This is a genomic window from Nocardia sp. NPDC052001, from assembly GCF_040680615.1.
Taxonomy (GTDB): domain Bacteria; phylum Actinomycetota; class Actinomycetes; order Mycobacteriales; family Mycobacteriaceae; genus Nocardia.
The window spans coordinates 57,053-111,100 of sequence record NZ_JBFAXC010000017.1; the positions used below are offsets into that span (position 1 = coordinate 57,053).

Genomic DNA, 54,048 nt, shown 5'->3' on the forward strand with positions numbered 1-54,048 from the left:
CCCGGACAAGCGTCCAGCAATGATGCAGTTCACGTATTTCCGCTGATCAGCCGCGATGTCGCCCACTCGAAAACAATATTGTGACCCGCACCACTCCCCTACCCTGAAATCGGCACCCGGCAATCCGATCCAGGGACTGTCATATGAACGATCCACTCCCCCTCAGCGATGAACGCCGCGAAGCCTTCTGGCGGCGAGCCGGCTGGACACCCGAGCTCCCCGACCCCGAACGCGAGCGCATCGAACACCGCTGGGATGACGAATCGATCGATATCGCAGAGGTTTTCGGCTGGTAGCTCAGCGCGGCGCGTGCAGCGCGATATGCAGCGTGGCGGCCCACTGCTGCACGATCTCCTTGCGGCGCAACGAGTCGTCGGTGAGGATATCGGCCAGTCCGAGGCCGCGCGCCAGATCCAGCGTGGCCTGAACCAGATGGTGCGCAACGGGATCGGAGTCGTCCACGCCCAGCGCCTCCACCGCCATGCGATGCGAGACCCGGCCGAAGCGCGCCTCCATCGGCACGATGAGCTCGCGCAGCGCCGGATCGGCGGCGGCATGCGTCCACACCTGGAGCGCGGCCTTGAAGAACGTGGTGGTGTAGCCCTCCACCAGCGCGGTCACCACGGCCTCGGTGCGGCCCTGACCCTCGGCCACCTCACCGATGGCCTGGGCGTCGGCGAGCGATTGCGCCATGCGGGTGTCGAACATGTAGTCCAGCGCGGCGGTGATCAGATCCTCGCGGGTGGGGAAGTGATGCTGTGCCGCGCCGCGGGACACCCCGGCGCGTTCCGCCACCACGGCGACCGTCGCCGCCGCCCAGCCGGTCTCGGCCAGGCAGTCGATGGTCGCCTCCAGCAGCCGCTGCCGGGTGGCCCGGCTGCGGTCCTGCTTGGGTTCGTGGGGTGTAGCCATGAGTAGTTATTCTGCCCAGCTCGGCGGGCGACGCTGAAAGAAGGCCGTCATGCCCTCGATCACATCGGGGGTGCCGAAGAAGCTGCCGGACCGCTCGGCCAGGGCCTGCGCGGAGCGGTCGACCTCGGCCAGGATGGCGGCGGTGGCGAGTTTCTTACTCTCCGCCAGACCCTGCGGGGAACCCTTGCGCAGCTCGCCGACCAGGCGTTTCACCTCGGCATCCGGATCATCGGCGGCAATGCTGATCAGGCCGGTGCGCTCGGCTTCGGCGGCGTCGAAGGTCTCCCCGGTCTGGAAGTAGCGGGCCGCCGCGCGCGAGGTCAGGCGCGGCAGCAGGGTCAGCGAAATCACGAACGGCGCGAGCCCGAGCCGGGCCTCGGTGAGGGCGAAACTGCTGCCGCGACCCGCGACCGCGATATCGCACGCACCCACGATGCCCATACCGCCCGCGCGCACATTGCCGTCGATCTGCGCGATGACGGGCTTGGGCAATTCCAGGATGTCGCGCAGCACCCGCACCATCCAGCCGGTGCGAATACCGGCGGCGGCCGCCGGATCGGCGTCCAGCGCTTCCTTGAGATCCGCTCCGGCACAGAAGGTATTGCCGGTGTGGGTGAGCACCACCCCGCGCACCGCGGTGTCCGCGGCGGCCTGTTCCAGGCCCGCGAGCAGCTCCGTCACCAGTTTCGAGGACAGGGCGTTGCGATTGTGCGGGGAGTCCAGGGTCAGGACGGCGAATCCGTCCCGCACCTCGTAGCGCACGTACGGCGCGTCGGGGGTGGCGTCACTCATCGAATTTCCTTACGGGTCAAGAGAAGACGGCTCAGTCGGATACGGCTCAGTAGGACCGGGGCAGGCCGAGCGAGTGCTGTGCGACGAAGTTCAGGATCATCTCGCGGCTGACCGGGGCGACGCGCGCGATGCGCGAGGCCGCCAGCATGCCCGCCAGCCCCACATCGGAGGTGAGGCCGGAACCGCCGTGCGTCTGGATCGCCTGATCCAGCGCCTTGATACTGGCTTCCGCCGCAGCGTATTTCGCCATATTGGCGGCCTCGGCGGCACCGAAGTCATCGCCCGAGTCGTACAGGAACGCGGCCTTCTGCATCATGACCTTGGCCAGTTCCAGTTCGATCTTCACCTGTGCCAGCGGATGCGAAATGCCCTGGTGCGCACCGATCGGCACACCCTTCCACACCGCGCGCTCCTTGGCGTAGGTCACCGCGCGATCGATGGCGTAGCGGCCCATGCCGATCGCCATGGCCGCACCCATGATGCGTTCCGGGTTCAGGCCCGCGAACAGCTGCGCGATGGCGGCGTCCTCTTGGCCGACCAGGGCGGTGGCGGGCAGGCGCACATCATCGAGGAACAGCGTGAACTGGTTGTCCGGTTCGATGATGTCCATCTCCTGCTTCGTCTTCACGAAGCCGGGGGCATCGGTCGGGACGATGAACAGGGCGGGCTGGAGGTTGCCGGTCTTGGCGTTCTCGGTGCGCGCCACGATGAGCACGGCCTCGGCCTGATCGACACCGGAGATATAGACCTTGCGACCGCTCAGGATCCAGTCCTCGCCGTCCTTGCGGGCGGTGGTGGTGATCTTGTGCGAATTCGAGCCCGCATCGGGTTCGGTGATACCGAAGACCATCTTGCCGGTGCCGTCGGCCAGCTTGGTCAGCCAGTACTGCTTCTGCGCGTCGGTGCCGTACTTGGTGATGATGGTGCCGCAGATGGCCGGGGAGACCACCATGAGCAGCAGTCCGCAGCCCTGTGCGGCGAGCTCCTCCTGCACCAGCGCCAGCTCGTAGATGCCCGCGCCGCCACCGCCGTACTCCTCCGGCAGGTTCACGCCGAGGAAGCCGAGTTTGCCCGCCTCATCCCACAATTCGTCGAACGGCTCACCCTTGCGGGCCTTGGGTCCGGCGTAATCGCGGAAGTTGTATTTGGCGGCCAGCTTGGCCACGGCCTCGCGCAGGGCCTTCTGCTCATCGGTTTCGATGAAGCTCATCGTCTACTCCTGGTTTTCGCTGTCATCGGACTGGACCACGGCGAGCAGGGCGCCCACTTCGACCTGCTGACCGACCGTCACATTGAGTTCGGTGAGCACACCCGCGGCGGGCGCGGCGATGGTGTGCTCCATCTTCATCGCCTCCAGCCACAGAATGGGCTGGCCCTTCTCGACCCGGCTGCCCAGCTCCGCGCCGAGGCGGATGACCGCGCCCGGCATGGGAGCGAGCAGTGAACCCTCGGCCACCTGATCGGCCGGATCCTCGAAACGCGGCAGGCGGCGCACCGACACCGGGCCGAGCGGGGAATCCACCGCCACCAGATCGCCGTAGCGGGCGATCTCGAAGCGGCGGCGCACGGCACCGCGCTCACCGGGCACCAGCAGAATCACCAGATCCGGTGTGGCCTCCACCAATTCGAGGCCCGAATGGCCCTCGACATCGAGACCGGCGCGTGTGATGCGGTAGCGCACCTCATGCTTACCGCTCACGCGACTCTCGTAGGACTTGGACTGCGGTTGCGACGGCAGATTGCGCCAGCCGCTCGGCACACCGAAACCGACCTTGGCGTTCCTGCGGTTCGCGGCCGAATCCGCCAGTGCCGCAGCGACAATGGAGAGCTGCTCGGATTCCTCGGACACCAGCGGCGCGGACAACTTGTCCAGGCCGTGCGTGGCGAAGAAGGCGGTATCGGTGTCACCGGCCAGGAAGGCCGGATGCCGCAGCACCCGCACCAGCAGATCGCGATTGGTCACCAGACCGTGAATCTTGGCGCGCTGCAAGGCCGAAGCCAGGATGTGCGCGGCCTCGTCACGGGTCTCGGCGAACGAGATGACCTTGGACAGCATGGGGTCGTAATGCACGCCCACCACGGAACCGTCCACCACACCGGTGTCCAGGCGCACGCCCGGTTCGGTCAGCACGGTGAATTCGCCCGTGGTACCCGGGATGTCGAGCTTGTGCACCGGACCGCTCTGCGGCTGCCAATCGTGCGCCGGATCCTCGGCGTACAGGCGCACCTCGATGGAGTGCCCGCGCATGCCCGGCTGCGTCGCGGGCAGCGGGCGACCGGCGGCGACCTGCAATTGCAGGCGCACCAGATCCAGGCCGGTGACCTGCTCGGTGACCGGATGTTCCACCTGGAGACGGGTATTCATCTCCAGGAAGAAGAAATCGCCCTTCTCGTCGGCCAGGAATTCGACGGTGCCCGCACCCTCGTAGCCGATGGCCTCGGTGGCGAGCTTGGCGGCCTCGAACAGGCGCGCGCGCATCCCGTCGATCTTCTCGACCAGCGGGGACGGGGCTTCTTCGACGACCTTCTGATGGCGGCGCTGGATCGAGCACTCGCGCTCGCCCACCGCCCACACCGTGCCCTGGGTGTCGGCCATGACCTGCACCTCGATATGGCGGCCGGTTTCCAGGTAGCGCTCACAGAACACGGTCGGATCGCCGAACGCCGATTCCGCCTCGCGCCGTGCGCCTGCCAGCTGTTCGGTGAGGTCGGCGAGATCGCGCACCACGCGCATACCGCGACCGCCGCCACCCGAGGACGCCTTGATGAGCACCGGCAGCATATCCGCGGTGACCTCGGCCGGATCGAGCTCGGCCAGGACCGGGACACCGGCGGCGTCCATCATCTTCTTGGACTCGACCTTGGAGCCCATCTGCTCGATGGCGGCGACCGGCGGGCCGATCCAGGTCAGACCGGCTTCCAGTACGGCACGCGCGAATTCGGCGTTCTCGGAGAGGAATCCGTACCCGGGGTGGATGGCGTCCGCACCGGCGGCCAGCGCGGCCTCGATGATCAGTTCGCCGCGCAGGTAGGTCTCACCCGGGGTGTTGCCGGGCAGTCGAATGGCCGAATCCGCTTCCGCCACATGCGGTGCGGCGGCGTCGGCGTCGGAATACACGGCGGTGGTGGCGATTCCCATGCGACGGCACGTGGCGAATACGCGCCGTGCGATCTCACCGCGGTTCGCGACCAAGACGTTCGTAATGTCCATACCGGCACTCACATTCGGAAGACGCCGAAGCCCTCGGCGCCCTTGATCGGGGCATTGTGGATGGCGGACAACGCCATTCCCAATACCGTGCGGGTGTCGCGCGGGTCGATGACGCCGTCGTCGTACAGGCGGCCCGACATGAACATGGGCAGCGATTCGGCCTCGATCTGCGCCTCGATCATGGCGCGGATACCGGCGTCGGCCTCCTCGTTGAACGGAATGCCCTTGGCCTCATTGGCGGCCCGGCCCACGATGGAGATGACGCCCGCCAGCTGCGCACCGCCCATGACGGCGGATTTGGCGCTGGGCCAGGCGAATACGAAGCGCGGATCGTACGCGCGACCGCACATGCCGTAGTGTCCCGCGCCGTAGGACGCGCCCATGAGCAACGAGATATGCGGGACCTTGGAGTTCGACACCGCGTTGATCATCATCGCGCCGTGCTTGATGATGCCCTTCTGCTCGTACTCCTTGCCGACCATGTAGCCGGTGGTGTTGTGCAGGAACAGCAGTGGCGTGTTCTTCTGATTGGCCAGCTGGATGAACTGCGCGGCCTTCTGCGCTTCCTCGGAGAACAGCACGCCGCGCGCATTGGCGAGAATGCCGACCGGGTAGCCGTGCAGTTCGGCCCAGCCTGTAACGAGGCTGGAGCCGTACAGCGGTTTGAACTCGTCGAAATCGGAGCCGTCGACCACGCGGGCGATGACCTCGCGCGGATCGAACGGGATCTTCAGATCGGTCGGCACGATGCCGACCAGCTCTTCCTGGTCGTACAGCGGTTCGATCACCTCGGTGGCCGGACGCGGGGCCGGACCCTGCTTCTGCCAGTTCAGGCGGCGAACAATGGAGCGGCCCAGGCGAATCGCGTCCTGTTCGTCGGCGGCAAGGTAGTCCGCCAGCCCCGAGACGCGGGCGTGCATCTCCGCGCCGCCCAGCGATTCGTCATCGGATTCCTCACCGGTCGCCATCTTCACCAGCGGCGGACCGCCCAGGAACACCTTGGAGCGCTCCTTGATCATGACCGTGTAATCGGACATGCCCGGGATATACGCGCCACCGGCGGTCGAATTGCCGAAAACCAGTGCGATGGTGGGGATTCCGGCCGCCGACAGACGGGTGAGATCGCGGAACATGCGACCGCCCGGAACGAAGACCTCCTTCTGCGTCGGCAGATCCGCGCCGCCGGACTCCACCAGGCCGATGACCGGGAGCCGGTTCTCCAGCGCGATATCGTTCATGCGCAGGTTCTTGCGCAGCGTCCACGGGTTCGAGGTGCCGCCGCGCACGGTCGGATCCGGTGCGACGATCATGCATTCGACGCCCTCGACAATGCCGATACCGGCGATGACGCTCGCGCCCACGTGGAAGTCACTGCCCCAGGCGGCCAGCGGGGCCAGCTCCAGGAACGGTGAATCCTCGTCGATGAGCAGTTCGATGCGCTCGCGCGCGGTCAGCTTGCCGCGCTTGCGATGCCGCGCCATCTTGTCCGGGCCGCCGCCCGCGATGTTCTTGGCGTATTCGGCCTCGACCTCGCCGAGCTTGGTCGCCATCGCCTCGGCGGCGGCCTGATAGTCCGCCGACTTCGGGTCTACGGTGCTGCGCAGAATGCTCAAGACTGGAACCCCAATCGCTTTGCCGCCAGGGCGGTCAGGATCTCATTGGTGCCGCCGCCGATACCGAGAATGCGCACATCGCGGTACTGGCGCTCGACCTCGGACTCGCGCATGTAGCCGAGCCCGCCGAACAGCTGAACCGCCTGGTGCGCAACCCATTCCGCGGTCTCGACGGCGGTGTTCTTGGCGAAGCACACCTCGGCGATGAGATCGGTCTCGCCCTGTGCGGCGCGCTCGGCGATATGCCGGGTGTAGACGCGGGCCACATCGATGCGGCGCGCCATCTCCGACAGCGTGTTCTGCACGGACTGGCGGCTGATCAGCGGGCGGCCGAAGGTCTCGCGGTCGCGGGTCCACTGGAGGGTCAGGTCCAGGCAGCGCTGCGCCTGCGCGTACGCCTGCACCGCCAGGCCGACGCGCTCGCTCACGAAAGCGCTTGCGATCTGGGCGAATCCGGAGTTCTCCGCACCGACCAGATTCGACACCGGAACGCGCACATCGACATAGGAGAGTTCGGCGGTATCCGAGGCCAGCCAGCCCATCTTCTCCAGCTTGCGGCTGACCGTGAAACCGGGCGTGCCCTTCTCCACGATGAGCAGCGAAACACCGGCCGCGCCACTGCCTCCCGTGCGCACCGCCGTCACGACGTAATCGGCGCGCACACCCGAGGTGATGTAGGTCTTGGAGCCGTTGACGATGAACTCGTCACCATCGCGCACCGCGGTGGTGCGCAGATGTCCGACATCCGAACCGCCGCCCGGTTCGGTGATGGCGAGTGAACCGATCTTCTCGCCCGCCAGGGTCGGCTTGGCGAAACGCTCGATATGGTCGGCGTTCCCCGAGGCGATAATGTGCGGCACCGCGATACCGCAGGTGAACAGCGAAGCGAACAGGCCGCCCGAACCGCCCGCGTAATGCATTTCCTCGCACACGATGGCGGCGTCGATGGGATCGCCGTCCGAACCGCCGCCCGATTCCGGGAACTGGATGCCCAGCAGGCCCAGCGCGCCCGCCTTCTTGTGCAGTTCGCGCGGGATCTCACCGTCCCGCTCCCAGCCGTCCAGATACGGGAGCACCTCGCGCTCGGCGAATCCGCGCACGGTGGCACGCAATTCGCGCCGCTCCGGCGTCTCCCAGGGGTTCACAAAGGCAGTGCTCATGGCAGCAGCTCCACAGGAATTTCGATGTGCCGAGCCCGAAGCCATTCCCCGAGCCCCTTGGCCTGTGGATCGAAACGCGCCTGATAGGCCACGCCCTCCCCGAGCAGACCCTCGACAATGAAGTTGATCGCGCGCAGATTCGGCAGCACATGCCGGGTGATCGGCAGTTTCGCGGTTTCCGGCAGCAGCAGGCGCAGCTCGTCCACGGTGAGCGCGTGCACCAGCCAGCGCCACTGCTCATCGGTGCGCACCCAGACGCCGATATTGGCATTGCCGCCCTTATCGCCACTGCGCGCCAGGGCGATGGTGCCGAGCGGGACGCGCTTGGTCTCACCCTGCGGAAGCGGCTGCGGCAGTGCGGGTTCGGGCACCTCGGCCAATTCCAGGGTCTCCCCCGCCGGTGCGATGTCCACCGCGCTGCCATCGGGCAGCACCGCGATATGCGGAACTTCCTTCGCGTCCACATAGCCCGGCGTGAACACGCCGTACGGGCCGCCGTTTCCGGGCGGGGCGGTCAGCGAGAAGCCCGCGTAGCTGGCCAGAGCCAATTCCACTGCCACGCTGGAGAATCCGCGCCCCACCTTGTTCGGGTCCGGATCGCGCACCACACAGCGCAGCAGTGCGCTGGCCTGCTCCTCGGTCTCGGCGTCCGGCCGGTCCAGGCGGGCCAGGGTCCAGTCCAGTTCGGCGGGCCGCACCGGCAGCCAGGCTTCCAGCTGTCGTTGCGCCAGTTCGGCTTTGGCCTCGATATCCAGGCCGGTGACGATGAACTCCATCTCATTGCGGAAACCGCCGATGGTGTTCATCGAGACCTTGGTGCGCGGCGGCGGCGCTTCACCCTTCACACCGCTGATGAGCACCCGATCCGGGCCGTCCTGGGAGAGTTCGATGCTGTCCAGGCGCGTGGTCACATCCGGTCCGGCGTAGCGCGCGCTCTGGATCTCGTACATGAGCTGGGCTTCGACGGTGTCCACGGTGACCGCGCCGCCGGTGCCCTCATGCTTGGTGATGACACTGCTGCCGTCCCGGCGCACCTCGGCGAGCGGGAAGCCCGGCCGGTTCAGATCCGCGATCTCGGTGAAGAAGGCGAAATTGCCGCCGGTGGCCTGGGTGCTGCATTCGATGACGTGCCCCGCCACCACCGCGCCCGCCAGCGCGTCGTAATCGGTTCGGCCCCAGCCGAAATGCGCGGCGGCCGGGCCGACCACCAGGGCGGCGTCGGTGACGCGACCGGTCACCACGATGTCCGCGCCCGCGTTCAGGCTTTCGGCGATACCCCACGCGCCCAGATAGGCATTGGCGGTCAGCGGCGCACCGAGGCCGAGTTCGCCCGCGCGCGGCAGCAGATCGTCACCGGTCACATACGCGACCTTCGGTGCGAGACCGAGCTTTTCGGCGACCTCGCCGACCCGCTGGGCCAGTCCGGCCGGATTCAATCCGCCCGCGTTGACGACGATCTTCACACCCTTGTCCAGGGCCAGGCCGAGATTGCTCTCCAGCTGTCGCACAAAGGTTTTGGCGTAGCCGAGGTTGGCGTCCTTCATGCGATCCCGGCCCAGGATCAGCATGGTGAGTTCGGCCAGATAATCGCCGGTGAGCACATCGAGCTGCCCGCCCTCGAGCATCTCGCGCATGGCGCTCATCCGGTCCCCGTAGAAGCCGGAGCAGTTGCCGATCCGAATGAGGTCCGGATCGTCGCCGAGCTGACTCATTACTGGGCCTCCCTGTGCACCCGCATGGCGCAGCGCCATCGCTGCGGTCGGTTACAGGGTCACATCGCCCCAGAAAAAAATCAAGCCTGCGTGCTTGTTAATTGGCTGAGAGCTTCGGCCGGAGCCCCCGAGACCGGCCCGAACCCCGCCAGGCAAACTATTGCGGTGTCCAAAGACGTCGCCATGATCGTGCTGCTAGCCCTGGCCGGATTCCTCTACGGCGGGGCCTACTCGACCTGGAAGACCGCACGCCCGCTCGCGATCGCACTCGGCGTGGCCGGAGTGCTGGCGACAGCGGGCGCAGTGCTCTATCTCCTCTAGCTACCGCCTACTACTCCGCCTCCAGGCGGAAGATGCGCAGATCCTCCGGCACACCGCTGAGCGGGGCCGCGAAAAAGCTGCGCCGATACGGCCGGACACCGAAACCGAGCTCCTCGAGGGTCTCGGGCTTCAGGGACTCCAGCGTCACCGCCGACATCATGGTGTTGCCGTTACCGCCCGCCGCCATCACCCGCGCGGCGATCGTGACATCCACACCCAGCCAATCGCCGCCGATCTCACGCGGAGTGCCCGTATGCAGGCCCATGCGCATCTGCGGGCGATAGCCGTTGACATTCACATTGGTGAGATTCTCCTTGGCCGCCACCGCGGCTCGCACCGCGCGATCCGCGGACGGGAACACCGCCATCAGACCGTCACCCATGCGCTTGATGACCTGACCGCCGCGATCGGCGATCGGCGGCTCGATGGCCTTGGCCACCCGGCGCAACAGTTCCAGGGTCTGTTCGTCACCGGCGGCCAGCGACCAACTGGAGAAGGCCACCAGATCGGTGAACATGATGGTGATCTCCTGGGTGCCGCGACCCTTACCGACGCGTTCCAGCATGGCCTGCCAGACCTGCAACGCGCCCAGGCCCAATTCGCGTGCGGCACTGGGTGAATCGCCGACCAGTTTGTCCGCGGCACGGGCAACGGCACGGGCCCCGCCCGGACCGGAAACCGAGAGCGGATCACCGAAAGCCGGGTCACCGGGCAGGTTTTCGCGGGCCTTGCGGACCAGGCCGATCAGATCACCGCGCTGATTCGCGGCATTGACCAGTGCCGAAAGCTGCCCGCTCGGGAAGCGGCGGCGGCCGTTCGCGGCATCGGTGTCGTCGAGGGAATCATCGACCGATTCGGTCGGGACCAGCGGAATCACCACGTCGGGGTCGATGCGGGGTGCGCGCGACTCACGAGCACGGGATCCATTCGCCTCCCGCGACCGCTTGCGATCGGTTCCCAGTCCTTCCGAGCGGGGGGCGTCGGATGCGCGCTCGCCGCCGTCGGAGGGTCGTTCGCTCACGCCCAGAGCGTATCTCAGCGCTTGATCTCCGGATGGATTAATGACTGCCACCTGACACCTTCCGATCGGTCCGAGCGGCCACATCATTGGGCCCGCCGATGTACGAGTGTTTTGGTTGCTGGGCCGATGCTACCCAGCTCCGGAGGGGTCCGCCAGACACTTGCGACCCGATTCGACGGTATTCATACAGTGTTTCCCGGCACACCCGGAGCGAGAGTCCCCCGACCACCGGAAACGACATCGGCCCGATACGGATTTCTCCGTATCGGGCCGATATTCGCCGCCGAGCCGGGCAGTGGCCGGCGGCATCCCCGGGCAGGGTCTATGCGTCGCGCTTATTGACTACGAACAGCGCGGCTCCGAAAACGATTCCGACGAACACGGCGAAGTACAGCAGACTGCCCCACGGGCCCCAATGCCAGTTGGATCCGGCCGCGTCCGCACCCGCCGAATAGAAGTGACCGGCGTTCGCGAAAGGCATGAACGCGCCCACATTCCGGCCGAAGCTGCCGAACGCGCTGAGCAGCGTTTCCAGCACGGTCGGCCACAGGATGATCAGCGAGATCGCCGCGGCGCTCTGCCGCACCAGCACGCCGACGCCGACGGCCAGCACCACGGACAGGAAGGCGTAGATCGGGACGCCGTAAATGGCACGGGCGTTATCGGCATTGGACAGCACCAGGGCCGCGCCGCCCTCCGAACCGCTGATCGCCTTTGCCAGCAGGAAGGAAAGCAGGGTCAGCACGCCGATCAGGACCGCGCCGAAGGCGCCGATCAACAGTGCTTTGGTGATCAGCACCTTATCCCGAGCAGGGGTTGCTAGAAATGTGCTGCGAATGGTGCCGAACCGATACTCGCTGGTTATCGCGAGCGCCGCCAAGATCATCAACACCAGTACGCCGAAGCCGCTCACACCGCCGACGACGGTGGTCACGTGCAGGGGCGGGGTATCGGCCTTGGGCGAGCGATTCACCGCCGCCACCAGGGCCGCGAAGCCCAGACCCAGCGCCACGATGATCGCCGAGCACCACCACGGAGACCGGGTCGAGGTGAGTTTGATTCGTTCCGCCGCGAGTACGCCCATCAGAGCGCACCTCCCATCACCTGGTCGAAGCCTTCGCCGTGGTACTCCACCACACTGCCGGTCATCCGCATGAACGCCTCCTCCAGCGACGCGCGCTGCGGTGACAGCTCGAAGAGCGTTATGTCATTGGCGCCGGCCAGTTTTCCGACCGCGTCCGACGTGACGCCCGCGACCACCAGGGCCGGGCCGTCATTGTCCGCGCCCGCCTCACGCACCGTCATACCATTGGAGGTGAGCAGGCCGCGCAACTGATCCAGCTGCGGACTGCGCACGCGCACAGACTGTTCCGACGCCTTCTCGATGAAATCCTTTGTGGTGGTGTCGGCCATCAGCTGGCCGCGGCCGATCACGATGAGATGCTCTGCGGTCTGCGCCATTTCGGACAGCAGATGGCTGGAGACCAGCACCGTGCGGCCCTCCGACGCCAGCCGCTGCATGAAACGGCGAATCCACAGAATGCCCTCGGGATCCAGGCCGTTCACCGGTTCGTCGAACAGCAGCACCTTCGGATCACCCAGCAGCGCACCCGCCAGGCCGAGCCGCTGCGACATGCCGAGCGAGAAACCGCCGGCGTTCTTATTGGCCACCTCCGCGAGGCCGACCAGGCGCAGCACCTCCTCCACGCGTGCCGCCGGAATGTCATTGGACGCCGCCAGCCAGCGCAGATGTGCGCGCGCCGAACGATTCGGATGCACCCACTTGGCATCGAGCAGCGCGCCGACCTCGGTCAGCGGACGCTTCAAATCGCGATACGGCTTACCGTCGATGAGCGCGGTACCGGACGTCGGTTCGTCCAACCCCAGAATCATCCGCATGGTGGTCGACTTACCCGCCCCATTCGGGCCGAGAAAGCCGGTCACCAACCCCGGACGAACCGTGAACGACAGATCCGACACCGCGACGGTCTGCCCGTAGTGTTTGGTCAGGCCCCTCAGTTCGATCATGGGGACCAGTCTTCCCGAAGATCCGGTCCCGCACTATCGACCAGAGGTCGCGCGTCCCCTCAACCTCGAGGATGACCTGCTCTACCCCCTTCCAGGGGACTTCCCCCCGGACAATCCGGACTCGGCGGCGCGCCGAAACCCTCGGACGCCGGGTCAGAGCGCGGGCGAAGAGGCTTGTGCCCAGAAACGTTTCGGGATGCGGCCCGCCTCGCGCGCCAGCCAACCCGCCTGGACGGCATTCGCCATGGCCGTCGCCATCAGGGCGGGCTTGCGGGCGCGGGTGACAGCGGTGGCGAGCAGGACCGCGGCGCAACCCAATTCCATCGCCAGGGCGGCATCGCTGGCGGTGCCGATACCCGCGTCCAGGATGACCGGGACGCCCGCGGCGGCCACGATCATCTCGATATTGTGCGGATTGCCGATGCCCAGGCCGGTACCGATCGGCGAGCCCAGGGGCATGACCGCGGCGCAACCCGCATCCTCGAGACGGCGCGCGAGCACCGGATCGTCGGTGGTGTACGGCAGCACGGTGAAACCGTCGTCCACCAATTGCTCTGCGGCATCGACCAATTCGATGGCATCCGGGAGCAGGGTGCGCTCATCGGCGATGACTTCCAGCTTCACCCAATCGGTTTCGAGCGCCTCACGGCCCAGGCGCGCGGTGAGCACGGCCTCGGCGGCGGTGCGGCAACCCGCGGTATTGGGCAGCGGGGCGATCTCCAGGCGCTTGAGCAGATCCAGCACGCCGGTGCCGCCCGCGGCGTCCACGCGGCGCATGGCGACCGTGGTCAGCTCGGTACCCGAGGCGATCAGGGCCTCCTCCAGCACCGCGAGATTCTCCGCGCCGCCGGTGCCCATGATGAGCCGCGAACCGAAACTGCGGCCCGCGATCACCAGCGGATCGATGCCGCTAGCCACCCTGCACCGCCGTCAGCACCTCGAGCTCCCAGCCGCGCCCAACCTGCTCATCCCAGCGCGACTTCGGGAACAGCGCGCCGTCCACCGCCACCGCCACGCCCTGACACGGCAGATTCAACTGCTCCAGCACCTGGCGCACCGTCGGGGCCTCGGCGAACTCGTGGTCCTCACCGTTGACGGTGATACCGACCGGAACTGCGGTCATCGGACTCCTCCTGAAGAGATGGGGGCGGACGTGCGGAAGCGTCCCGGATCGGCGGATCGCGCCTCGGGGAGCTGAGCATCGGCGAGCAGGGACAACACTGCGTCAACCGTGACGGGGGTATCGAGAATTCCATTGCGGCCGTGCCCCGTCGCCGCGATCACGCGCTCATCGAGATAACCGATGAGCGGCAGATTGTCCGGCGATCCCGGCCGCGAACCCGCGATGGCCTCGGCGAATTCGTACTCCCCGATACCCGGCAGGATCGCCTCGGCATCGGTGATGAGATCCCGCACGCCCGCCACCGTCACAGCCGTATCGAACCCCTGCTCGTATTGCGTTGCGCCCAGCACGATTCCGTCACTGCGCGGCACCAGATAGATGGGCCGCCCGTGCACTCGAGCGCGAATCACACTCTCCGGCGGCGTCGGCGCACTGGGCCGCCGCCGCAACCGCAGAATCTCACCCTTCACCGGGCGAACCGGCAGCCCCGGCCACAACTGGGCGGCAGCCGCCCCGGCCGCGAGCACGACCCGATCATGCGACAGTTCCGCGAGCGAATTCACCCTCTCCGCGCGAAACTCAACGCCTCCCGCCACGCAGGCGGACCGCAGCGCGTTCACCAGCGCGCGATTGTCAACGGCGGGTTCGGAATTCGCGAGCAATCCGGCACGCACGGTACGAGCCAGACCGGGTTCGAGCGCGCGAACGCCACTGCGATCCAACAACCGCAGATGCTCGTCACCGGCCCCGTCTCCCCGCGCGGACATCTCCGGGATATCACCAGGTCGTGCGGTCTCGGACGTGGGCAGCGCACGCGCGCTATCCAGCGTCGGCAAGGGCTGGGCATTCACCCAATCAGCGATGGTGCGCAAGTCCGCCGCGTCGGCGGTGTCGAGAGCGACCGTGAGCGTGCGCGTCGCGGTGAATAGTTCGGTAGTCGCATGAGCTTGCAAGCGAGCCGCGAATTCGGGCCACCGCGCCAGCGAAGCGGCCCCGAACGCGAGCGCGGCCTCCTCCCCCGGCCACCCCTCCGACAGCGGCGCGAGCATCCCGCCCGCCACCCACGAGGCCCCCGACCCATTCGCCGGATCGAACAGCGTGACCGCCCACCCCGCCCCGGCGGCACGCCATGCCACCGAAAGCCCGATCACACCGCCGCCCACGACGGCCAGAGTCCGCACTACATCCACCTAACTGTGTTCGATTGCGCCGCCTCCGGCAGCGCGGTTCGCGGCCCCCGAAGCCCCGGCTCTTCCCTCCTCCGCTCCTCCGCTTCGCTCCCCCGCTCCGTCAGTCCAGACCCGGGGCGGGCCGCGAATCAGAAGTTCGGCATGGCGGGGCCGGTGTCTTCGAAGGCAACGAGCGGTGGCCCCGCACGCAGGTCACACCGTTCGTTTCGCCTCACCACGGTAGCGCGACTAGCGTCGGAGGCGTGCAGCCCTCCCACTCGAACCGGCCCGCCACACCGCGTGAACGCCTCGCCGACGCACGTCTGTACCTGTGCACCGATGCCCGCCGGGAGACCGGTGACCTTGCCGACTTCGCCGATGCCGCCCTGGCGGGTGGCGTGGACATCATTCAGTTGCGAGATAAGGGTTCGCCCGGCGAGAAGGAGTTCGGGCCGCTCGAGGCCAAGGCCGAACTGGGTGCGCTTGCCGAATTGAAGGCCGCCGCGCGCAGGCACGGGGCGCTCGTGGCCTGCAATGACCGCGCCGATATCGGACTGGCGGCGGGCATCGACGTGCTGCATCTGGGCCAGGGCGACCTGCCGCCCTGGTACGCCCGCAAGATCCTCGGCCCGGATGTGGTGATCGGACGGTCCACCAATAACCGGGCGCAGGCGGGGCTCGCCGCCATCGATGAGCACATCGACTACTTCTGCACCGGGCCCGTGTACGCCACCCCGACCAAGCCGGGTCGTCAGGCGTCCGGGTTGGAGCTGGTGCGCTCCACCGCCGAATCACACACCGCACGACCCTGGTTCGCCATCGGCGGCATCGACGATCAGCGCCTGCCGGAGGTGCTGGCGGCGGGCGCCACCCGAATCGTGGTGGTGCGGGCCATTACCGCCGCCCGCGATCCGGAATCGGCCGCCCGTGCGCTCAAGCAGCAGGTGCTGGACAACCTCGCCAACTGAGCCTCAGCTCAGCGGCACCGGGTCCAGGCGGATCTGGACGCCGTTGAGGTGGGACATGCCTGCCAGGCGTTCCACATCTCCGGGGTCGGTGGACATGAGTTCGTTCGGGTTGGCTCCGCCGGCGGCGTTGGCTCGGCGCCAGCCGCCGTTATGGCCCCAGCCGTGCGGGATGGCCACCGCGCCTTCGGTCATGTCTTCGGTGAGGTGGGCTGTCACCTCTATGGAGCCGTGGGCGGAGGTTACGCGGCAGCGGGAGCCGTCCGAGATGCCCACCACTGCCGCGTCTTTGGGGTTGATGCGGGCGGCTTGGGTGCGGTCGCCGCGCATGAGGAGTTCGGAGTTGTGCATCCAGGAGTTGTGGGATTTGAGTTCGCGCATGCCGATCACGCGGAGGGGGTAGGACGGGTCGGCGGGGGCGGCGGTCAGGTCGCGGAGTTCGGCGAGGATTTCGGCGGGGGCCAGGTGGACACGGTTGTCCTTGTGCTGCACCACTTCTCGCAGGACACCGGTCGTGATGGAATCCGCGAGGACCAGGCCGTGCGGATGGCGGCGGAGCATTTTCAGGCTGAGACCGCCGCGGCGCAGCCCGAACAGGTCGCCGTAGGGGCCGGTGCGGACGGCCAGATCGACCAGCAGACGCGGGGTGGGGCGGGCCGCGCGGCCGCCGGGGAGACCGCGCAGGCGGCTGAGCAGGCCACCGGCGGCCTTGGGGCCGATGACGAAGGGCTGCACGCCGATTCGGGTCGCGATGGCGTCGATGATCTGCCATTCCTCGCGCGCCTCGCCGTACGGTTCCAGGACCCGTTCGGTGTACTGCGTGTACGGGGTGGGTGCGAGCGCGGTGAACGGCAGCGGGATGTCATCGCGTTCCAGGAAGGTGGTGGCGGGGAGGATGTAGTCGGCGGTCCGATTGGTCTCGTTGACGTACAGGTCGATGGAGACGTGCAGATCGAGTTGGGTCATGGCGGTGGCCAATTCGCGGCCGTTGGGGACCGAGGAGACCGGATTGCCCGCCGAGGTGAACAGGGCGCGGAGCCGGCCCGGGCCGGGGGTGGTGATCTCCTTGGCCATGATGGCGGCGGGGAAGGTGCCGAGCACATCCGGGAAATCGCCTATGCGGGAACGGTTCTTGCCGTATTTGATCAGGCCCAGCCGGGCGTTCAGTTTCGAGACGGCGACCAGCTCCCTGCCGAACACCGAACCGCCGGGCTTATCCAGATTGCCGGTGACCAGCGCCAGCACATCGATCAGGAACGCGACCAGGGTGGCGTGGCGGCCCAGGCAGGTGCCGGTGCGGCCGTACACGGCGGCGGATTCGGCGCGAGCCAGATCACGGGCGAGGGCGCGCACGGCATCGGGCTCCAGCCCGGTCACCGTCGCGGTCGCTTCCGGCGTGAATCGTGCTACGGCAGCGCGCAATTCGTGCGCACCGGCGGATTGGCGGCGGATCGCGTCCGCGTCTTCCAGACCTTCGGCGAAGATGACCTGGAGCAGGCTCGCGAGCAGCCAGGCGTCGCCGTCGGGACGTACCCCTACATGTTCGAACAGCTGCGCGGTCTCGGTGCGCCGCGGATCGACCACCAGCACCCTCCCGCCGCGTTTGGTGATCGCCGCGAGTTTCTCGCGAATTCGCGGCACGCTCATCGCACTACCGTGTGACACAACGGGATTCGCGCCCAGCATGAGCAGGAAATCGGTGCGGTCCAGATCCGGGACCGGTACCGAGGTCAGCGATCCGTACAGCAGTTCGCTGGCGACGAAACGATTGTTGATGTCCTGCGAGCCCGCCGAATATACGTGGCGAAGTCCGGCCGCGAGCTGAAAACCCACCAGCCACAACATATGTGAATAGGAGAACGAGGAGGGGTTGCCGAAGTACCAGCCCAGGCTCTCGCGCCCGTGCGCGCCGATTATGCCGCGCAACCGCGCGCCGATATCGTCCAGCGCCTCGTCCCAGGTGACCCGCTCGAACCCATTCCCGGTGCGCCGCAAGGGATACAGCACCCGATCCGGATCATTCTGTATCTCGCTGAACGCGATTCCCTTCGGGCACGCGTTCCCCTTCGAGAGCGGATGCGACTTATCGGCGCGCAGTCGCACCAGCCGCCCGTCCTCGACGGTGGCGATCAGTCCGCAGAGTGGTTCGCAGATCCGGCAGTATGTGGGAATCTCACGCTCGCTCACGCCTCAAGACAACACCTGAGCCAGCGTGAGGTACAACACATTTCCGGCCAGATCAGCGGCGGCCGCGCCCGCGCCGATCCGGGCATCTCGGGCATTGCCATTGCCATCCGTGCGCAACCAGAGGAACTCCGCATCGGGCAGTTCCAGGGTGCGTGGCAATGCGGCCGCCACCGCCGCCGGATCGTCCAATCCGGCCAGGCTCACCCGCGCCGGGGTGGCGCGCAACAGCGGCCATGCGGCCTCGAAACCCGGATGCAGCGGGCGGGCGTCCACTTCGGCCTCGGGCACCCACGCCAATTCGGCGCTTTCCAGATTCGCCTCGGTGCGCAGCCGGGTGGCCGCGTCCGCGATAACCGTGGTGTACGTCCAGCCACTGGCGGCGGTGGCGGTCACCCGCGAGGCCCGCACCCGGATGGATCCGGCGGTGATGCCCGCCTCCTCCTCGGCCTCGCGGACGGCGGCGTGCACGCTCGTCTCATGGCTGTCGCGGGCGCCGCCGGGCAGTGCCCAGGTACCGCCCTGATGACTCCAGGCCGCGCGATGCTGCAGCAGCACCGCCGACCCGCCATCGGCCAGCGGGGCGCGCAGCAACAGTCCGGCAGCTCCGAATCGACCCCACTGTCGGGTGCCATCCGGGCTTTCCGCCCAGCCGTCGCCGTCACCACGCATGCTCGCATCCCATCCTCGGACCCGTGCCGTACAGAGATCCGGGTGTTCCCGCGTCACGGCACAGGTACGTCCACAATAAGCTCATCCGAGTGCTACAAGTCGATCGTCCGGTTTCGGTCAGTGGGAGGTGAACATGGTTCGCACCGAGCAGTTGCGGCTGGACGAGCTGTCCCCCCGCGCGGCCGCGGCGGCCGTGCGCGAACGGCTCTCGACCACCGAGATGCGGCTGTTCGCACAGTCCTCACCGGCCAAATTGATCGCCGTCGGACTGGTACTGCTCGGCATGTGCCTGGCGGCGGGCGTGGTCACCGCGAGCGCGGTGAACAATCGGCAGCACGCGCTCGATGTGCTTTTGGATCAGAGTGAGCCGGACGCGTATTCGGCCCAGCGGCTGTACACCGCCCTGTCGGTGGCGGACGCCTCGGCGGGCACCGCGTTCATCTCCGGCGGGCTCGAACCCAAAACCGTGCGCGACCGCTACAACCAGGCGGTCGGCGAGGCCGCGGCCGAACTGGTGACGCAGTCCAATCGCAGTGGCGGAGACGCGGATACGCATCTGCGCACCGGTATCTCCACCGGGCTGCCGGTGTACTGCGGCATCGTGGAGACCGCGCGCGCCAACAATCGCAGCGGACTGCCGGTCGGGGCGGCCTACCTCAGCGAGGCGTCGAACCTCATGCAGGGCACCGTGCTGCCGATGGCGCAGGAATTGCAGGAGCATCGCGCCGCCGCCATCACCAGCACCCAGCGCAGTCATGTGCGACCGCCGTGGCCCGCCATCGTGACGCCGCTGCTGGCGGTGGCGGTGCTGGTCGCGGCGCAGTGGTTCCTGTTCCGGCGCTGGCACCGGGTGCTCAATGCCGGACTGCTGCTGGCCACCGGGACCATGGTGGTGCTGCTGGGCTGGACGGTCATCGCCGGATTCATCTCCGCCGTCGACACCACCGACTCCCGCGATTCGGGCAGCATTCCCACCGCGGCGCTCACCGAGAGCCGCATTCTCGCCCAGCAGGCGCGCACCGCCGAAACGCTGAAGCTGGTGCGGCGCGATACCAGCGCCGAATACGACAAGACCTTTGACCAGGCCGTAGGCAAACTGCAGGCCATTCTGGCGGGATATTCCAGCCACGCGCCCGGCGCGACCGAGGTGAAGACCGCGAGCTCGGCGCTGGATCGCTGGAAGGCCGCGCATCAGCGCATGAACGACGCGCTCTCCAAGGGCGACTTCATCGGCGCGGGCGCGGTCGCCACCGGCCCCGGCGCGAACGAGGCCACCGCCCAGGTCGACGCCCTCGACACCGCCCTCGGCAACGGCATCACCGATACCCGGAACGAATTGCGCGCCAACACCTCCCACGCCGCGCGCACCCTCGATCTCCTCGCCCCGGGCGCACTGGTGCTGAGCACCGCCGCCGCCGTATTGGTCGCCGCGGGACTGTGGCCGCGACTACGGGAGTACCGATGAACCGACACTCGGCGCTACGAACCATCGGAGTGATCGCGGCCGCGCTCGCGGTCGTGAGCGGCTGCGCGGACGGAGCCGCGCCCGCACCGTCGAGCCATGTGCCCAGCTATATGGAACCGCCGCTGCCCTCGGGAGCCATTGCAGCACAGACGCAGACGCCGCTGCCGCCGTCGGTGGACACCTGCGGGGATCCGACGGCGAGCCTGCGACCGGCGAGCACCGCCGGGCCGAGCGTGGACGCCATTCGAGCGCGCGGGCGACTACTGGTCGGATTGGATCCGGGCAGCAATCTGTTCAGCTTCCGGGATCCGACCAGCGGGGCGCTCACCGGATTCGATGTGGATATCGCACACGAACTGGCGCGGGATCTGCTCGGGAATCCGGATGCCATCGAATACCGCATTCTCGGATCCGCCGATCGTGAACGCGCGCTCCAGGAGCACACCGTCGACGTCGTGGTGAAGACCATGACCATCAATTGCGAACGGCGGCAACGGGTCACCTTCTCCACCTCGTATCTGCAGGCCCATCAGCGGGTGCTCACGGTGCGCGATTCCGGCGTCTCCGGGCTCACCGATCTGGCGGGCAAACGCCTGTGCGTGGTGCGCGGCACCACCTCGCTGGACCTGGTGCGCATCCAGCAGCCCGCGGTCTCCATACTGACCGTGCCGAGCTGGGCGGACTGCCTGGTGGTGCTGCAGCAGCGACAGGTCGACGCCATCAGCACCGATGACACGCTGCTGGCCGGACTGGCCATCCAGGACCCGGCCATCGAGGTGGTCGGGCCGAACCTCAGCACCGAGCAGTACGGCATCGGAATATCCCAGGGCTCGGACGATCTGGTGCGCTTCGTCAACGGCACCCTGGAACGCATTCGCTCCGACGGCACCTGGAATCGCCTCTACCAGCGCTGGCTGGCCACCGAGCTCGGCGACGCCGCCATTCCGCCCGCGCCGAGGTACCGCGACTGATGCACACCCCACAGGAGCCCGACCCGACCCAGGCCACCGAGCGCGTGGCCGAACCCACCCAGGCCACCACGCGGCACGATGAGGCCGAATCGGCTGCCACCCAGCAGCATTCGGCTTCCGGCACGGCGGTGAGCACCGGGCGCACACCCACCCGGCCCTCACAGCGCACCGCGCGAATGGCGCGGACGCGCCCCGTGGTGCGACGGCTCGGGGCCGGGCTGGTGCCGATTCCGGCGGTGGAACAGGTGGATCCGGAGAAGGCGGTGCTCGCCGATCCGATGGTCGCGGAGGGCCGCCGATTCTGCTGGCGCTGCGGCAAACCGGTGGGGCGCGCCACCGCGGCGCATCCGGCCGCCACCGCCGGGACGTGCGAGACCTGCGGTGCGCCTTATGATTTCCGGCCGTCACTGCAACCCGGGGATCGCGTCGCGGGACAGTACGAGATCCAGGGCTGTATCGCGCACGGCGGGCTCGGCTGGATCTACCTGGCCATCGATCGCAATGTGAGCGACCGTTGGGTGGTGCTCAAGGGCCTGCTGCACGCCGGTGACGCCGAGGCGCAGGCGGTGGCCGTGGCCGAACGGCAATTCCTGGCCGAGGTGGTGCACCCGAGCATCGTCAAAATCCACAATTTCGTGGAACATCCGGGCTCGGACGGCTCCCCCGTCGGCTACATCGTGATGGAATACGTCGGCGGGCATTCGCTGCGCGATCTGCTCGAACAGCACACCCGGCCAGAACGCATGCCGGTCACCGAGGCCATCGCGTACCTGCTGGAAATCCTTCCGGCACTGGACTATCTGCATTCGGTGGGCCTGGCCTACAACGATCTCAAGCCGGACAACATCATGGTCACCACCGACCGGGTGGAACTCATCGACCTCGGCGCCACCGCACCCTTCGAAGCGTACGGAAACCTGTACGGCACCAGGGGATTCCAGGCACCGGAGATTCCGCAGACCGGGCCCACCATCGCCTCGGACATCTACACGGTCGGCCGCACCCTGGCGGTGCTCACCCTCGACCTGCCGATGGAGAAGGGCGCGTACGTCGAGGGCATCCCGGCCGCGAAGGATCAGCCGGTGCTGGCCCGGCACCAGTTCTTCCACCGGCTGCTGCTGCGCGCCACCGATCCGGATCCGGATCGCCGCTTCGGGTCCGCGCGACTGCTCAGCGGTCAGCTCACCGGTGTGCTGCGGGAAATCCTCGCGGTCGAGACCGGCAATGAACATCCGCAGCTGTCAACGCTTTTCAGCCCGCCGCGCACCAGTTTCGGCACCGCGGAGCTGGTGGCGCAGACCGATGGACTCATCGACGGCGTCGAACGCGGCACCCTGCTGCGTCCCCGCGATGTGGTGGCCGCGCTGCCGGTGCCGCTGGTCGACCCGACCGACCCGTCCGCGGCGCTACTGGCCGGGGCCGCACACCCCGAGGCCCGGCACGCGCTGGACGAACTGCGGCACGCGCGCCAGCGCGCGGCGGCCGAACCCGGCGGCGCACCGGAGACTTTCGAACTCGAGGTGACCCTGGCCGAGGCGCGCGCGCATCTCGACCTGGAGGAACCGGCCGCCGCCCGCATGCTGCTGCGCCGCCTCACCGATAACGGGGAACCACCGTCCCAGGACTGGCGCGCGGACTGGTACCTGGGCATGATCGAACTGCTGGAACAGGATTACGAACGCGCCTTCGCCCGCTTCGATGCCGTGCTCCAGGCCATCCCGGGTGAGATAGCGCCCAAACTCGCGCTCGCCGCCACCGCGGAACTCATTCTGCAACACTGGGATTCACCCGATCCCGAGGAATGGCGCGCCTACGCCGAGAACTACTACGCCACCGTGTGGCGCACCGATCGCGGCGTGGTCAGCGCGGCGTTCGGCCTGGCCCGGCAACTCGCCGCCGCCGGGGATACCACCGCCGCCGTGCACGCCCTGGACGAGGTGCCGCCCGCCTCGCGGCACTATTCCGAGGCCCGGATGACGGCGGTGCTCATGCTGCTGGCCAGCGCGCCGGTCGCACAGCTCGACGAAAGCACGCTGCACGTGGCAGCCGCTCGCGTACAGGCGCTGCCGTCCGGTGAGAGCCGCACCGCGCAACTGCGCATCCTGGTGCTCGGCACCGCACTGGGCTGGTTGCAGGCGGGGAACGCCCCGAAAACGGGTGATGCCAAGATATTCGGCGCACCATTCACCGAACGGGATCTGCGGCGCGGTATCGAAACCGGTCTGCGCGGTCTGGCCCGCTTCGCGCCCGGGCGCACCCACCGATACGCGCTGGTGGATCTCGCCAACGCGGTGCGCGCCAAATCCTGGTTCTGAGAACACAACAGCCTGGCTCCGAGTACGACGGTCCGGATCCGGGCACATCAGCCCTGGTTCCGGGGACCGGAAGGCCCCGTGCCGCACTGCGTACCTTCGGAGGCAGCCGAGAGGATCCGGGTACTGGCGAGGGAGGGTCAGTACCCAGCGCAGTTGTGCGTTGGGCGGCACGGGTTCCGGTGGATCCGCGCTCGGGGGGAACCGGATCCGAGTAGCACTCTGGCAGACCGATCGTGATGTTTTGGTGAAGATGCCCGGAAAGCGGCTACCGCGCTGGTCAGCCCACCAGGCGAGCGGCCGCGCGCGCGATGGCCAGCTCCTCGTTGGTCGGCACCACCAGCACCGCGACCTCCGCGCCCGCCGGTGAGATGTACCGGGCGGAGCGATCTTTGGCGGTATTGCGGGCCGGGTCGACCCGGATGCCGAAGCGCTCCAGATCGGCCAGCGCGGCCGCGCGCACGGCGGCGGCGTTCTCACCGACGCCGGCGGTGAAGGTGATGGCGTCCACCCGGCCCAGTTCCACCAGGTACGCGCCGATATAGCGGCGCAGGCGGTGGATGTAGACGTCGAACGCGAGTTGGGCCGCGGCGTCCCCGGTGTCGATGAGGCGGCCGAGTTCGCGGAAATCGTTCACCCCGGACAGCCCCTTGATACCGGACTGCCGGTTGAGCAGGGCATCCACATCGTCCACATTCATATCCGCGGTGCGAATCAGATGGAAGATGATCCCCGGATCCAGATCCCCGGATCGGGTTCCCATGACCAGCCCCTCCAGCGGGGTCAGGCCCATGGTGGTGTCGACCGCCTTGCCGCCGCGAATGGCGGAGGCGGACGCGCCGTTACCCAGGTGCAGCACAATCTGATTCAGCTCGGAGGGATCTTTGCCGAGGAATTCGGCGACCTGTCCGGAGACGTATTCGTGTGAGGTGCCGTGGAAGCCGTACCGGCGCACGCCGTGCGCGGCGGCGACCTTCGCGTCGATGGCATAGGTCTTGGCGGCGGCGGGCAGCCCGTGGAAGAAGGCGGTGTCGAACACCGCCACCTGCGGGACATCCGGCAGCAATTCGCGCGCGCTCTCGATGCCCACCACATTGGCCGGATTGTGCAGCGGCGCAAGGGAGGACAGGTTCGCGATGGCCTCGACCACCTCATCGGTGATCAGGGTCGGCTCGTAGAACACCTCACCGCCGTGCACCACGCGATGCCCGACCGCGCGCAGGCCCTCATCGGCCAGATCATGGCCGCTCTCGGCGAAGATGTCGAAGACCAGGCGCAAGCCCGCGGCATGATCGGGCACTTCCCCGTCATGTTCGAAAGTCTTTCCGTCACTCTGATGTTCGATGCTGGGCGAGCCCTCGGCGACCGGTTCGCCGATCCGCTGCACCATCCCGGCCGCGACCACATCGGCCGATTCCGGGTCCAGCAGCTGGTATTTGATCGACGACGACCCGGAATTGATGACCAGGACCTTCACTTCGCCTCCCCCTGCGCCTGAATGGCGGTGATGGCAACGGTATTGACGATATCGGCGACCAGCGCGCCGCGCGACAGATCGTTGACCGGCTTGCGCAGACCCTGGAGCACGGGGCCGATGGCCACCGCACCGGCGCTGCGCTGCACCGCTTTATAGGTGTTGTTGCCGGTATTGAGGTCCGGGAAGATGAAGACCGTCGCCTGCCCGGCCACCGCCGAATCCGGCAGTTTGGTGCGCGCCACGGTCGGCTCGATGGCGGCGTCGTACTGGATCGGGCCCTCCACCAGCAGTTGCGGTGCGCGTTCGTGCACGAGTTTGGTTGCGGTGCGCACCTTTTCGACATCGGCGCCGGAACCGGATTCGCCCGTGGAGTAGGACAGCATCGCCACGCGCGGATCGATACCGAACTGGGCGGCGGTGCGCGCCGACGAAATCGCGATATCCGCAAGCTGATCCGAGGTCGGGTCCGGCACCACCGCGCAGTCGCCGTACGCCAGCACGCGATCGGCCAGGCACATGAGGAACACGCTGGAGACCGTGGAGACGCCCGGTTCGGTCTTGATGATCTCGAAGGACGGCCGAATAGTGTGCGCGGTGGTGTGCGCGGCACCGGACACCATGCCGTCGGCGACGCCCATATGCACCATCATGGTGCCGAAATACGAGATGTCGGCGAGGTATTCGCGGGCGCGGTCCACCGTCATGCCCTTGTGCGCGCGCAACCGCGCGTACTCCTCGGCGAATTCGTCGCGCAGCGGACAGGTGCGCGGATCGAGCACCTCGGCGGCCTCGATATCCACACCGAGTTCGGCGGCGCGACCGCGCACCGCCGCCTCGTCACCGAGAATGGTGAGGTCGGCGATCTTGCGCTGCAACACCCGGCCCGCCGCGCGCAGAATGCGATCGTCATCGCCCTCGGGCAGCACGATGCGCTTGCGGTCATTGCGGGCGCGTTCGATGAGCTGATATTCGAACATCTGCGGCGTCACGATATTCGGGATGGGAATCTCGATCTGCTGCAACAGCTCTCGCGCGTTCACCCGCTCCTCCATGAGCGCGAGCGCGGTATCCACCTTGCGAATGCTGGACAGCGATACCCGGCCGCGGGTGCGGGCGGCGGCCTTGGCGGTGGCGAAGGTGCCCAGATCCGTCTGCAGGATGGGCAGTTTCGGCTTCAGACCCGCCATCAGTCGCGCGATGGACGGCGCGGGCAGCATGTCACCGTTCATGATGATGCCCGCCAGCGACGGAAAGCCTTCCGCCTCATGGGCGTTCACCAGCGCCAGCAGCACGTCGGAGCGATCGCCGGGCGTGATGACCGCGACGCCGTCGGTGAGCCGCTCCAGAATGTGCTCGGTGGTCATACCGCCGATGATCACGTCGAGGGCCTCGCGATGCAGCAATTCCGGGTCACCGCTGTAGATTTCACCGCCGATGGCCTGGCACAGCTCCTCCATGGTGGGCGCCTGCAACAGCGGCACCTCCGGCAGCGTCCAGGACGGCACCGCCGCGGCCTTGGCCAGCGCGGCGGTATCGGCCTCCAGCTGATCGGGATCGCAGCGATTGGCGATCACCGCCACCAATTTGGCGTGCTCGGCAACGAGTTCGGTGCGGCACAGCTCCACCAGCTGACCCAGTTCGGCGGGCGTGCGCTCGGAACCGCGCACCACCAGCAGTACGGGCGCACCGAGATTCACCGCGATGCGGGCATTGAAGCGCAGTTCACTCGGGCTCGCGACATCGGTGTAATCGCTGCCCAGGATGAGCACGGCATCGCACTGTTCGGCCACGGCGTGATACCGCATGACGATCTCGCTGATCGCGGCGTCCGGATCGGCGTGCACCTGTTCGTAGGTGACGCCGATGGACTGGTCGTAATCGTCATCGGCGGTGGAATGTTCGAGCAACAGCTCGAGAATGTAGTCGCGTTCGGTCGCGGATCTGGTGATCGGCCGGAACACTCCGACTCGCGGTGTCGTCGCGGCAAGCGCCTGCAGGACACCGAGCGCCACCGTCGACTTGCCGGTGTCACCCTCGGGCGACGCGATGTACACACTGGAAACCGGTGAGGCCATGAAACAAGAGCGTACCGACCGGAATATAGAGATTTCCCGGGTGCGGCACCGACGTGCCGAACATCATGCGCCGCCGGTGACGCACCACACCCGGGAAGCGAACTACAGCGCGCGCAGGCGCGGGGCCAGATCGCGCTTGAACAGATCGAGGAACCGCAGCTGATCATGACCCGGGGCATGGAAGACCAGGTGGTTCAGGCCCGCGTCCAGGTACGGCTTGATCAGCTCCACGGCCTGATCCGGATCGCTCGCCACGATCCAGCGCTTGGCGATCTGCTCGATCGGCAGGGCGTCGGCGGCGGCTTCCATCTCGATCGGATCGGTGATGGAGTGCTTCTGCTCCGCGGTCAGCGACAGCGGAGCCCAGAAACGCGTATTCTCGAGGGCCAGTTCGGGATCGGTGTCGTAGGAGATCTTGATCTCGATCATGCGATCGATATCGTCGACCGTGCGGCCGACCTTGGCCGCGCCCTCGGCGACCGCGGGCATGAGCTTCTCGGTGTACAGGTCCATACCCTTGCCCGAGGTGCAGATGAAACCGTCACCCGCACGGCCCGCGTACCTGGCCACCAGCGGACCACCCGCCGCGATGTACACCGGGATGCCGCCCTTGGGCACGTCGTAGATGGACGCGCCGACGGTGTTGTAGTACTCGCCTTCGAAATCGACGCGATCACCGGTCCACAGCGCGCGCATCAGATCCACCGATTCGCGCAGGCGCGCGAAACGCTCCTTGAACTCCGGCCATTCGCCCTTGTATCCGGTGGCGATCTCATTGAGCGCCTCGCCCGAGCCGACACCCAGCATCACGCGATTCGGGTACAGGCAGCCCATGGTGGCGAACGCCTGCGCGATCACGGCCGGGTTGTAGCGGAAGGTCGGGGTCAGCACCGAGGTGCCGAGCAGAATCCGCTCGGTGCGCTCACCGGTCGCGGCCATCCACGCCAGCGAGAACGGGGCGTGCCCGCCATTGTGCCGCCACGGCTGGAAATGATCGCTCACCGTCGCGCTGTCCAGGCCGTGCTGTTCGGCCGCGACCGCGATCTCCACCAGCTCTCGCGGACCGAACTGCTCAGCCGACGCCTTGTATCCGAGTTTGAGGTCTGTCACCGCGCCACTCCTTCGCCTCGTGCGCTTGGTCATGCGGGCCAACCTCCCGCGCCGCCGTTCGGATTCCCGGTTTACGGCTCCCTTCGCACCCTAGTCAGCGATGTGGCGGGGGTCGCACCCACCCGACACAACGGGGATAGCGGACAATTGCCTCGTGACCTCTTCCGAAGAACCGATCCTGTCTTACCTCACCGACATGGACGGGGTTCTCGTACACGAGAACCACATGGTGCCCGGAGCCGACCAGTTCCTGGCCGAATTGCGCGATAACAACATCCCGTTTCTCGTGCTGACCAACAATTCCATCTACACCGCGCGCGATCTGCAGGCCCGGCTCCGGCACACCGGACTGGATATCCCGGTCGACTCGATCTGGACCTCGGCGCTGGCCACCGCCACCTTCCTCAAGGAGCAGCGGCCCAACGGAACCGCCTATGTCGTAGGCGAATCCGGGCTCACCACCGCGCTGCACGAAATCGGATACGTGCTCACCGACAGCGATCCGGACTATGTCGTGCTGGGCGAGACCCGCACGTATTCGTTCGAGGCGATCACCACCGCGATCCGGCTGATCTCGGCGGGCGCGCGCTTCATCGCCACCAATCCGGACCCCACCGGACCCTCGCGCGAGGGCATCCTGCCCGCCACCGGTTCGGTCGCGGCGCTCATCACCCGGGCCACCGGTAAGGAGCCGTACTACGTCGGCAAGCCCAATCCGCTCATGATGCGGTCGGCGCTGCGGCGGATCAACGCGCATTCGCAATCCACCGTCATGATCGGCGACCGGATGGACACCGATGTCATCTCCGGTCTGGAGGCCGGTATGCGCACCATTCTGGTGACCACCGGCATCTCCACCCAGGCCACCGTCGAGCAGTACCCGTACCGGCCGACCGCCGTACTGCACTCGGTCGCGGAACTGGTCGGCAAGACCAAGGCCCCGTTCGAGGCCTGAAAGACGTCGCGGTTACTCGGATTCGATGGCTTCGAGCGCGGCCGACAGGTCCGTGAGCGAATCCACGATCCGGGTGAAGCGGTCCATGCCCAACTCGGCCACGAGCCGTGCGGCCCACTCGGCGTGCTGCGGGTTGATCCGCCGCACCGCTGCACGACCCTCCTCGGTGCCGGCCACCAGCTTGGCGCGTTTGTGCTGCGGATTCGGGCGGTATTCGGCAAAACCCTTCTGCACCAGCAGATCCGCGATGCGCTGCACACTCTGCCTGGTGATGCCCATCTCGCGGGCGATGCCCGCCACCGGCAGCGGTTCGTGCAGCACCGCGCCGAGCACCTGCCACCAGGCCGCGGTGAGCCCGGCCGGATTGGCCAATTCCTCTGCGATGGCGAGGAATTGGCCGTTCAGCTTGAAGGACGTGATCGCCGCCGTACTGAAGAGTTCCTGTTCGGTGCGGGTCATGCCGTCGCCGCGGCGCGGCTCTCCCCGTATTCGGCGAGCGCGAAGAAGCCCGCCGGATCATTCTTGCCGTAGAGCAGATACCACGCCTCGAGGATGTGCGGTTCGAAGATGTCCAGGCGGCCCAGGATGGCGCGGGCGAAATCGACCGGGAGGGTGCCGCTGGCGGTGATGAGATCACCGTCGGTGACGGCGGGCTCGTAGACGAATCCCGCGCCGCCCGAATATCCGCTCATGGCAAGGTATTCCGCCGCATTGCTGGTGTGCTTGCGGCCGTCCAGCAGACCCGCGCTGGCCAGGCCGAAGGTCGCGCCGCAGATGGCGGCGACCGGGACGCCGGCGGCGAGGAATGCGCGCGCCTTCTCGGCGAAGGCGTTCAGCTCACCGCTCTCCCAGGTGGCCGAGCCCGGCAGGATCAGCATGGCGCTGTCGGCGGGCGAGAGTTCATCGAGGGCGAGATCCGGCGTGACCCGCATACCGCCCATGGAGACGACGGAATCCTTTGTGGCCCCGACGGTTCGAACCTGCCACTCACCGGGCTCGCGATGCCACAGCGGGCGGTTGATGTGCGCGGTGGCGAAACCGGGCTCCCAATCGGAGAAGGTGTCGTACACGGCCAGGTGAACTGTTTTCGTCATGACAGCATCCTGTCATATTTGACAGTATGCTGTCAACACTTCGTCCAGAAACGACGAAGGGCCGGAACCATGACGGTTCCGGCCCTTCGAGCTTTACGGTCAGCCCAGTGCGCGACCGAGATCGTTCAACAGATCCTCGACATCCTCGAGCCCGATCGAAATCCGCAGCACGCCATCGGAAAGACCGATGGCCGCACGGCCTTCCGGACCCATGGCGCGATGCGTCGTGGTCGCCGGATGCGTGATCAGCGTCTTGGAATCACCGAGGTTGTTGGAGATATCGATGATGCGCAGACCGTTGAGCACCTCGAAGGCGCGCTTCTTGGCCGCTTCGGGCTGCGCCTTCAATTCGAAGGTCACCACGGTGCCGCCGCCGGACATCTGGCTCCGAGCCAGCTCGTACTGCGGATGCGACTTCAGGAACGGGTACTTCACCCAGGCCACGGCCGGATGCTGTTCCAGGAACTCGGCGATGCGCAGCGCCGACTCGGTGGACTGGCGCACGCGCAGCGGCATGGTCTCCAGACCCTTGAGCAGCGTCCACGCGTTGAACGGGCTCAGCGCCGGACCGGTATGGCGCATAAGGGTTTTCACCGGACCGTCGATGTACTCCTTCGACCCGAGAATCGCGCCGCCGAGCACCCGGCCCTGACCGTCGATGTGCTTGGTGCCGGAGTAGACCAGCACATCCGCGCCGAGATCGAAACCGCGCTGCAGCAACGGGGTGGCGAAGACGTTGTCCAGCACCACCTTCGCGCCCGCCTTATGCGCGAGATCGCACACCGCGCGCACATCGACCAGCGATTGCATCGGGTTGGAAGGGGTTTCGAAGAACACCGCCTGGGTCGGCACCGACAGTGCCGCTTCCCACTGCGCCAGATCCTCACCGTCGACGAACACGGTCTCCACGCCCCAGCGCGGCAGGATCTCATTGGCGACCACGAAACACGAGCCGAACAGGCTGCGCGCGGCGACCAGGCGGTCACCCGCGGCGAGCAGCGCGCCCAGCGCGGTGAACACCGCGGACATACCGCTAGCGGTGGCGAAGCACGCCTCCGCGCCGTCCAGCAGGCGCAGGCGCTCCTCGAACATGGCGACCGTCGGATTGCCATAGCGCGAGTACACGAAGTGCTCGATCTCGCCGGTGAACGCGGCCTCGGCGGCCTCGGCGCTCTCGTAGACGAAACCCGAGTTCAGGAACAGCGCCTCGGAGGTCTCGTCATAGCCGGAACGGCGCGTACCACCGCGCACACCCAGCGTGGCCGGGCCGACGCCCTCGGGCAGCGGCCGCTCGAACGAACCACCGGTGATCATGACTGCCTCCACGGAAGCCCATCGGCGCGCCAGCCTTCGCTGCCGCGGTGACCCTGCGCGTCCAGCGCGCCTTCGAAACCCTCGAGGACATTGAAAGAAGGGGAGATGCCGATCGCCGTGGCGGCGGTGGCCGCGCCGATGGAACGCTGACCCGAGCGACAGATGAAGATCACCGGCGCTTCCGAATCCGGGGCGCGCTCGGCCAGGGCCTGCTGAAGTTGGTCCGTGAAGCGCGAATTGGGGGTACCGCTGGTGTCCACCCATTCGATCAGCGCGGTCGGCCGCCCGATGCCATTGGTATCGGGAACGCCGACGAAACGCCATTCGGCTTCGGTGCGCACATCGATCAGCACCGCATCCGGATTGTCCCGCAACAGTTCCCACGCCTGCTTCGGCGTGATGTCACCCGCGTAGCTCACTTGTCGACCTCCTGTGAATCCGCACTTGCCGCACCGTTGACCGATGCGCGGCCAGGTCGTCACCCGGAGCACCCCGCCGCGGAGGAGGGTTGCCGACCAGCCAGCCGGGGCTTGGCGCTGGTACTCATGACCTGGGATGAGATTGACCGAAAAATGGCCTACCTGTCAAACCGTGCGGGGTGTCGCGGCGGATCAGGAATCGCAGACCAGCCACAGACTGCCGGAACGGGTGAAGTGCCAGGTGGAGGTTGATTCCTTGCCGGCCGTATCGAAGGTGACCTGGGCGGTGGCCTTATCGCCGGACACCGCCGGATCGGTGAGTTTCACGAAGTCGAAGGCGGTGCCGTCGCCCGCCTTGGCGGGGGCGAGCGGGGACCGTTCCTCGCTGAATCCGTCGCAGACCACGCGGGGGTCCAGTGTGCCGGTGGCGCTGCGGGATTGGAGGAACTTGCGCGAGGCCAGGTCGAGCCGGTCCGAATCTGTGACATTCTTCTCAACCGGCGAAACCAGGGCGGCCACCACGATTCCGATGATGACCAGCACCAGCACGCCCGCCGCCACCAGGAACGGCAGCAGACTGCGCGCACTGCTCTGATCGATCGGTATCTGCTGGTCGTCGCCTGGTTCCATGACTCGATCATGCCCGGTCACGGCGGTGGTCTCGGTCGCGACACCGGTATTCCAGGGTGCTGGACGTCCGCACAGTCGCGCGGCACCGGCGCGGGCGGGGGCTTCCACCCACCGATAGGATCAGCAGAATTTCCGGACGAAAACGGAAATAGCAGGACCACGCAGCAACGCTGCAGCTTCGGGGATTCCAATGAAGGGCACCCCGGAGCCAGGGCGTCAACTTAGCCTAAGCTAAGAAAGACGGCTGAGACTTGACGGCAAGATAGTTCAACCAAAGGGTGCGCCAAGAATGACCGAACAAGCAGCGACCCGCCCGCTTCGTATAGCGATCGTGGGCGCCGGCCCGGCCGGAATCTACGCGGCGGACGCGTTGATGAAATCCGACGCCGACGTGAGCATCGACCTGTACGAGCGGATGCCCGCGCCGTTCGGCCTGATCCGCTACGGCGTCGCCCCCGACCACCCGCGCATCAAGGGCATCATCACCGCCCTGCACAAGGTGCTCGACAAGCCGCAGGTCCGCCTGCTCGGCAATATCGACTACGGCGTCGACATCAATCTCGAGGATCTGCAGCGCTTCTACGACGCGGTGATCTTCTCCACCGGCGCCAACGCCGACCGCGCGCTCGAGGTCCCGGGCATCGAACTCGACGGCTCCTACGGTGCCGCGGACTTCGTGTCCTGGTACGACGGCCACCCGGATGTGCCGCGTGAATGGCCCCTCGACGCCGAGAAGGTCGCGGTCCTGGGCGTCGGCAACGTGGCCCTGGATGTGGCGCGCGTGCTCGCCAAGACCGGCGACGAACTGCTGCCGACGGAGATCCCGCCGAACGTGTACGAGGGCCTCAAGCAGAACAAGGCCCTGGAAGTGCACGTCTTCGGACGCCGCGGCCCGGCGCAGGCCAAGTTCACCCCGCTCGAGCTACGCGAACTCGACCACTCGCCGACCATCGAGGTCATCGTCGATCCCGAGGACATCGACTACGACGAGGGTTCCGAGGCCGCGCGCCGGCACTCCAAGCAGGTCGACATGATCTGCAACACCCTCGAGCAGTGGGCCATCCGCGACGTCGGCAACCGCCCGCACAAGCTCTTCCTGCACTTCTTCGAGAACCCCGCCGAGATCCTCGGCGACGACGGCAAGGTCGTCGGCCTGCGCACCGAGCGCACCGCGCTCGACGGCACCGGAAACGTCAAGGGCACCGGCGAATTCAAGGATTGGGACGTCACCGCCATCTACCGCGCGGTCGGCTACCTGTCGCAGAACATCCCCGCCCTGCCGTTCGACGATCAGGCGGGCACCGTGCCCAACGAAGCCGGTCGCGTGCTCATCGACGAGAACGCCGACGGTGCGGCCCGATTCATGCCGCAGACCTACGTCACCGGCTGGATCAAGCGCGGACCCGTCGGCCTCATCGGCCACACCAAGGGTGACGCCAACGAGACCATCGCCTGCCTGCTCGACGATGCCGCGAACTTCACCGCGGCCGCCGAACCGGAACTCGATGCCGTCACCAAGTTCCTGGAGGACAAGGGCGTCCCCTTCACCACCTGGGCCGGTTGGTACCGCCTGGACGCGCACGAGCGCGCCCTCGGCGAGCCCGAAGGCCGCGAGCGGGTCAAGGTCGTCGAGCGCGAGGACATGCTGCGCGCCAGCGAACCGGACAAGGTTTCCTGATCAACCTGGTTCCCCTCGACTGACCTGGCCCAATCCGACAGGTGGACAAGGTTTTCCGCACTTGTCACCGTTGTGAGGCATGCTGATCACGTGTTCGATGCCCATCTCCACATCTTCGACCCGCGGTTCCCGCTGGCCGAGAACGAGGGCTATCTGCCCGACCCGTACACCGTCGCCGATTATCGACGCCGCATGCAGCGCTTCGATATCGACGGCGGCGCGGTGGTCAGTGGGTCGTTCCAGGGCACCGATACCAGCTATCTCCGGGCAGCCCTCGCCGAATTGGGTGCGGGCTGGGTCGGCGTCGTCAATCTGAACGAGGACGCCACCGACGCCGAGATCCTGGAACTCAACCGCGCGGGCGTGCGCGCGGTCCGGTTCAATTTCAAGCGCGCGGGCGGCGATATCGTCGGGCTCACCATGCTCGCGCTGCGGGCCTACGAGCTCGCCGGATGGCATGTCGAGCTGTACATCGACGGGTCCATGCTCGGCTCGCTCGAACCGGTCATCACCAAACTGCCCAAACTGTCCATCGATCACATGGGCATGTCCGACGATTGCCTGCCCTACCTGCTGAATCTGGTCGATCGCGGTGCCAAGGTGAAAGCCTCCGGCTTCGGGCGGGTCGCCATGAATGTCGGCATGGCGCTGCGCAAGGTGCACGCGGTGAATCCCGAGGCGCTCATGTTCGGGTCCGATCTGCCGGGCACCCGGGCCGGGCGGCCGTTCCTGGACTCCGATATGCGGATCATCTCCGATTCGGTCGGCAATGATCTGCACAAGGTGCTGGACGACAATGCGCGCGCCTTCTACGGACTGCCCGCCAAGGAACGCCGCATCGAGGATCCGACGCCGACCGTGCCGCTGTTCGGACCGGAGTCGCCGACGCTGCGACTACACCGTTCCGAACTGCCGCCGCCGGACACCCTGCCGCTACCGCGGATCGACCCTAGGTCGCGATAGCGGCGATCAGCCAAACACCCGCTGCCAGTAGCGCACCGAACAGTTCGACCAGCATGGACAGGCCGACGCCCTTGAGCGCGTGCACCGTCGACCGCCAGGCCGGTTGCTGTTCGCGCAACCGCTGCAACTCCGAAACATAAACGCCCAGAACGAATCCCAGGATCAGCCCGACCACCGGCACCACGAAGAAGCCGATGATGCCGAGCACCGCGCCCAGCAGCAGCGACCGATTCGGCACGCCCGCCTCACGCAGTTTGCGGCCCGGCCAGGTGTATTTGATGATGCCACTGATCACCAAAAACGTTGCGCAGGCGGCGAATACACCCCACGCCGTGGCACCGCCGGTCATGATCGCCCAGACCAGGATGGCCGCCAGAATCAGGATCACGCCGGGCAGAATCGGCACGATCACCCCGAGCAGACCGACAAGTATCGCGAGGCCGACCAAGACCTCGCCCGATGCACTCACTGTGGATCCTCCCGCTCGTACTCCCCCGCATTGTCGCTCATCCGGACCCGTCGCGTTATTGTCGTTTGGTCAACACCGGTGTTGTGGCCGGTGCGCTGGAACGATGAACCGAGGTAGGGCGTGAGCACTCCATCCACCGCCAAGCAGGGCCCGCTCGCGGGCGTCCGGGTAGTTGAACTCGCCGGGATCGGCCCCGGACCGCATGCGGCGCTGCTGCTCGCGGATCTGGGCGCGGACGTGGTGCGGGTACAGCGGCCGAACCAGCTGCCCGGCTTCATGGAACGGGCACAGTGGCGCGGGCGCACCATCGTCGAGGCCAATCTCAAGGATCCGGCCGATATCGAGAAGGTGCTCGGGCTGATCGAGAAGGCCGACGTACTCCTGGAAGGCTTCCGGCCCGGCGTCACCGAGCGCATGGGACTGGGACCGGACGTCGCGCTGGAGCGCAATCCGAAACTCGTCTACGGCCGCATGACCGGCTGGGGCCAGTACGGTCCGCTCGCCGATCGCGCCGGGCACGACATCAACTACATCTCGCTCACCGGCGTCCTCAATGCCATCGGGCGCAAGGGCGAACGCCCGGTGCCGCCGCTGAACATGGTCGGCGACTTCGGCGGCGGGTCCATGTTCCTGGTCTTCGGCATTCTGGCCGCGCTGGTGGAACGCCAGACCTCGGGTAGGGGCCAGGTCATCGACTCCGCCATGATCGATGGGGCGCTTGCCCTTTCGCACATGATCTGGGGCATGAAGGGCGTCGGCCTCTGGTCCGATGAGCGCGGCACCAACCTGCTCGACACCGGTATGGCGTTCTACGACACCTACGAGACCTCCGACGGCAAGTACATGGCCGTCGGCTGCATCGAACCGCAGTTCTACGCGGAAATGCTGAAGGGCCTGGAGATCGATCCGGAGGGCCTGCCTTTCCAGATCGACCCGAACGGGCAGGACGAACTCCGCAAGATCTTCACCGAGAAGTTCAAGACCAAGACCCGCGACGAGTGGTGGGCCATCTTCGAACACACCGACGCCTGCACCACCCCGGTGCTGACCTTCACCGAAGCCGAACAGAACCCGCACATTCAGGCACGCACCGGTCTGATCGAAATCGACGGCATCGTCCAGCACGCCCCGGCCCCGCGTTTCTCCCGCACCCCGGCCGGCATCCCCACCCCGCCCCCGAACGAGGGCACCCCGATCGAAACCGTTTGGGCCGACTGAGCGATACCCCTTCGCGGGGTAGGCGGTGGCATTCGATTCGAATGCCACCGCCTTTTTTCATAGCCGACAGGCATGGAACGCCTGATAGCGGTGGCAGATCACAGCACATGTACAGCTATTTAGCTTGAGTAGCGACCTCACCAACCGATAGCTTCGAACAGCGCCGGGCCGACTGTCCCAGTCGGATCCGGGCCACATCGAAACTTTCAACTATCGGGGGAAATACCGTGCTGTCTCGTCGCTCGACCATGCTCGCAACCCGCATCGCCACCCTGTGCGCGCTGCCCGTCGCCGCCGCCGTCATGCTCTCCGGCACAGCCCAGGCCGCCGCGGTCGACGCCCCGATTCCGGCCACGCAGATCGACGCTCCGGCGGGGCCGGATCTGACCAAGGTGGGTAATGCCGCGCTCGTCGGCGCGGGCATCGGCGCGGTGGCGGCGGGTGTTCCGGCCGCGGTCATCGGTGCGGCCGGTGGTGCGGTCGCCGGTGGGGTCGTCGGCGCGGGTGCCGGATTCCTGGTCGGCATCGGCGCTCCCGCCCTCGCCACCCTGACCGCCGCCGCCGTCGGCTGCGCGACCACCGGTTGCGTCATCGATGTCCCGATCTTCGTGGCCGGGCTGGCCGCCGAGGCCGCGGGCGCGGCCGGTGGCATCGCGCTCGGCGCGGCGATCGGTGCGGTCGGCGGCGGTGCGCTCGGAGCGGCCGCCCTCGGCCTGCCCGCTGCGGCGGTCGGTGCGGGCATCGGCGCCGCCATCGGCGCGGGCGCGGGTGCCGCCGGAGTCGCGGGCTGATCCACGATCGGTGCGCCGTCCGGAAATGGCGGCGCTGACGAAAGACGAAGCGGCGGCACCCCTTTCGGGTGCCGCCGCTTTCATATGGTCGGAGCTGATGCCGACTTCCGTTGTCGGTGATCGGCTTCCGGCCGGGAAGCCGATGGGCCGATCAGGCGGAGGGCTCGACCAGCTGGATGTCCAGTTCGATGGCGATCTTGTCGCCCAGCATGGCGGTGGGCAGGCCGGCGGCGATATTGAACTCGCTGCGCTTGATGGTGCCGGTGGCGGTGAAGCCGGCGTGGTGCTTCTGGTCGCCGGGGAACAGCTGGACGCCGCCCCACTCGACATCGAGGGTGACGGGCTTCACGACGCCGCCGAGGGTGACCTCACCGGTTACCTCGAACTCTTCGGCGATGTCGACCGGCTCGGTGACCTTGAAATGCAGGGTGGACAGGTTGGCGGTATCCAGGATGTCGGCGCTGCGGACGTGGCCGTCGCGCATTTCGTTGCCGGTGTCGAAGGAGTCGAGGAAGATGGTGGCCTCGATGGTGACGGCCTTACCGGCCTCGTCCACCACGAAGGCGGTCTCGAACTTGTTGAAGCGGCCGCGTACCTTGGAGATGCCCAGGTGGCGGGCGGTGAAGTTCACCGAGGAGTGGTTGGCGTCGAGGTCCCAGGAACCGGAGGCCAGGCGGGTCTGCTCAGAAGTCGTCATGTCCACTATTCAAGCGGACCCCAGTCCGGTTAGCCACACCGTCTTGATCCTGGCACTGGCAGGGCTGGGATAACGAAGCCTGGAACAGGCACTATGGATATGTGTCCAGATCCGAGTTCGCCGAATTCCTGATCGCGCGCCGCGCGCAACTGCAGCCCGAAGACGTCGGCCTGCCCGCGGGGCGGCGTCGCCGCACCCCCGGATTGCGCCGCGAGGAGGTCGCCGCGCTCGCCGGTGTCAGCTCGGACTATCTTGCCCGATTGGAACAGGGCCGGGACAGCAACCCCTCCAGCTCGGTACTGGGCGCGATAGCGGATGCCTTGCGGCTCAACGAAGTTGAGCGTCACCACTTCGGCAGGCTCGCCATGAGCATGGAGCAGAAGGCCAGCTGCCCGTCCGCCGGACAGGCCCGGGAACAGGTCTCCGACACCATGCGCGCGGTCATCGACGCACTGCACCCCACGCCCGCCTTCGCCCTCGGGCGCTGGCTCGACATCCTGGCCTGGAATCCGTCCTGGCGGGATTTCGCCGAACCGCTCGGCATGCTCGACGAATCCGTGCACGGCAATTTCGCCAACTACGTCTTCACCCATCCCGATGCGCCGAAATACGTCCGGAACTGGTCCGATGCCGCCGATATGCTGGTCTCGGCGCTGCGCAACACGCAGACCCGCTTCCCGGATGACCGCAGCCTGGAGGCCCGCATCACCGCGCTACAGCGCTATCCGGAATTCGCCCGGCGCTGGCGCGAACACCTGGTCATCGACTACCGCACGCACGTGCTGATCATCGAACATCCGCAGCGCGGGCAGGTCGAGGTGGAGATCGAATCGCTGGATCCGCTCGCCGATCTGACCATCCAGGTCTGGCTGGTCGACCGCCGGAAAGCGCACGCCCCCGGATTGCGGCTGGTCAACGAATAAACCCTCACATTTCAGGCTATTTCGTTCCTCCCGCTCACAAAGGGCGAGCGAACTACAGTTGAAGCCATGGCTCGGAATTGGCCGATGGTCGAACGGGAGAGCGAGCTCGAGGCGATCACCGCCGCACTGACCGGCGATGAATTCGTCGGCGCGGTGCTCACCGGCGACGCCGGGGTCGGCAAGACCACCCTCGCCCGCCTGGCCACCGCGGCGGTGAACGGCAGCACCGGAAATATCCGCTGGGTGGCGGGCACCGAATCGGCCCGCAGCATTCCGCTGGGGGTGTTCGCGCATATGGTCGGGGTGTACACCGCGCACGATCCGGTCACCTTCATGGCCGCCGCGCGCGAAGCGCTGCTCGCGGACGGGCACACCATCATCGGCGTCGACGACGCGCATCTGCTCGATCAGCTTTCCGCCACACTGCTTTTGCAGCTCGCCATCGACAAGGCCGCCCATATCGTCGCCACCGTGCGCAGCGGGGTGCCGGTCCCGGACGCGGTGACCTCGCTGTGGAAGGACGGGCATCTGCTGCGCATCGATCTGTCGCCGTTCACGCAGCGGCAGAGCGTCGAGCTGGTGGAGAACATGCTCGGCGGGCAGTTGGAGGGGTTCACCAGCAATCTGATGTGGGAATCCTCCGGAGGGAACGCGCTTTTCCTGCGGCACCTGGTCGAGGGCGCATTGGAGGCCGGGACGCTACGGCAGGTCAACGGGGTCTGGCAATTGCGCGGAAGGGCCGCTGTCACTTCACAATTGGCGGCACTGCTGGAGGATCGGGTGGAGCAGCTGCCCGAGCCCGTACTGCGGGTGCTGGAACTGCTCACCTTCTGCGAACCCATCGATTTGGACGTACTCGCCGAACTCACGGGCGAACAGGCCGTCGAAACCGCCGAATCACGCGGCGTCATAAGGATTGTCGAGCACGGGCGGCAACTGCTGGTGCGCTACAACCATCCGCTGTTCGGGGAGGTGATCCGGCGGCGGCTCGGCATCGCCTCGGCGCGGCGGCTGCGCGGGCGGCTGTTCACCTCGCTCAAGGAACGGCCGATCAACTCCGCCTCCGATCGCATCCGACTGGCCGAATTGGCTTTGGACAGTGATAAATCCGCGGATCTGGAACTCTTCGAGGCGGCCGCCGCCGATGCCATCGGATTGGCGAACCTGCCACTCGGAGAACGCTTCGCACGCGCGGCCGTGGAGCGCGGCGGTGGCGTCGAGGCGGCGGACCTGCTGGCGCGCGCACTGCTGTGGCAGGGACATCGCATCGAGGCCGAACGCACCCTCGCGGCGTTCGATCCGGATCAGCTGAACGAGGTGCAGCTGGCGCGCTGGGGTTCCACTCGCGTCTCGAATCTGCTGTGGTCCATGGGCGATGCCGATCGGGCGGACGAGGTGCTGGAATCGGTGCGCAGCCGGGTCACCCATCCCAAGATCGTCGCCATCCTGGACGGGGTGGCCTCCGCGTGCGCGGTCAACGAGAACAAACTCGACGAGGCGTTCGCGTACGCCGAACCGGTCATGGCCGCGAAAGACGTTCCGCCCTGGGCGGTGTGGTGGGCGGCGTTCGGTGGCGGACTAGCGCTGGCGCTGATGGGACGTGGGGAGGCAGCGCGGCAGTACGCCGAACGCGGGCATGCCATCGAATCGCATATCGACGGGCTGAACCGATTCATGTCCACGCACGCGGAGGTGCTGGCGCTCACCTTCACCGGGGATATGGATGCCGCACGGCGTTGTGCCAGTAGCAATTACACGTACTCCTCACCCGGGCAGTACCTGGCGTGGGGAATGACCAAGATCCTGCAGGGCACCGTCGACGTCGCGCAAGGGCGGTTCCCCGAAGGCATCGACAATCTCGAACAGGCGCTCGCGGCACTGACCACCGAGGGCAAGGCCGCCTGGATGTTCCCCGCGAGACTGCAACTGGCGGAAGCGTATTCGGCGCTGGGGCGGGCCTCGGAGGCCGCCGAATCCATCGCGGCCGCGGAGGAACGCGGCGGCAGGCACAGCGCGGTGTACGAACCCATGCTGGAGATCGCCAAAGCCTGGCAGGCGGCGGCGGAAGGCACTGCGACACCGGCGATTCGGCTCGCACTGGGCGCTGCCGACGCGGCGGCGCGATCGCATCAGCACGCCATCGAGGCGATGGCGCTGCATACCGCTGCGCGCTTCGGGGATCATTCGGTGGCGGGACGGCTCGCCGATCTGGCGGCCCGGGTGGACGGACGGCTGGTGCAGGTGCAGTCCCGGCACGCGGTGGCGGTCGCCGCCCACGACGGGGCCGGATTGGATACCGCCGCAGCCGAATTCGAGGCCATGGGGGTATTGCTGTCCGCGGCCGACGCCGCCGCGCAGGCCGCGTCCGCGCATGAGCGGGCCGGTGATCGGCGGCGGCTGCTGGAATCGGCCGCCACCGCGAATCGGCTGGCGGCCGCATGCGGCGGGGCGAGTACGCCCGCGCTGCGGCAGTCCGCGCAACCGCTGCCGCTCACCGCGCGCGAACGCGAGATCGCGAATCTGGTGGCGGCGGGACTGTCGAACCGGCAGATCGCGGATCGGCTGACCGTTTCGGTGCGCACCGTGGAGGGGCATCTGTATCGGGCGTGCATCAAGCTCGATGTCACCGATCGCGAGGCGCTGGCCGAACTGATGCTCGGCGGGGCACCTTCCGGCAAATTGGAGCCGTAAGCTGGCGAAGCATCTTGAAAATGCTTCTACCAGCGATTGTGGGATATCTCTCGAGCATCACCGTCAGGTAACGAATCGATTGATTCACATCTGGAATCACCCGTTTCCTTTCAGCTAACATCCCCGCCGAGTGGCCGTTCCCGGCCACGGGGACAGTTCCGATCTGATGAGGGTGGTTTTCGGCGTGACTCGTCGGCATGACATGAATACCGGCGTTCGACGCGCCATCCGGCCCGCACTCGGCGCACTGCCGCTGGCCGCCGCCATCGCGTGCGCGGGCGTCGCACAGGCCATTCCGCAGCCGGGCGTGACCACCGGTCCCGCGCAGCCCGCCGCACCGAGCACGGACTCCACGCGCCAGCCCGGCACCACGGTCGCGCCGCCCGCACCGCAGGTCAATTACGCTGTCCCGCAGGACCATCGGCCGGTCCCGGTCGAGACCGAGCCCGCGCCCGCCGTCAACTGGCAGCAGTTGCACGCGCCCGAACCGGTCGCACCGGTGGCCCCGATCGCGCCGCCGCCGCGCACCGTCCGCATCGGCGACTTCACCACCCCGGCCCCCGACGCGCTGCCGGACGCCATCCTCACACCCGTCAATGACGCGGCCGCGGGCACCGAAGCGGCCCTCTCCACCGGCCTCCAGTCGGTCGGCATCAACCCGTCCCGCTCGGACAAGATCGCCGCGGGCACCGCAGGCGGCGCGGTCCTGGGCGCGGCCATCGTCGGCATCCCCTCCGCCATCGGCGGCGCGATCGGCGGCGGCCTCATCGGCGCGGGCATCGGCGCGGGCATCGGAGCCGGTATCGGCGTAGCCATCGTCGCAGGCACCGCCGTCGCCGCGGGCGTCCCCACCGGCGGCCTCGGCGCGGCCATCGCCGCCCCCGCCGCCGTCCCGATCATCGGCGGCGGCGCGCTCATCGGCGCGGGCGTCGGCGCGGCAGCGGGCGCGGCCCTCGGCGCGGCAGCCATCGGCATCCCCGCAGCAGTCCTCGGCGGCGTAGCGGGCGGAGCCGCGGGCGGCTTCCTCGGCGGCGCGTTCTAACCCGAACCGAACAACCCGGCTGCCCGCGCCCCACCGGCGCGGGCAGCACCGAATTCGCCATGCGGACAACGCGTATCGGCCCGGCACAGTGGTGACCAACGTCCAATCATGTGGCTGTGGCACCGGAACGCGGCGCAGCGGCCAGGCTGAGCGGCCAACCACGCAGCTCAGCGCTCAATTCGACACGCGGGCCGAGAACTGCGGAGCACCAGCGAGTCTCGGCGTGCCGGGGTGCGAGGTTTTCAACCCGGCACCTGCCTCGATGGTCAGCGCGCACGATCTAACCGCCAGCTCAGCGGCATCCACGGCCCGAGATAGCCAGCGGGAACCGAATCAGTGAGCGGTCGGGGCATCGGACGTGGCTGGCGCGCTCGTCAATTTCATATCGCTCGGTCAATCGATTCAATCTGATGAGGGTGGTGATCCGGCGTGAACCGTCGGCAGCTCGTGAAAAAGACCGCGGTTCGCCGCGCCATGATCCTCGGCACGCTGCCGCTCGCGTTCGCGGTGGCGTGCTCCGGCACCGCTGAAGCACCCAGTGCGGCACCGGTATCCAGCCCGTCGGGCAGTTCCGGCACGGATGCGCAGCCCGGTGTGCTGCCGCCGGGGAGTGCTCCCGGCGGTGATCTCGCACCGGGTGCGGTACCGGGGATCACGCCCGGCACCCTGGCACCGGGCACTCCGGGCGCGCAGCCCGGCGTGCAACCTGGGCAGCCCGGAACCGCTTTCCCCACACCGCAATTCGGTGCCGGACAGTCGCAACCCGGCGTGACCTATCCGGCGGCCGACCGTGCGGGCGCGCGCCCCGGACCGATCCAGCCGGGTGTGACGACCCCCAATCGCCCACCCGCACCGGCACAGCCGCAACCCCAGCCGCAGGCGGATTACGCGGTCCCGGCCAACTTCCGGCCCATCCCGCAGACGACACCGGCCCCGCCGGTGGATCTGCAAACGTTGCACGCGCCGACCGTCGTGCAGCCGGTCGCCCCCATCGCGCCGCCCCCGCGCACGCTGCGACTCGGTGACTTCACCTCTCCCGTACCGGATGACGTGCCCAATCCGGCGCTGGACGCGGTGAACAATGTCGCCGCGGGTGCCGAGGCAGCCATCGCCACGGGATTCAACTCCATCGGCATCAACCCGAGCCGCTCCGACCGCATCGCGGCCGGAACCCTCGCCGGTGTCGCGGCGGGTGCGACGATCGGCGCGATCGGCGCGGGCGTCCCCGCCGCCATCGCGGGCGGCGTCCCCGGTGCGGTGGTCGGCGCGGTCATCGGCGGCGTCGCGGGCGGTGCCCTCGGCACCATCGGCGCGACGGTCCTGCCCTGGACCGCCCCCATCGACATCCCCGGCGGTATCGCGGGCGGCGCGCTCATCGGCGCGGCGGTCGGCGGCGCCGCCGGAGCCGCCGCGGCAGGTATCCCGGCGGCCGCCCTCGGCGGTATCGCGGGCGGCGTCGCAGGTGGCGCTGTCGGCGGCTTCCTGGGCGGCGCGTTCTGACACAGGCGAAGACGCCTGACTTGTCACCGTGTAAGACCCCTGAATCGCCCGTGCCATACGAATTCGTTTGGCACGGGCGATTTTTCGTGGGTGAGCCGCCCTCAATTCACATCGCGCTGAGGGAGCGAGCGTAGTTGAGTTGATGCATCACCATCGGGAAGGTCTGCTGGTCTTGGACCGGGATCATCGTGGAGTGGAATCGGCCGCCGCTGGTGACCGTGACCTGGACATATCCGGCTGTCACCTTTTCCTTGATGAGAAGGAAAAGCAGGCCGAGCAAACAGAATGGGAAGAACAGGACAGCCAGGACCACCGCATAGGCGGGGGTACGTTCGGCCGTTTGGGACATATCGGTCGCGGTCCAGATGGCACCGCGCAGCGGCAGAGTGCCGGACGGGGTGATCACCCCGCCATCCACGACCGCGATATCGCCGATGGCGATCAGGAAGTTCGGGGCGGGCTGCACCGCCGGTTGTGGCCAGACCTGTTGTGGTACAGGCAATCCGGGGGGCGGCGCGTACGGCATGCCCGAGCCGGTGCCCGGTACGCCGAATGCGGCCGGGTCGTTCAATGGTCGTTGCTGGTACGGATCTGTCACGTGCGCCCTCCCTGGTGTCACGCGGGATCCCCACCCGCGTCGCTTCGCACGATCGCCGGATGCGTGCCATCCCGCGCGATCCAGATCATTCTCATCCCGAATCATGGGACGCGCCCGGCGTTCTCACAGATCAGCGGAGAGGTGTTGCCGCGAATCAGAAGAGGGTGGGTTCGCCGAAGCCGGGGGTGCGCTCGATTTCGAGGAGGCGCTGTTTGGTGGTGATGCCGCCGGGGGCCGAGAAGCCGTGCAGGGCATGGTCGGCGGTGAGGACACGGTGACAGGGGACGATCAAGGGAATGGGGTTGCGGCCCAAGGATTGGCCTACGGCCTGCGCACCGCCGGGAGCGCCGATGCGGTTGGCGATATCGCCGTAGCTGAGGGTGTGGCCGGGGTGGATGGCGCGGGTTACGGCGTAGACGGCGCGATCGAAGTCGTTGAGGGGACTCACATCCAGCGGAATCCAGTCGAGATCGTCCAGGTCACCCGCGAGGTGGGCGCGGATCTTCTCGATGGCCGCGGCGATCTCGGGGGTGGGTTCGGCTTCGCGGATGTCGTAGACGCGGTGCTTGCGCAGGATGTACGCGCGAGTGTCTTCCGGGTCCGCCTCGGGGAGGGCGAAGCGCAGCACACCGGCGGCGCTCCAGGCGAGGGCGCAGGTGCCGATCGCGGTATCGAAGAGCGCCGCCGAGGCGAGCGGGCGGTCCGGGTGCGACATAGAGCCAGTGTGCACCGGGGCACCGACAAGTCCAGTTCCGGACGGTCAGCCCCACAGGCGACAGCCACTTCAGACCAGTTGCCTAGAACTGGACTGTTTCCTCGCGGCAGGGGATCGTCGCCAGATGCGGCAGTGGTGAGCGGCCGCGCCCGGTCAGCCGGGTCCGCTGCGCGACCAGCGCGGCCGGTGGCTCGTCCTGATGCGCGTAGGCGGCGGCGAGGTCGGCGTACTGCCTGGCCCCGTCGTATTCCGCGACCGACCAGTCCGACATCGGCGCATGCGGGCGGTACTTGTTCAGCAGTGCACCCCAACGCTCATCCGGCGTGGGAGCGAACCGGTACACGATTCCGGCGAAGGCCGCGACAACCAGCAGGGAGATGAGCATTGCGATCATTATTCGATGGTGACCCCCGCTGGACTTGAAGAAAATATCCAGTACCCGGATACTGGCCTTTATGGCGATACGAGTGATCGGGGCAGCCAGCCTCACCCGCGATCTGGGGCGCTGGCGGCAGGACGAGCCCGGCTCCCCGGCGGCCGAGACCAAACGCAGCAGCAGGCCCGCGTACGTGGCGCTGGCCGAGAGCGTTCGACTGCTCATCCACGACGGCCGCGCACCCCTGGGCGTCGCGCTGCCCAGTGAGCGCGATCTGGCCACCAGCCTGCATGTCAGCCGCACCACGGTGACGTCGGCGTACGCGCTGCTGCGCGAACACGGCTATCTGATCAGCAGGCAGGGTTCGCGCAGTACGGTCGCGCTGCCGCCGACCGTGGTGCACGACGGCACCAAACCCGCGCGCAGCCTGCTCGCCATGATGGCGCAGCCCGAACTCCCGACCATCGATATGACGTACGCGGCCATGTCCGCGCCGATCGAGATGACGGACGCGTACACCACTGCGCTGCAAGGACTTCCGACGTATCTGGGCACGCACGGCATGGACCCGGTCGGCATGCTCATGCTGCGCGAGGCGCTGGCCCGCCGGTACACCGAACGCGGCCTGCCGACCGATCCAGATCAGATCCTGGTCACGCTCGGCGCACAGCACGGACTGCGATTGCTGCTCAATGTCCTCACCACACCGGCCGAGCGCGTGCTGATCGAGCATCCTTCGTATCCGAACGCCATCGAGGCGATCCGCGATGTCGGCGCGCGCCCGGTGCCGGTGCCATTGCGCCCGGACGGCTGGGATCTGGATGGAATCCGCAGTGCCGCAAGGCAAACCGCGGCCAGCGTCGCGTATCTGGTGCCGGATTACCACAATCCGACCGGGCTGCTGCTGCCCGCCGAGGGTCGCGCCGAACTGGCCGCTATCGCACGCGAAACCCGCATGACGGTGATCGTCGACGAATCCATGGTCGACCTGCACCTCACCGATCACGAAATCATGCCGCCCGCAGCGTCATTCGCGCGCGGCTCGGAGATCGTCACCATCGGTTCGGCCTCGAAATCCTTCTGGGGCGGTCTGCGCGTCGGCTGGGTGCGCGCGAATCAATCGCTGATCACCAAACTGCTCGGCACCCGCTCCACGGTGGACCTGGGCACCCCGGTCATGGATCAGCTGGCCACCGTGCACCTGCTCCAGCACGAGGACGAAATCCTCACCGTGCGAAGGGAACAACTGCGTTGCCGCCGCGCGGCAATGCTCGAGGCACTCGCCGAGGACCTGCCCGATTGGAGAGTCTCCCCCGGCGCGGGCGGCATGTCACTGTGGGCGCAACTTCCCGCCCCGGTATCCACCGCATTGGCCGCTACGGCCCCGAACCACGGCGTATTACTCGCCGCCGGACCGCGTTTCGGTGTGCAAGGCGCGTTCGAGCGATTCCTGCGCCTGCCATATACGCACGAGGAAGCCGATATTCGCGTCGCGGTGAAATCCCTGGCGGCGGCCTACGCCTCACTGACTCCACACGCCGCCGAGCCGCTCGCTCCGCTCACCTGCTACTGACCCGTCCCGGTCGCCCACCCGGCGCTGCCCCGATCCACCGGGCGCTGACCGCACCGTCATCCCGGCATGCTCTTGGCCGGGATCCACACCTATTGCGCATTAACAGGTTTCGCGGATTCCGGCCGAACCCGCGCCGGAATGACGAGCAGGAGAGCCCTAGCCCGTCGAGGGCTCTCCGAGCAGGTTTCAGCTCAGGATGTCGTGCCGGACAATCGTCTGATCGCGCCCCGGACCCACGCCGATGCAGGACATCCGCGCACCCGAAAGCTCTTCCAGCCGCAGCACGTACGCCTGCGCGTTCGCGGGTAGGTCGTCGAAGGTCCGCGCCCCGGAGATGTCCTCCCACCAGCCCGGCATCTCTTCGTAGATCGGCTTGGCGTGGTGGAAATCGGTTTGCGTGGTGGGCATTTCGTCGAACCGCTCACCGTCGATCTCGTAGGCGACGCAGATCGGGATGGTGTCCAGGCTGGACAGCACGTCGAGCTTGGTGAGGAAGTAGTCGGTAATGCCGTTGACGCGGGTGGCGTAGCGGCCGATCACGGCGTCGAACCAGCCGGTGCGGCGGGCGCGGCCGGTGGTGACGCCGACCTCGCCGCCGGTCTTGGCCAGGTACGCGCCGGACTCGTCGAAGAGTTCGGTGGGGAACGGGCCGGAACCGACGCGGGTGGTGTACGCCTTCAGGATGCCGAGCACGGTCTCGATCTTGTTGGGGCCGATGCCCGAACCGACCGCCGCGCCACCCGAGGTCGGGTTGGAGGAGGTGACGTACGGGTAGGTGCCGTGGTCGACGTCCAGCAGGGTGCCCTGCGAACCCTCCAGCAGCACGATCTCATCGCGCTCGAGCGCCTGGTTGAGCAGCAGGCGGGTGTCGGAGATGCGGTGCTTGAAGCCTTCGGCCTTCTCCAGCACCTCGTCGACGACCTGCTGCGGGTCCAGCGCGCGGCGGTTGTAGATCTTCACCAGCACCTGGTTCTTGAATTCCAGTGCGGCCTCGACCTTCTGGGTGAGGATCTTCTCATCCAGCACGTCGGCGACGCGGACGCCGACGCGGGCGACCTTGTCCTGGTAGCAGGGTCCGATGCCGCGTCCGGTGGTGCCGATCTTCTTATTGCCGAGGAAGCGCTCGGTGACCTTATCGATGGCCACGTGGTACGGCATGATCAGGTGGGCGTCGGCCGACAGCAGCAGGCGGGAGGTGTCCACGCCGCGCTGTTCCAGGCCCGCGAGTTCGGTGAGCAGAACGCCCGGATCGATCACCACGCCGTTGCCGATGACGTTTGTCACACCGGGGGTGAGAATGCCGGACGGAATCAGATGCAGTGCGAAGTTGTCGCCATTGGGCAGCACCACGGTGTGACCCGCGTTATTGCCGCCCTGGTAGCGCACAACCCATTGGACGCGGCCACCGAGCAGGTCGGTCGCTTTGCCCTTGCCCTCGTCGCCCCACTGGGCGCCGATCAGCACGATTGCCGGCATTAGAAGACTCCTACGGGTTCGACGCGCAGCATCGGTGATGCTGCAGCTACCCGCCGTCAGAAGGCGGTGGCCGGAGGCACAGTCTAGTAGATGCTCGAATACGCCCAGGTTCGCGACCCGGCACGGGACGAAACCGACGTAACGGGTGGGCTTCGAAGGCGGCGCCGCAAATGAACCGGGGCTATGGTGGCACGGGGAGTCGGGCCGGTAAGACGGCCCGCAGGAGCGCAGCGAGGCGATGGTGTTGTCAGGTCAGAGGAGGGTGTACGGCAGTTGAGTACCCATGTTCTCCGCTGCGACGGCGCACCCGTACCGATCGCACTCGCTTCGCTACCGCTCACCCAGACTTCCGCCATACCGGACACCAATGTGCTGGACGAGTTGCTGCCCGTGATGGCCGCCGACAGTCTGCCGCGACTCATCGTGCTCGGTGAGGACGCCGGACTCGCGGCCGTGCTCACCCATCTGATGCGCACCGAACGCCTAGGCGTCGAAATCGGTTACGTCCCCGTCGACCGCACCTACGGTTCGCGCGCCTATGAAACCGGCACCGGATCCGCCGCCGCCAAGCGCGCGCTGGAAGGTAAGCCGACCGAGACCCCGCTCATTCGCGATGACACCGGCAAGGTGCTGATCGGCCGCGCCACCCTGGTCGGCGAGAACGGTGAGAAGCTCGAAGGCGAAGCGTACGTGGACGACACGCGGTTGTTCACCGGTAAGGTCTCGGCGCTGCTGGTGTCACCGACACTGGAGATGCCCGGGCTGCACGCCAGCGCGCAACGCGGGATCCTCGGTAAGAAACGCTGGGCGCAGGGGCGTGCCATGCAACTCGGCACGCGCGGCGCGATCGTCACCCGGGACGGCATCACCACCGATAAGCCGGTGCGGCGATCCACGTTCTACCGGCATCATGAGCCGTGGTTGCTGGTCCGCTGATCTTCACCCGGTGCATCCGGGGTCCATTCAAGGAGTCCGATGAGTAGTCCTCGCGCGATCGGCCGTGCCTCGGGGGCGGTGCGCCCGAGCCCGGTGTTCCTGCTCGTCGTCGCGATCGCGGTAGCGGGCGGGGTGGTGGCCTGGACCGCGGATCTGCTGTCCAATCAGGCGAAACTCGGTGTTTTCCTGATGGTGGTGGCGGGCTGGGTGGTGTCCATCTGCTTGCACGAGTTCGCTCATGCTTTCGTCGCGTATCGCGCGGGGGACCGCGAGGTGGAGTTGCGCGGCTACCTCACCTTGAACCCGCTCAAATACAGTCATCCGCTGCTGTCGATCGGATTGCCGCTGCTGTTCATCGCGATCGGCGGGTTCGCGCTGCCGGGTGGTGCGGTGTACGTGAACTCGAATAGTTTCAGCGCGAAGATCCGGCGGATTCTCAGTGGTGCGGGACCGGCGTCCAATCTGCTGTGCGCGATCGTGCTGTTGATCATCGTGAAGCTGTGGGGCAGTTCGTATTCGCATGCCGCGTTCTGGTTCGGGCTGAGCTATCTGGCGTTCCTGCAGATCATGGCCACCGTGCTGAATTTGATCCCGGTGCCGGGCACGGACGGGTACGGGATTCTGGAACCGTCGCTGAGCTATGAGACGCGGCGATCGATGGATCAGATCAAGCCGTACGGGATTCTGATTCTGGTCGCGCTGCTGTTCGTGCCGCAGATCAATATCGCGTTCTTCAACGGGATTCGGGCGCTGTTCGAACTGTCGGGCGTGCCGTCGATCTGGTCGGATTTCGGTTCGACGCTGACCCGTTTCTGGCGCTGAGCCGACTCAATCGACCGGTGTCACATACGGATTCGGGACGGTCGGCGGGAGCATGGCGATCGAGGAAAGCCTGCGCATCCCGCACACCTGCATGAGATCCACCACGATCGAGCGGATCTGCGCGAACACCACGTGCGCGGAGATGCCCGCGCCGTCCACCAGATCCTTGGTCGCGCCCTTGGCGACCGTGCGCAGCACGCGGGTGGCCTCGGCGGCATCGGGTTGATCGCCCGGATCCGCGAGCACCATCTGGCGCACGATATCCACGGCCTCGCCGAGTCGTTCGACTTCGAGAGTCAGTCGCGGATCCAGGATTTCGTCATCGCGTACCAGGGACAGGGCGCGGCGCAGCAGCACCCGGGTATTGCGGACGGCGTTGTCCAGTGGGTCCGCGACCTCGCGCAGGCGTTCCAGGCGGGCGCGCGAATTCCAGTACAGCGGTGAGATTCTGCTGATCTCGCGGCCACCCTCGAGCGTGCTGCGCAGGGTGTCGAGATTGCTCTGGGTGCCGCGCACGGCCTCCAGCGCGACCTTGATTTTCTCCGCGTCATGCTCCAAAAGCCCCGCGGCGCACTCGGTCAGCGAGGTGCCCATGACGCCGAGGATGTCCGCGGCCTGCTGCCGGGCGCGGCGCACCGGATGCAGCGGGATCGCCGCCACCACCACGATGCCGACCATGCCGCCGACCAGTGCGTCGATGATGCGCAGATTCGAATTGCCGCTCGCCGGCGGCAGCAGCGTCGCCACCAGCACCGCAGAGGACGCGGCCTGCATGGTGATGACCGGGCCGCCGTCCAGGAATACGGCCGTGCACATGGCGAAGATGACCAGCACCGAGATCTGCCAGATGCCCGTGCCCGCCCAGGAGACGAACAGATCACCGATGCCGATGCCGACCGCGACGCCGACGATCAATTCGACCGCGCGGCGCAACCGCGCGCCGAACGAGACGCCGATCGAGATCATGGCGGCCATCGGCGCGAAGAACGGTTGCGGATGGCCGACGATATTGTGCGCGATGAACCAGGCCACGCCCGCGCCGACCGCGCACTGCACGATCGGCAGCAGCGAGGACCGCACCCGCTTCGCGGCGGTGCGCATGCGCGTGACGCCGCTGTCCTTGGCGGCGTCGAACGTGGTGCCTAGGCCACTGCTCAAATCAGTCGAGACCGAGTTCGGCGGCGGCGCGCGGGTCGCAATCCTCGAGCAGGTCCAGGCAGCGCGCGTACTCATCGGTCTCGCCGATGGTGCGGGCCGCGCGGGCCAGCGCGCCGACGCTGCGCAGGAAACCCTGATTGGGTTCGTGGCTCCACGGCACCGGGCCGAAACCCTTCCAGCCGTTGCGGCGCAACAGGTCCAGGCCGCGGTGGTAGCCGGTGCGGGCGAACGCGTACCCGGCGAGGGTGTCGGCGTTCACCTCGTTATTGCCGCGCTCGAGGGCGCCTTCGGCCAGATGGGCCCAGGCGATGGAGGCTGTCGGATGCGCGGCCGCGACCAGTACCGGGTCCTGCTTGTTCAGCAACGCGTCCTCGGCGTCGGTGTTTTCCGGAAGCAGTACCGGCTGGGGTCCGAGCAGATCACCGAAGGAGGTCATGCCGATCATTCTGCACCGACCACGCGAATGCTCAGTAGGCTGACCGTCGAATCACAGTTCCGCCGAACCGAGGGGTAGCGCGTGTCCGACTCGAACGACGACCAGCAGCCACAGGACCCTGCCCGCCAGGCAGCTCCCGGCAAGGGCGCCGACAAGGACACATCCGCCGCCCCCGACACCGCGGCCACCGAGGTGATCCACACCGCCAAGCCGGGCTTCGCCACCATCAAATACGAGCCCGCCCAACCGGTCTCCGAAGGCCCCACCACCCGAATCCCCGCCACCCCCCGCCCCGAGCACACCCCGGGCGGACAGCAGCCGACCGCGAATCAGGGTGCGCCCGCCGCGAATCAAGGTGGCCCCACGCAGTCGGGCGCGCCGCAGGGCGGGCCGAGCTCGCCCGCCCCCGCACCCGCGAACCAGAGCGAAGCCAACCGGCCGGGCGCGCCCGGCCAACCGGGCGAAATTTCCCAGCGCGGGGAAGCGGGCCAGCAGCCCGGCACCGCGAACCAGCAGGGCGCGGCACAACAGGGCGGTCCGGCCAACCAGCAAGGCCCGGCGCAACAGAGCAGTGCGGCCGACCAACAGGACTCGGCGCAGCAGGGTGCACCCGCGCCGCAAGGTGGCGCGCAGCCGAGCGAAGCGGCCAAGCCGCCGAGTGATCGCGCGCCCTCCGCCAACCCGGCGGATGCAGCCAACCCCGCCCCGTCCGCGGATGCCACGACCGTGTTCAAGGTGGTCCCCCGCGCGGACGCGCCAGCTCCGCAAACCGATGCCGCACCGGCGAATTCCCCACAGCAGCCCCCGGCCGCTGCCAAGGATGCGACGAAAACCGCACCCGCACCGGATGACCCGGCGAAGTCCGCCGACGCGCAGCCCGCACCGGATGCGAAAAAGCCCGAAGCCGCGGAGGCGACCGATACCGGCGATCAGCCCGGTTCCGGCGAGGATGACGGCGCACCGGATGCGAAAACCATTGTGATGAAGCAGGTTCCGGCGGGGTCGGAGGATGCGACCACCATGTTGCCGGTGGTCACTCCGGATCAGGCGACGGAGAAGATGCGGGTTTCCGGGCCGCAGGGGCGGGCTGTGAGCAAGCCGCCCGCTTCGCCTCGGATGAATCAGGGACCCAGGAATGTGGGGCCGCGCGGGGGTGCGCCGGATCAGGGTGGAGCGGTCGAGGAGACTCGGCCCGCGCCGCCGCGGCCGCCGCACGCGCCGCGTCGGCCCGCCAGTGCGCCCTCCCCCGCCGATATGCAGCCGACCGCGCCCGCCGTGCCG

The 54,048-nt window shown here is 67.4% G+C and carries 49 protein-coding genes, 1 pseudogene and 1 riboswitch; of the genes and pseudogenes, 19 read left to right on the plus strand and 31 right to left on the minus strand.

All coding sequences use genetic code 11. The features are described from left to right. The first annotated feature begins 143 nt into the window (after positions 1–143). A complete protein-coding gene (locus tag AB0L82_RS40485; protein ID WP_364649705.1) occupies positions 144–296 on the plus strand; it encodes a hypothetical protein in 153 nt (50 codons plus the stop codon). Between the two features lies 1 nt (position 297). Here AB0L82_RS40485 and AB0L82_RS40490 read toward each other — a convergent pair whose 3' ends face one another. The 7 genes from AB0L82_RS40490 to AB0L82_RS40520 are packed head-to-tail and all read right to left on the minus strand — an operon-like array spanning position 298 to position 9,400. Further along, a complete protein-coding gene (locus AB0L82_RS40490; protein WP_364649708.1) occupies positions 298–912 on the minus strand; it encodes a TetR/AcrR family transcriptional regulator in 615 nt (204 codons plus the stop codon). Between the two features lie 6 nt (positions 913–918). Beyond that, entirely contained in the window at positions 919–1,704 is a 786-nt protein-coding gene (locus AB0L82_RS40495) for an enoyl-CoA hydratase family protein (protein WP_364649711.1), read from the minus strand. Between the two features lie 46 nt (positions 1,705–1,750). Beyond that, positions 1,751–2,914 (minus strand): acyl-CoA dehydrogenase family protein, encoded by a 1,164-nt coding sequence (locus AB0L82_RS40500; protein WP_364649713.1) that lies wholly within the window; start codon positions 2,912–2,914, stop codon positions 1,751–1,753. 3 nt (positions 2,915–2,917) lie between these two features. Further along, positions 2,918–4,915, minus strand: a complete 1,998-nt coding sequence (locus AB0L82_RS40505) for a biotin carboxylase N-terminal domain-containing protein (protein WP_364649716.1) — start codon at positions 4,913–4,915, stop codon at positions 2,918–2,920. Positions 4,916–4,923: 8 nt separating this feature from the next. After that, entirely contained in the window at positions 4,924–6,528 is a 1,605-nt protein-coding gene (locus AB0L82_RS40510) for a carboxyl transferase domain-containing protein (protein WP_364649719.1), read from the minus strand. Next, positions 6,525–7,673 (minus strand): acyl-CoA dehydrogenase family protein, encoded by a 1,149-nt coding sequence (locus tag AB0L82_RS40515; RefSeq protein ID WP_364649845.1) that lies wholly within the window; start codon positions 7,671–7,673, stop codon positions 6,525–6,527. Before AB0L82_RS40515 ends, AB0L82_RS40510 begins: the two co-directional genes overlap by 4 nt. Before the next feature lie 11 nt (positions 7,674–7,684). After that, complete coding sequence (locus AB0L82_RS40520; protein ID WP_364649722.1) at positions 7,685–9,400, minus strand: acyclic terpene utilization AtuA family protein; 1,716 nt, start codon at positions 9,398–9,400, stop codon at positions 7,685–7,687. A gap of 165 nt (positions 9,401–9,565) precedes the next feature. Here AB0L82_RS40520 and AB0L82_RS40525 point away from each other — a divergent pair, with 165 nt between their 5' ends. After that, a complete protein-coding gene (locus AB0L82_RS40525; protein ID WP_364649725.1) occupies positions 9,566–9,721 on the plus strand; it encodes a hypothetical protein in 156 nt (51 codons plus the stop codon). Positions 9,722–9,731: 10 nt separating this feature from the next. Here AB0L82_RS40525 and AB0L82_RS40530 read toward each other — a convergent pair whose 3' ends face one another. The 6 genes from AB0L82_RS40530 to AB0L82_RS40555 form a co-directional block, all read right to left on the minus strand. Further along, on the minus strand, positions 9,732–10,499 hold the full coding sequence (locus tag AB0L82_RS40530) for an adenylate/guanylate cyclase domain-containing protein (protein ID WP_364649848.1): 768 nt from the start codon (positions 10,497–10,499) through the stop codon (positions 9,732–9,734). A 565-nt stretch (positions 10,500–11,064) separates the two neighbouring features. Further along, the gene (locus AB0L82_RS40535) at positions 11,065–11,826 is read right to left on the minus strand and encodes an ABC transporter permease (protein WP_364649728.1); all 762 of its coding nucleotides are present in this window, start codon (positions 11,824–11,826) and stop codon (positions 11,065–11,067) included. Further along, positions 11,826–12,770 carry an ATP-binding cassette domain-containing protein gene (locus tag AB0L82_RS40540; protein WP_364649731.1) on the minus strand — a complete coding sequence of 315 codons (945 nt, stop codon included), beginning with the start codon at positions 12,768–12,770 and terminating at the stop codon, positions 11,826–11,828. Before AB0L82_RS40540 ends, AB0L82_RS40535 begins: the two co-directional genes overlap by 1 nt. 153 nt (positions 12,771–12,923) lie before the next feature. Further along, positions 12,924–13,688, minus strand: a complete 765-nt coding sequence (locus AB0L82_RS40545) for a thiazole synthase (RefSeq protein ID WP_364649734.1) — start codon at positions 13,686–13,688, stop codon at positions 12,924–12,926. Further along, positions 13,681–13,893, minus strand: a complete 213-nt coding sequence (gene thiS, locus AB0L82_RS40550) for a sulfur carrier protein ThiS (protein ID WP_364649737.1) — start codon at positions 13,891–13,893, stop codon at positions 13,681–13,683. Before thiS ends, AB0L82_RS40545 begins: the two co-directional genes overlap by 8 nt. Then, entirely contained in the window at positions 13,890–15,083 is a 1,194-nt protein-coding gene (locus AB0L82_RS40555; RefSeq protein ID WP_364649740.1) for an FAD-dependent oxidoreductase, read from the minus strand. Before AB0L82_RS40555 ends, thiS begins: the two co-directional genes overlap by 4 nt. A gap of 242 nt (positions 15,084–15,325) precedes the next feature. On the opposite strand from AB0L82_RS40555, the gene thiE reads away from it, so the two are divergent. After that, complete coding sequence (thiE, locus tag AB0L82_RS40560) at positions 15,326–16,030, plus strand: thiamine phosphate synthase (RefSeq protein ID WP_364649743.1); 705 nt, start codon at positions 15,326–15,328, stop codon at positions 16,028–16,030. A 3-nt stretch (positions 16,031–16,033) separates the two neighbouring features. Here thiE and AB0L82_RS40565 read toward each other — a convergent pair whose 3' ends face one another. Together AB0L82_RS40565 and AB0L82_RS40570 are read right to left on the minus strand one after the other, a co-directional pair. After that, positions 16,034–18,214 carry a molybdopterin-dependent oxidoreductase gene (locus tag AB0L82_RS40565; protein ID WP_364649746.1) on the minus strand — a complete coding sequence of 727 codons (2,181 nt, stop codon included), beginning with the start codon at positions 18,212–18,214 and terminating at the stop codon, positions 16,034–16,036. A 3-nt stretch (positions 18,215–18,217) separates the two neighbouring features. Continuing rightward, positions 18,218–18,883, minus strand: coding sequence for an NUDIX domain-containing protein (locus tag AB0L82_RS40570; protein ID WP_364649749.1), 666 nt, complete (start codon positions 18,881–18,883; stop codon positions 18,218–18,220). Positions 18,884–19,016: 133 nt separating this feature from the next. On the opposite strand from AB0L82_RS40570, the gene AB0L82_RS40575 reads away from it, so the two are divergent. Genes AB0L82_RS40575 through AB0L82_RS40585 form a run of 3 tightly spaced genes read left to right on the plus strand, consistent with a single transcriptional unit; the run spans position 19,017 to position 23,634 of the window. Beyond that, positions 19,017–20,348: a hypothetical protein gene (locus AB0L82_RS40575; RefSeq protein ID WP_364649752.1), complete on the plus strand. Its 1,332-nt coding sequence runs from the start codon at positions 19,017–19,019 to the stop codon at positions 20,346–20,348. Then, the gene (locus AB0L82_RS40580) at positions 20,345–21,319 is read left to right on the plus strand and encodes a glutamate ABC transporter substrate-binding protein (protein WP_364649755.1); all 975 of its coding nucleotides are present in this window, start codon (positions 20,345–20,347) and stop codon (positions 21,317–21,319) included. The genes AB0L82_RS40575 and AB0L82_RS40580 overlap by 4 nt, the downstream gene beginning before the upstream one ends. Further along, positions 21,319–23,634, plus strand: coding sequence for a tetratricopeptide repeat protein (locus AB0L82_RS40585; RefSeq protein ID WP_364649758.1), 2,316 nt, complete (start codon positions 21,319–21,321; stop codon positions 23,632–23,634). Before AB0L82_RS40580 ends, AB0L82_RS40585 begins: the two co-directional genes overlap by 1 nt. 277 nt (positions 23,635–23,911) lie before the next feature. On the opposite strand, the gene AB0L82_RS40590 is transcribed toward AB0L82_RS40585, so the two are convergent. The 3 genes from AB0L82_RS40590 to fgd form a co-directional block, all read right to left on the minus strand. Then, positions 23,912–25,108, minus strand: a complete 1,197-nt coding sequence (locus tag AB0L82_RS40590) for an acetate kinase (RefSeq protein WP_364649761.1) — start codon at positions 25,106–25,108, stop codon at positions 23,912–23,914. Next, complete coding sequence (gene pta, locus AB0L82_RS40595; RefSeq protein ID WP_364649764.1) at positions 25,105–27,183, minus strand: phosphate acetyltransferase; 2,079 nt, start codon at positions 27,181–27,183, stop codon at positions 25,105–25,107. The genes AB0L82_RS40590 and pta overlap by 4 nt, the downstream gene beginning before the upstream one ends. Positions 27,184–27,285: 102 nt before the next feature. Next, positions 27,286–28,326 (minus strand): glucose-6-phosphate dehydrogenase (coenzyme-F420), encoded by a 1,041-nt coding sequence (gene fgd, locus AB0L82_RS40600; protein ID WP_364649767.1) that lies wholly within the window; start codon positions 28,324–28,326, stop codon positions 27,286–27,288. Between the two features lie 163 nt (positions 28,327–28,489). Between fgd and AB0L82_RS40605 the strand changes: the two genes are divergently transcribed. After that, a complete protein-coding gene (locus AB0L82_RS40605; RefSeq protein ID WP_364649851.1) occupies positions 28,490–29,248 on the plus strand; it encodes an HAD-IIA family hydrolase in 759 nt (252 codons plus the stop codon). Between the two features lie 12 nt (positions 29,249–29,260). Here AB0L82_RS40605 and AB0L82_RS40610 read toward each other — a convergent pair whose 3' ends face one another. The 5 genes from AB0L82_RS40610 to AB0L82_RS40630 form a co-directional block, all read right to left on the minus strand. Beyond that, positions 29,261–29,707 (minus strand): MarR family transcriptional regulator, encoded by a 447-nt coding sequence (locus tag AB0L82_RS40610; protein WP_364649770.1) that lies wholly within the window; start codon positions 29,705–29,707, stop codon positions 29,261–29,263. Beyond that, positions 29,704–30,342, minus strand: coding sequence for a type 1 glutamine amidotransferase family protein (locus tag AB0L82_RS40615; protein ID WP_364649773.1), 639 nt, complete (start codon positions 30,340–30,342; stop codon positions 29,704–29,706). Before AB0L82_RS40615 ends, AB0L82_RS40610 begins: the two co-directional genes overlap by 4 nt. Before the next feature lie 99 nt (positions 30,343–30,441). Continuing rightward, complete coding sequence (locus tag AB0L82_RS40620; RefSeq protein ID WP_364649776.1) at positions 30,442–31,656, minus strand: O-succinylhomoserine sulfhydrylase; 1,215 nt, start codon at positions 31,654–31,656, stop codon at positions 30,442–30,444. Continuing rightward, entirely contained in the window at positions 31,653–32,075 is a 423-nt protein-coding gene (locus AB0L82_RS40625) for a rhodanese-like domain-containing protein (RefSeq protein WP_364649779.1), read from the minus strand. The genes AB0L82_RS40620 and AB0L82_RS40625 overlap by 4 nt, the downstream gene beginning before the upstream one ends. Before the next feature lie 16 nt (positions 32,076–32,091). Beyond that, positions 32,092–32,207: riboswitch (SAM riboswitch) on the minus strand. A gap of 60 nt (positions 32,208–32,267) precedes the next feature. Continuing rightward, positions 32,268–32,813 carry a hypothetical protein gene (locus AB0L82_RS40630; RefSeq protein WP_364649783.1) on the minus strand — a complete coding sequence of 182 codons (546 nt, stop codon included), beginning with the start codon at positions 32,811–32,813 and terminating at the stop codon, positions 32,268–32,270. A gap of 181 nt (positions 32,814–32,994) precedes the next feature. Between AB0L82_RS40630 and AB0L82_RS40635 the strand changes: the two genes are divergently transcribed. Together AB0L82_RS40635 and AB0L82_RS40640 are read left to right on the plus strand one after the other, a co-directional pair. Next, complete coding sequence (locus AB0L82_RS40635; RefSeq protein ID WP_364649786.1) at positions 32,995–34,383, plus strand: FAD-dependent oxidoreductase; 1,389 nt, start codon at positions 32,995–32,997, stop codon at positions 34,381–34,383. 90 nt (positions 34,384–34,473) lie between these two features. Then, positions 34,474–35,346 carry an amidohydrolase family protein gene (locus AB0L82_RS40640; protein ID WP_364649789.1) on the plus strand — a complete coding sequence of 291 codons (873 nt, stop codon included), beginning with the start codon at positions 34,474–34,476 and terminating at the stop codon, positions 35,344–35,346. Here AB0L82_RS40640 and AB0L82_RS40645 read toward each other — a convergent pair. Continuing rightward, positions 35,333–35,815, minus strand: a complete 483-nt coding sequence (locus AB0L82_RS40645; RefSeq protein WP_364649792.1) for a DUF456 domain-containing protein — start codon at positions 35,813–35,815, stop codon at positions 35,333–35,335. The genes AB0L82_RS40640 and AB0L82_RS40645 overlap by 14 nt on opposite strands. A gap of 120 nt (positions 35,816–35,935) precedes the next feature. On the opposite strand from AB0L82_RS40645, the gene AB0L82_RS40650 reads away from it, so the two are divergent. Next, positions 35,936–37,033 (plus strand): CaiB/BaiF CoA-transferase family protein, encoded by a 1,098-nt coding sequence (locus tag AB0L82_RS40650; protein WP_364649795.1) that lies wholly within the window; start codon positions 35,936–35,938, stop codon positions 37,031–37,033. Between the two features lie 227 nt (positions 37,034–37,260). After that, positions 37,261–37,824: a hypothetical protein gene (locus AB0L82_RS40655; protein WP_364649798.1), complete on the plus strand. Its 564-nt coding sequence runs from the start codon at positions 37,261–37,263 to the stop codon at positions 37,822–37,824. 151 nt (positions 37,825–37,975) lie between these two features. On the opposite strand, the gene AB0L82_RS40660 is transcribed toward AB0L82_RS40655, so the two are convergent. Beyond that, positions 37,976–38,521, minus strand: a complete 546-nt coding sequence (locus AB0L82_RS40660; protein ID WP_364649801.1) for a YceI family protein — start codon at positions 38,519–38,521, stop codon at positions 37,976–37,978. A 101-nt stretch (positions 38,522–38,622) separates the two neighbouring features. Between AB0L82_RS40660 and AB0L82_RS40665 the strand changes: the two genes are divergently transcribed. The 4 genes from AB0L82_RS40665 (at position 38,623) to AB0L82_RS40680 (ending at position 44,677) form a co-directional block, all read left to right on the plus strand. Beyond that, positions 38,623–39,444, plus strand: a complete 822-nt coding sequence (locus AB0L82_RS40665) for a helix-turn-helix transcriptional regulator (RefSeq protein WP_364649804.1) — start codon at positions 38,623–38,625, stop codon at positions 39,442–39,444. A gap of 66 nt (positions 39,445–39,510) precedes the next feature. After that, entirely contained in the window at positions 39,511–42,135 is a 2,625-nt protein-coding gene (locus tag AB0L82_RS40670; protein WP_364649807.1) for a LuxR C-terminal-related transcriptional regulator, read from the plus strand. A 184-nt stretch (positions 42,136–42,319) separates the two neighbouring features. Continuing rightward, positions 42,320–43,177: a hypothetical protein gene (locus AB0L82_RS40675; RefSeq protein ID WP_364649810.1), complete on the plus strand. Its 858-nt coding sequence runs from the start codon at positions 42,320–42,322 to the stop codon at positions 43,175–43,177. A gap of 429 nt (positions 43,178–43,606) precedes the next feature. Next, the gene (locus AB0L82_RS40680) at positions 43,607–44,677 is read left to right on the plus strand and encodes a hypothetical protein (RefSeq protein WP_364649813.1); all 1,071 of its coding nucleotides are present in this window, start codon (positions 43,607–43,609) and stop codon (positions 44,675–44,677) included. Positions 44,678–44,783: 106 nt separating this feature from the next. On the opposite strand, the gene AB0L82_RS40685 is transcribed toward AB0L82_RS40680, so the two are convergent. The 3 genes from AB0L82_RS40685 to AB0L82_RS40695 form a co-directional block, all read right to left on the minus strand. After that, positions 44,784–45,275, minus strand: a complete 492-nt coding sequence (locus tag AB0L82_RS40685) for a hypothetical protein (RefSeq protein ID WP_364649816.1) — start codon at positions 45,273–45,275, stop codon at positions 44,784–44,786. 154 nt (positions 45,276–45,429) lie between these two features. Then, positions 45,430–45,990 carry a methylated-DNA--[protein]-cysteine S-methyltransferase gene (locus tag AB0L82_RS40690; protein WP_364649820.1) on the minus strand — a complete coding sequence of 187 codons (561 nt, stop codon included), beginning with the start codon at positions 45,988–45,990 and terminating at the stop codon, positions 45,430–45,432. 82 nt (positions 45,991–46,072) lie between these two features. Continuing rightward, positions 46,073–46,384 (minus strand): hypothetical protein, encoded by a 312-nt coding sequence (locus AB0L82_RS40695; RefSeq protein WP_364649823.1) that lies wholly within the window; start codon positions 46,382–46,384, stop codon positions 46,073–46,075. A gap of 61 nt (positions 46,385–46,445) precedes the next feature. Here AB0L82_RS40695 and AB0L82_RS40700 point away from each other — a divergent pair, with 61 nt between their 5' ends. Then, positions 46,446–47,939 carry a PLP-dependent aminotransferase family protein gene (locus AB0L82_RS40700; protein ID WP_364649826.1) on the plus strand — a complete coding sequence of 498 codons (1,494 nt, stop codon included), beginning with the start codon at positions 46,446–46,448 and terminating at the stop codon, positions 47,937–47,939. Positions 47,940–48,125: 186 nt separating this feature from the next. Here AB0L82_RS40700 and AB0L82_RS40705 read toward each other — a convergent pair whose 3' ends face one another. Continuing rightward, positions 48,126–49,415, minus strand: coding sequence for an adenylosuccinate synthase (locus AB0L82_RS40705; protein ID WP_364649829.1), 1,290 nt, complete (start codon positions 49,413–49,415; stop codon positions 48,126–48,128). Positions 49,416–49,688: 273 nt separating this feature from the next. Here AB0L82_RS40705 and AB0L82_RS40710 point away from each other — a divergent pair, with 273 nt between their 5' ends. After that, a complete protein-coding gene (locus AB0L82_RS40710) occupies positions 49,689–50,351 on the plus strand; it encodes a hypothetical protein (protein ID WP_364649832.1) in 663 nt (220 codons plus the stop codon). A 39-nt stretch (positions 50,352–50,390) separates the two neighbouring features. Further along, complete coding sequence (locus tag AB0L82_RS40715; protein WP_364649835.1) at positions 50,391–51,173, plus strand: site-2 protease family protein; 783 nt, start codon at positions 50,391–50,393, stop codon at positions 51,171–51,173. A 6-nt stretch (positions 51,174–51,179) separates the two neighbouring features. Here AB0L82_RS40715 and AB0L82_RS40720 read toward each other — a convergent pair whose 3' ends face one another. Further along, positions 51,180–52,274, minus strand: coding sequence for an FUSC family protein (locus AB0L82_RS40720; RefSeq protein WP_364649854.1), 1,095 nt, complete (start codon positions 52,272–52,274; stop codon positions 51,180–51,182). A gap of 58 nt (positions 52,275–52,332) precedes the next feature. Next, positions 52,333–52,767 carry a DUF3151 domain-containing protein gene (locus AB0L82_RS40725; protein WP_364649838.1) on the minus strand — a complete coding sequence of 145 codons (435 nt, stop codon included), beginning with the start codon at positions 52,765–52,767 and terminating at the stop codon, positions 52,333–52,335. Positions 52,768–52,848: 81 nt separating this feature from the next. On the opposite strand from AB0L82_RS40725, the pseudogene AB0L82_RS40730 reads away from it, so the two are divergent. Beyond that, positions 52,849–54,048, plus strand: a pseudogene (locus AB0L82_RS40730) (hypothetical protein); the annotation flags it as partial.

Coding starts and splice junctions, on each gene's coding strand:
- AB0L82_RS40485 (WP_364649705.1), top strand. CDS start 144: ATGAACGATCCACTCCCCCTCAGCGATGAACGCCGCGAAGCCTTCTGG.
- AB0L82_RS40490 (WP_364649708.1), bottom strand. CDS start 912: ATGGCTACACCCCACGAACCCAAGCAGGACCGCAGCCGGGCCACCCGG.
- AB0L82_RS40495 (WP_364649711.1), bottom strand. CDS start 1,704: ATGAGTGACGCCACCCCCGACGCGCCGTACGTGCGCTACGAGGTGCGG.
- AB0L82_RS40500 (WP_364649713.1), bottom strand. CDS start 2,914: ATGAGCTTCATCGAAACCGATGAGCAGAAGGCCCTGCGCGAGGCCGTG.
- AB0L82_RS40505 (WP_364649716.1), bottom strand. CDS start 4,915: ATGGACATTACGAACGTCTTGGTCGCGAACCGCGGTGAGATCGCACGG.
- AB0L82_RS40520 (WP_364649722.1), bottom strand. CDS start 9,400: ATGAGTCAGCTCGGCGACGATCCGGACCTCATTCGGATCGGCAACTGC.
- AB0L82_RS40535 (WP_364649728.1), bottom strand. CDS start 11,826: ATGGGCGTACTCGCGGCGGAACGAATCAAACTCACCTCGACCCGGTCT.
- AB0L82_RS40540 (WP_364649731.1), bottom strand. CDS start 12,770: ATGATCGAACTGAGGGGCCTGACCAAACACTACGGGCAGACCGTCGCG.
- thiS (WP_364649737.1), bottom strand. CDS start 13,893: ATGACCGCAGTTCCGGTCGGTATCACCGTCAACGGTGAGGACCACGAG.
- AB0L82_RS40570 (WP_364649749.1), bottom strand. CDS start 18,883: ATGCGTGGTGACGGCGACGGCTGGGCGGAAAGCCCGGATGGCACCCGA.
- AB0L82_RS40575 (WP_364649752.1), top strand. CDS start 19,017: ATGGTTCGCACCGAGCAGTTGCGGCTGGACGAGCTGTCCCCCCGCGCG.
- AB0L82_RS40580 (WP_364649755.1), top strand. CDS start 20,345: ATGAACCGACACTCGGCGCTACGAACCATCGGAGTGATCGCGGCCGCG.
- AB0L82_RS40585 (WP_364649758.1), top strand. CDS start 21,319: ATGCACACCCCACAGGAGCCCGACCCGACCCAGGCCACCGAGCGCGTG.
- pta (WP_364649764.1), bottom strand. CDS start 27,183: ATGGCCTCACCGGTTTCCAGTGTGTACATCGCGTCGCCCGAGGGTGAC.
- fgd (WP_364649767.1), bottom strand. CDS start 28,326: ATGACCAAGCGCACGAGGCGAAGGAGTGGCGCGGTGACAGACCTCAAA.
- AB0L82_RS40605 (WP_364649851.1), top strand. CDS start 28,490: ATGGACGGGGTTCTCGTACACGAGAACCACATGGTGCCCGGAGCCGAC.
- AB0L82_RS40610 (WP_364649770.1), bottom strand. CDS start 29,707: ATGACCCGCACCGAACAGGAACTCTTCAGTACGGCGGCGATCACGTCC.
- AB0L82_RS40615 (WP_364649773.1), bottom strand. CDS start 30,342: ATGACGAAAACAGTTCACCTGGCCGTGTACGACACCTTCTCCGATTGG.
- AB0L82_RS40620 (WP_364649776.1), bottom strand. CDS start 31,656: ATGATCACCGGTGGTTCGTTCGAGCGGCCGCTGCCCGAGGGCGTCGGC.
- AB0L82_RS40635 (WP_364649786.1), top strand. CDS start 32,995: ATGACCGAACAAGCAGCGACCCGCCCGCTTCGTATAGCGATCGTGGGC.
- AB0L82_RS40660 (WP_364649801.1), bottom strand. CDS start 38,521: ATGACGACTTCTGAGCAGACCCGCCTGGCCTCCGGTTCCTGGGACCTC.
- AB0L82_RS40670 (WP_364649807.1), top strand. CDS start 39,511: ATGGCTCGGAATTGGCCGATGGTCGAACGGGAGAGCGAGCTCGAGGCG.
- AB0L82_RS40690 (WP_364649820.1), bottom strand. CDS start 45,990: ATGTCGCACCCGGACCGCCCGCTCGCCTCGGCGGCGCTCTTCGATACC.
- AB0L82_RS40695 (WP_364649823.1), bottom strand. CDS start 46,384: ATGATCGCAATGCTCATCTCCCTGCTGGTTGTCGCGGCCTTCGCCGGA.
- AB0L82_RS40700 (WP_364649826.1), top strand. CDS start 46,446: ATGGCGATACGAGTGATCGGGGCAGCCAGCCTCACCCGCGATCTGGGG.
- AB0L82_RS40705 (WP_364649829.1), bottom strand. CDS start 49,415: ATGCCGGCAATCGTGCTGATCGGCGCCCAGTGGGGCGACGAGGGCAAG.
- AB0L82_RS40715 (WP_364649835.1), top strand. CDS start 50,391: ATGAGTAGTCCTCGCGCGATCGGCCGTGCCTCGGGGGCGGTGCGCCCG.
- AB0L82_RS40720 (WP_364649854.1), bottom strand. CDS start 52,274: ATGCGCACCGCCGCGAAGCGGGTGCGGTCCTCGCTGCTGCCGATCGTG.
- AB0L82_RS40725 (WP_364649838.1), bottom strand. CDS start 52,767: ATGACCTCCTTCGGTGATCTGCTCGGACCCCAGCCGGTACTGCTTCCG.